Source organism: Bremerella volcania, from assembly GCF_007748115.1.
Lineage (GTDB): Bacteria > Planctomycetota > Planctomycetia > Pirellulales > Pirellulaceae > Bremerella > Bremerella volcania.
In genome coordinates this window covers 461,374-519,044 of record NZ_CP036289.1, presented here as the reverse complement: position 1 = coordinate 519,044, position 57,671 = coordinate 461,374, and the positions used below count along the sequence as shown (strand labels likewise).

The window sequence follows — 57,671 nt, the reverse complement described above, 5'->3', positions numbered from 1 at the left end:
TGCCGGCATTGGCCACCTTCGGACGCATCATGTTCTGGCGAATCGCTTTCCAGTCTCCCATACGCACTGCCTGTTGGCCACCGTATGCGCGAAATTCCCAGTAGAGATACTCGTGCTCCTTCTGCTCCTTACCAAGCAGTTCCGGCAGGAAGCTGATGCCGTCGATTCCTTCAGGCGCCTTCACGTCGGCAATATCGGCGAAGGTTGGCATCAGGTCGTAGAACGCTGCTAAGTGATGCGAAACCGTGTCCGGCTTCACGTGCCCTGGCCACTTCACAATCAGCGGCACGCGAATGCCCCCTTCGTACAAGCTACCCTTGAGCCCTTTGAAACCGCCAGCCGAAGCAAAGAAGTCGGAGTCGCTTCCGCCGAGTCGATCGTATGTTGGCCCATTGTCTGAGCTGAACATGACCACCGTGTTGTCGGTCAGCCCCTTCTTTTCAATCGTATCCAGGATCGCGCCGATGTCGCGGTCCATATGCGTGATCATCGCCGCGTAACCAGCGTGCGGTTTGGGATGCTTGAGGTAGCCATGGTGCTCGTAGTCGTCTTCCTTCATGTCGGCATACTCATCCAGGTCTTCGTTGGGAACTTGAATGGAGAGATGCGGCACGGCAAACGGCAAATAAAGGAAGAACGGCCTATCGGCGTTGGCTTCGATGAACTCGATCGCCACATCACGGAACTGACTTTGCGAATAGGTCTCGCCATGCAGCGTGCGATCGTTCCCAGGCTGCACTTCCTTCTCACGATTACGCCACAGGTACTTCGGATAGTGATTGTGGGCGTGGCGTTGGCAGTTGAAGCCATAGAACAGGTCAAAGCCTTGCTTGTTGGGATCGCCGGTGGTGCCAAAGTGCCCGAGGCCCCACTTGCCGATCGCCGCCGTGGCGTAGCCTTTTTGCTTGAGCATCTCCGCGATGGTGACTTCTTCGTCCGGGATTGGATTCTGACCAGGGAACTCGGCGCCCAGTGCTTTCGTTTCCGGCAGCATCTGGCCAGGATCGCCGTTGTCTCGGATATAGGCGTGCCCACCATGCTTGCCGGTAAGCATCACGCAACGTGAAGGAGCACATACGGCGTTCCCGCAATAGAAGTCGGTGAATCGCATGCCCTCCTTAGCCAGTTGGTCTAAATTCGGCGTCTTGATTTTTTGCTGCCCGTAGCTGCCCAGTTCCGAGTAACCCAGATCGTCTGCCAGGATGAAGACGATGTTCGGGGCGCGCTCGGCGGCGTCGCTGACTGAAGCCATGGCAAGCAGGCCGCTGAGGCCCAACATGAGGATGAGGAAAAACGGGCGACGCATGGCAGTAGACTCCGGCGAGAACGGCTTCTGAGGGAAGATATCTAGGGAAATCACAGTATGTTTTGTTTGGTACCGAGCGTCAACGCGCGAAGCGAATTGCTGGGAAAACAAACGCGGCTTGACAGAACTTTTCAGCACGACGGGCCCATCTTGCGCGGATCCGCGACTGGCCTTCACCTTTTTGTATTTTTTCCGCGTCGACCATGGCGAATTATTCATTGAACCGCTGGCGGAAACGAAGTTCAATCAGTTCTATGAACAACTATCTAATCACAACCGTCGTGTTCGTACTCGTTTTCTGTGTAGGAAACTGCCATGCACAGGCCATGGAAGGGACGAAGCCCAACGTACTCTTCATCGCCATGGACGATCTGAACGACTGGATCGGGTGCATGGGTGGGCATCCGCAAACGATCACCCCCAATCTCGACCGGTTGGCCCAATCAGGCGTGCTGTTCACCAATGCTCACTGCGCGGCGCCGGCCTGTAATCCTTCGCGGATTTCAATCTTCTCCGGCATCGCGCCGAACGTCTCCGGCGTGTATGCCAACGATCAAGTTCTGCGTGAAGTTCTGCCCGACGTCGAACTGCTTCCCAAGACCTTCTCGAAGAACGGCTACAACTCGACCGGCTCAGGCAAGATGCTGCACTACATCATCGATGCCCAGTCTTGGGACGATTACTTCCCCAAGCCCTCCTCCGAAATGCCGATTCCCGAGACGCTTTACCCAGACAAGCGGCCCCTCAGCCTGCCGCGGGCTGGTCCTTGGCAATACGTCGAAACCGACTGGGGCGCACTCGATGCGAGCGATGAAGAGTTTGGTGGCGACTACAAGGTCAGTCAGTGGGTATCTGAGCAACTGGCCAAGAAGCACGACAAACCGTTCTTCCTTGCCTGCGGCATCTATCGCCCGCATGAACCCTGGTTTGTGCCGGCGAAATACTTCGAGCCCTTCCCGCTTGAGTCGATCCAGATTCCGCCGGGTTATAGGGAAGACGACCTGGCCGATCTGCCGCCGGAAGGAAAGCGGCATGGTCCCAATCGCTACTTCGACCACATCCGCAAACATGGCGAGTGGAAACACGCGATCCAATCGTACCTCGCTTCGATTCACTTTGCCGACGCCATGCTCGGCCGCGTGCTCGATGCGCTAGATAACAGCGAGTACGCCGATAACACGATCGTCGTGCTGTGGTCCGACCATGGCTGGCATCTGGGCGAGAAAGAGCACTGGCAGAAATACACCGCTTGGCGCGCCTGCACGCGGATACCACTGATGATCCGCGTCCCGAAGAACTGTCCTGGCCTGCCGGAAGGAACCAAGCCTGGCATCTGCGACCAGCCGGTCAACCTGGTGAGCCTCGCTCCAACGCTGTTCGATCTGTGCGGCTTGACAGCGAACAAGGTGCATGATGGCCCGAGCCTGACGCCGCTGCTGAAAGATGCTGAGGGGAACTGGCCCCATGTCTCGGTGACCTACTTACACCACCCAGGCGACTACGGCTTGAGTGACGACCGCTTTCGTTACATTCACTACGCCAACGGCGATGAAGAACTGTACGACGTCGAAGCGGATCGGTACGAGTGGACCAACCTGGCCGGCGATCCGCAGTACGCTGACAAGCTGGCCGAGCTTCGCGCGAAAGGTCCCACCCGGTTCGCCGACAAGCCTGAGCCTAGCATTCAATCACTCAACAAGTTGAAATGGGTACGTCTTGGCGAAGACAAGGCACCTCCCTCGCGGCCGGATGGTTCGCAGTTTCCGGTCTTCTTCATCAACGAAACGGAAGAACCGGTCAAGCTGTATTGGATCGACCGCCAAGGACAACCGAAATTCTACGAGGAAATCCAGCCCACCAAGACCGCCCGGCAAGCCACGCGTCCAGGTGCCGTATGGCAAATTACCGACCTTCAAGATAAGCCGCTAGGGTATTTCAAAGTCGACGATCGCTCCGCTCAGGCAATTATCCCTGCCAAATAGTTTCCCGCTGCATCCCCAGGTGATTCATGTATGTCCGACTCATTCGCCATATGCTGTTTGCGATTGCTTGGGGGGCCCCCTTAGGGCCTGCGTTTGCCTGTGCGGCCGAATCAGCCGAGCGTCCCAACGTTTTGCTGATCTGCATCGATGATCTACGGCCGGAACTGAAGTGTTACGGGGCAGACCACATCCTTTCTCCAAACATCGATCGTTTGGCGGAGAGCGGTGTGGCTTTTGATCGCTGCTACGTGCAAGTTGCCGTCTGCAATCCATCGCGGGCAAGTACCTTCACCGGCATTCGCCCCGATCGACTGGGATGCTGGACGCTTCATTTTCACTTTCGGGAAACGATGCCCGATGCCGTGACCCTTCCGCAATACTTTCGCCAGCATGGCTACACCTGCGAAGGCATGGGGAAGATCTTCCATAACCCATGGCAAGATCCACGCTCGTGGAGCCGCGAGCATCGGTGGCCCAGTGCTGAATTGACGCACTACAACCCTGAGCAAAAAGCATTTCGCGCGAAGGTTGCCCAAACGATTGAAGAAGATGACTGGCGTTACAACAACTTGCGCGGCGTGATCGCCAACGCCCCTGATATCGCCGACGTCGAACACCTCGACGGCGAGTTGACCGAGATGGCGGTCGATCGCTTGAAAGAGCTTTCTCAAAGCGAGCAGCCGTTTCTGCTGGCCGTGGGATATATCCAGCCTCACTTGCCGTGGTGCCCGCCGAAGCGATGGTGGGACAAGTACGACCGCGAGTCGTTGCCGCTGGCCCCCAATCCCTATCCACCCAAGAACTCGCCGGAGGTGTCGGTCGGTACGAATTACGAGATGACCCACTACGCCGATGCGATCAACGTTCCCAAGCCGCACGAAGGAAGCGTCGACGAGGCCGACGCGCGTCGGTATCGCCATGCTTATTTCGCGTCCGTGTCGTTCATCGATGCCCAGGTAGGCAAGTTGCTGGATGCCCTCGACCAAGAGCAGCTAACCGACAACACGATTGTGGTTCTCTGGAGCGATCACGGCTGGAAGCTGGGGGAACACAACGCGTGGGGCAAGATGACCAACCTGGAGATCGACACGCGTATTCCGTTGATCATTCGCGATCCGCAGGCCAAATCCAACGGCCAGCGAACCAATCGCATCGTCGAGTCACTCGATCTTTTCCCGACCCTGTGTGACCTGGCTGGTCTGCCGGTTCCCGATTTTGTTGACGGTAAGAGTGCCGCCCATCTGCTTGATGACCCCACGGCAACCCACACAGGCGTCGCTTACAGCCAATACCTCTGGCAGCCGCTGATGGGCAATGGCATTCGGACCGACCGTTGGCACTACGTCCAGTGGCGTGACACGAACGACGCCACCATCAAGCATCAAGAGCTGTACGATCACGAAAATGATCCCCAGGAAAACGTCAACGTCTTCGGCAAGCACCCCGAAGTGGAAGCCGACCTGCAGGCCCGCTTTCAAAAGGTGCTTGTCCCCCACAAGATCGTTCTACGGCCGCGGATACACTCGACCCAGGGAGGCAAGAGAACGAACGTCGTATTCGAGAATAGCCATGGTGGCAACGTCCGGATCACCTGGATAGACCCGGCGGGGCGGCGTCGCAATCGGTTTGATATTTCCCCCGGCGAGAAACGTCCGATCAATACATTCGTAGGGCATGTCTTCTCGGTCGAAAGCCTAGATGGTCGTTATCATGAGTTGATCACGATCGACCAAGGTAGCGAGACAATTCCCTTAAGAAATCTCGCGAAGTAAGGGCGTCACTTCAGCAGGAACGTGGCAATCGCCGGTAAGCGTTGTTCCCAATCGTCTGGGAAATGATGACCGCCTGGGTGGGTCTGGCTTTCGAACATCCACTTCGCCTTGTCGCACTCACGAGCCCAGATTTTGACCAGCGGTGCGTGCGGTTCTTCGTCGCCGTGAATCAAAACGAACCGGGCCGTCCCCTGTCTGGGATCAAGCGACGGCCGCGTCAGTTGACTCACCAGGCTTCCTCCGGGGGAAAGCGACACGCAACCGGCGTACTGGTCGGGGTGCTCCTGGGTCACGAGCATCGCGTGCAGGGCTCCCTGAGAAAAGCCCAACAAGTAAACACGATTCAAATCGATCACGCCGTCGAACAGCGGCGCGTTCACGATTTTTTGCAGGTCTTCGTGAGTGGGCTCGATCGAATCGTGCGACCACTGGTAATAGCTGCCATGCGTGGGAACGCTGCCAGGAACAACAACGGCCACGAAACCTTGCTTGGACCAGAGTTTTGCTTCGTCGAGATAGCTCAGGTGGCTATCCCCGTAACCGTGCAACAGCAGGATGATGGGCCATCCTTGTGGGGGTTTGTCCGTTTCCGGCCGAACGGCAATCGGCTGGCCGACGTGCTCGGCAGCGGCGATGATGTATCTCGTGCGAATCGTTGCCAACGACTCATTGAAATCACTACGACGTCGAATCTTACCGAGTTCGTCATCGTGCAGCGCCGTCGGAAAGTCGTCGAAGCCGCGCTGCATGGCCTGTTGAAACGCCACGTAAGCTTCGTCGTGCTTGCCACACAACTCGTAGTTGCATGCGAGTTGATACATCGGAAAGGCGAAGTCGAGATCGGCGTTGGCCGCACGGACGTACATCTCTTCCGCCGAGTCATACATGCCGAGGGCCTTCAGGGTATCCCCTTTTTGCAGGAACTGCTCCGCCTCGCTGCGAGATGCGGTTGGCTCTTGCGGCTGCCAGTTATTCAACCAGACGACCGGTCGCGGCTGAAACCGCGGCATCGACAAATCAGCTGTGGGAACACAACCAACGGCAAGGACGAACCATCCCCACAGTAGCAAGGGGCGGATGCATTTCATGGCAGTTGTCGGTGGGAGTTGGATAAGGGATTGGCTAGGAATGTTAGTCTAGCGTTTTGCGACAAGATTCATAGCATTTCTTTTCAATCCAACACCCAATAGCAGGGGGCATCCTCTGGCGGGATGCGAGAAGCGATAGCGCATCGCACCAAGAGGGTAATTTCCGTAAATGACCTGCCAACCAGAACTATGGTCACGGATGCTAAGCACTGGATCACTAACCCGTCGATCGCAATCCAGCGGCGATGCCTTGGATGGTAAGGCGAACCATCTGGGCCAGGCCGTCGGTTCCTTCCTCGCTGGCCGCCTCGCCACTCTCGCGGCTTTGCTTGATCAGTTGAATCTGAATCAGGTTCAACGGATCAACGTAAGGGTTGCGGCTGCGAATGCTGCGATTGAGCCAGCCGATCTTTTCCAGCAGTTCATGCTGCTGCCGAATCAGACAGATCGCCCCGCACGACAATCGATACTCTTCGTCGATCATCTTCCAGATGCTTTCCTGAGCCGTGCCGGCCAGCTCGGCGTAGTCGCGGGCAATGTCCATGTCGGCCTTGGCCAGCGCCAGTTCGGCGTTGTCGATCGTGGCCTGGAAGACGGGCCACTCTTGATACATCTCTTGCAGCGGTTCCCAGTCGCCCCCCTGCGCATCGACCAGCGTGCGAATGCCGGTCCCCATGCCGTACCACGCCGGCAGCAGTTGCCGCGACTGGGTCCAGGCAAACGTCCACGGAATGGCCCGTAGATCCTTGAGCGACTTCCGAGCACGACGCCGCGCGGGACGCGAACCAATCGGCAGGCCTTCGATCTCGCTGATGGGGGTGGCCTGATCGAAGTAGCGCAGGAAGTCTTCATGCGAGACCAACTCCCGATACTTGGCCAGCGCTGCCTGGCTCATCGACTCGCTCATCTCCTTCCAGTTTTCCATCTCGGGCGAAGGAGTCGACGCGCTGACCAACAGCGTGGCGCTAGTGAGCTGTTCGATATGCCGATGGGCGATCACGGCGTTGTCATACCGTTCGGCCAGCACTTCCCCTTGTTCGGTCAGACGCAGCTTGCCATCGACCGCTTGGGGAGGCAGCGACTGAATACCACGAGCCGCCGGACCGCCGCCGCGTCCCAGGCTGCCGCCCCGACCGTGGAAGATGGTCATTTCGACATGATGCTTCGCCGCCACCTCGGCCAGGCGTTCCTGGGCCTGGTGCAAGTTCCAGGAAGCGGTCAGGTAACCACCATCCTTGGTACTATCGGAGTAGCCCACCATGATCATCTGTTCCAGCCGTGCTTGCTGTCCCAGGTAATCACGATAGACCGGCTGCTTGAGCATCGCCTCGAAGATGATCGGAGCCCGCTCCAAGTCGTCGATCGTTTCAAACAGCGGCGAGATCGGCAGGTAAGGCCGCGGCTTGCCGGGATGCTTCTGATTCCAAACGAAGTTCCACAGCCACAGCACGGCGATCACGTCGGCAGGCTGATGCGTCATGCTGATGACGTACCCGCCAAACGGCTTCGGTCCACCGACCGCCATCGTATCGGCCAGTACGCCGAAGGTGGCTAACACCTCTTGCGTCATCTCGCTGAGCTTGGCCGTATCGACCTCCGGCCGCTCGAGCTGGCAAAGCCGCTTGAGCCAGTCGGCTTCTTCAACCTTCTGATCTTCCGGAAGATCGGCGTACAGAATCTCGCGCAACGCATTGCGATGGACGTCCGAGTCTTGCCGGATATCGAGCGAGAAGAAGTGGAAGCCGAACGTTTGCAGACGATCTTTCCAGGGGTCCAGGTATCGCTCGACGACGCGGCGGCCTTGATGTTCGAGCATGCTATCGCGCAGCATTTCGACCTCTTCCATCAACTCTTCCGGCTGTTGATAGGCGACGTGCTCGTCTCCCTCGACATTTGCTAAACCGAGCGAGGCCTCCAAGCGAAACTCGATCATCTTCAAATAGCAGCGGTAAACCTCGTTAGGCGAAACCTCTTCCAGACGCTGCGAAAGCTCCGGCCAGTGCTCGGTCGCGGTTGCCAGACGTTCGCGAATTTCGTCGCTGACGGCGGCCTGACGATCGGAAGTAACCAAGGTCTTCTTCAATTCGCGGCAATAAGACAGATGCCGTTCGAAGGCGGTTTTACGCAGCAGACCCAGCGTCGCTTGCGTAACCTTGGCGGTCACAAACGGGTGCCCGTCGCGGTCGCCACCGATCCAACTGCCAAACGTGAGGAACGGCTTCAGCTCGAACTGGTGCGTAGGGTAGTAGCGAGCCAAGGCCATACGCATTTCGTGATAGATTTGTGGAGCGACGTCCCACAACGCTTCGGCAAAGAACAAACCACGCTCGACCTCCCCCATCACGCCGGGGCGCTGCGGGCGAAGAGAGTCGGTCTGCCACAGTAGCGTCAGATCACTCAGGGCTGCCTGAAAGTCTTCGTCGTGCGGATGGACTTCCAAGTACGGCAGATGATCGCGCAGGCGCCGCAGTAGTTCGCGGGTGGTGCGGCGTTTGGCTTCGCTCGGGTGGGCGGTGAAGACAGGGGTGATCGCCAGGCGGTCGAGCCAGTCCTGCATCTCGGCCGCCGTGCAGCCACTTTCGCACAGTTGGCGAATCGCATCGGCGATCGATTCGCTGCGTGGCAGGCCTTCCGATTCGGCTTCCTCGGCGCGCTGATCGAGAATTCGTACGCGGTGGTAATCTTCGGCCAGATTGGCCAGATCAAAATAGAGACTCAGCCAGCGAATCACGCTGCGTAGTTGATCTTTGGGAATGCGACCGATTTCCGCCAGCAGGCGTTCTTCGGCATCCGGGATGCCGGACCGTCGCTCGAGCGACATCCGGCGGATACGGCTCATCGTCTCGGCCAGCGAATCGCCGACCTGTTCGCGAACAACCTGGTCGAGCAACTCAACCAACAGATTCAACCCTGGTACATGCTCTTCGTGATACATGTTTGTACTCGTCTCGCTTCTTCGATGCCTAATCTTCGCCTAGGTAATAGGTTACCGCGAATCGGCCGCATTTCGTAGGGGGACCCGCCAGCTGAATCCGGCACGCTATGTGCAATGACCCGTATCTCACATGTCAAAATTAACGACGTCCAATCCAGGAGACGAGCCATGTCCGAACAATGGGGTCTATGCAAAGGCTGTAAGTGGTGGCAAATCGAGCCAGATGCTTCGATCGAAGACCAAACGTGCGGGTACTGCATCGAACAAGAACTGCAGCCCTTCCACCTGAGAATCACCGGCAACGGCGGCTGCAACCGGTTCATGGCCGGCAAGCCAGCCCGGGCAGAAGGATCAAGCGAAAAACCGCCCACAACCGTGCCGCAGCGGTAAGAGCAACCTCGTAGTAGCGTGCGAGCATGGCACCTTACACGGCATCAATCGCAGAGCATTTCCTTCTTCAGAAAAGGGAACGAAGGATGCGCGAATCCTACGGCCTGAAAGGCCGGTTGAATGTAGCCTGCGGCGAAAGATCAAATGACCGCTGACTCCATCGCCTCGGGGTGGTATTGCTGCAGCACCTCGATCAGTCGCTTGCGATCGATCGGTTTGGTGGTGTAGCTGGTGCATCCAGCGTCCAGGCATTTTTGCAGATCCCCGGCCATGGCATGAGCCGTCAGGGCGACGATGGGCAGCGTGCAGCCTTTCTCGCGCAAGAGTCGCGTGGCCTGATACCCATCCATCTCGGGCATCTGCATATCGGTGAGAATCAAGTCGAACCGTGCTGGCTCTTCCAACGGGCCGTCGATCGTACCGTCCTGGGTCAACTGCTCGACGGTCAATTTGCCGTTCTCAACCGTGACGACTTCGGCACCCGCTTTACGCAGATGGAACGAAATCAGGCGGATGTTGTCAGGACCGTCTTCGGCTAACAAGATTCGCATTCCCTCCAAGGCAAAAGCTGGTGGGTTCCGCGAACTCTCGACCTCTTCTTTCTTGGGGCTCGCCGCCGCACAAGCTTCGTCGGGGGTTAGCCAATTATTCTCATTGACCCATTTCAGCGCAAGCGACAAACAGAAGATACTGCCCACTTCGGGCTCGCTGGTAACGGTGATATCCCCTCCCAGCATCTGAGCCAGACGCTTGCTGATCCGCAGACCAAGACCGGTGCCGCCGAAACGCCTCGCGGTAGAGTTGTCGGCTTGTACGAATGCTTGAAACAAGCGTTGCTGTTGGTCTTCGCTCATGCCGATACCGGTGTCTTCGACCGATAGTCGCAAACAGTTCTCGGATTTCACATAGCACACGCGAAGTCGCACCCGACCGATCTCGGTGAACTTGATGGCATTGCCTAGCAAGTTCACCAGAATTTGCCGCACACGGACTGGATCGCTATCAATGATCATGGGGATCTTGTTCTCTACGATCGAATCGAGAGCAAGTCCCTTGGCTGCCGCTTTGACCTGCATGAGGTCCATGACGTCACGCACGAGCGAATCGACCCGCATCGGAACCGACTCGATGGTCATCTTGCCGGCTTCGATTTTCGAGAGGTCGAGAATATCGTTGATGATCATCAATAGATGCTCGCCGTTGCGGCGGATCGTGTTGATATACTCTTTGCGTTCCGGTTGATCCTGATCGGACGGAACCTGTTCCGCCAAGAGATCCGTGTAGCCCAGGATGGCCGTCATCGGCGTACGAATTTCATGGCTCATGTTGGCGAGAAACTCGCTCTTGCTTTGATTGGCTTCGTCGGCTTTCTCGCGCGCGTCTCGAAGATCGGCTTCGGCCTTGCGCTGCATGGTTACGTCGCGAAGGGCCGCCAAGAGGTATTGCTGTTTGTACTGAAGCGTAGGATTCTCAAACATGACCGCGTGCAATTCGATCAAACGCGTAGTGCCGCGAAGCCCAGTCATTTGAAATTCGACACAACATGGACGCCCTGCCATGGCGTCGCACAGGCTTCGAATCACTTGGTTGTGCGACTGCTTGGGCACTTGATCGAGAAGCGATGCCCCGCGGATCTCGTCCTCGGACTGAGCCTCCCAAATCCTCAAACCGGCCGGATTGGTTTCCTGGACACGTCCGTCTTCGTCCAGCACGTTGACCCCCACCGGCACGTTTTCATAGATGGTCGTGAAGCGGCGAAAGCCTTCTTCCGCTTCTTCTTTGGCGGCTTTCAGGTCGACCGTCATCGACTCGGCCAGTTGTATGGCCCGTAATCGTGACGTCCCCATGTTCCATACCATCGTGGCCAAGAGAATAGTCAACGTCGCGCCGATCGCTGTCGCCATAAAGGGACGCAGAAAGATCCCGCTCGTATCGAAGTTCGGGTTACTACTGATCTGCACGTTCCACTGTCGACCGCCGAAAGTCAGAGGGTACGACTTGGAAAAGATCGGCTGGTAGCTATGCTTCTGGTGATCGCTTTCAAAATGATAACCATGATCGCAAAACAGCTTATTGTTAGGATCGATCGCCATCGTATCGTAGACCATGACGTCCACCTTGCCGTCGCCTGACAAGAGGATGCCGTCCAGGGCCGACTCCGAGGTGATCGGCATATACACCCAACCCAAGAAGGCATCTTCCCGCTGCCGCCGCGTATCAAGCGGAACGCCGGTCTGATAGACGGCCAGGTAATACAGAAAACCATGGTGGCTTCGTTGATCTTGAACCAGATTGATCTTGGCGGTCAGTGTCGGCACGCCGGTTGCCCGCGCCTTCTCCGCGGCCACGCGGCGGTTGGTCTCCGAACCAACATCCAATCCCCAGGCAGCCTGGTTGTCGGCCAGCGGCTCGATGTGACAAATCACAAAGTAGTCGTCGTACTGATCAAGATTTCCTGCGGATTTGATTTGAAAGTCTTCACCAAGATTCTCTTTGGCCCAAGACATGAACTGGCTGACGTCGTCTTTGGGAACTCGTTGAATGTAGCCCTGCCCCATGGCCCCTTGAAAGCACAACTGGGGATCGACCACTTTGCAGTAGTCTCGGAATTCATCCAGCGTAAGCTCCTGGCTTACCTCATGCAGTCCGCGCAGCGACTTCAGACCATCTTCAAACTCTTTCATCCGCCGGGCAACTTCCGTTGTGACCCGTTCACTCAAAGCATCGAAGGCCACTTCCGACTGGCGGTATGCTTCGCTGACCATCCAATAGGCAATGCCTGAAGTCAGGGCAACGCCGCCAACAAGGATCAAGATTACCGGCCTCATCGCGTCGGTCGACAACTTGGGGGCGGCCGTTGACAATTTAATGCTCCAAACGGTCATCATGCGATAGACGATGAGAGGAGCCGCAATCAGCAAGGTAACGGCCATACCCATTAGATGCGCGGCGAAGGTCGGTAGCTGGGGAATCACCATCGGCACCAGCAGCGTCGAGACGACTTCCGCCAGTACGACCGTGCCCACGACCTCTACGATACTTCGAAGTAGATGCTTGTTCGCCTGCATGCCCTGTCCTGGGACAACCGTCGACTCTTACTGCCAGGCACCGGTTGCCTGGTCGTCGGAATCGTTATCGGTTACGCAGCACGCACGTGACGTCCAAAACGCAAAGTAACCAACTGCAATTCGCCTTACCGCAGTTCGGCCAGAAGCAATTTGTTGAACGTGTCGATTATTCCATCGCGACAAAAGAGGGGTTCTGAACGAACCTAACGTAGGAACCGGACAGGCATTAGGCGCACGACAGCCACCGGCTCGCCAGCCTGGGTGGCGGGTATTCCCTTCCAAAGACGTACCGCGCGAAGGGCAGCCTGATCGAGGATCTCGTAACCGCTGCTCTTCTCGACGCTGACGTGGCTCACGTGGCCATCGGGGGCCACCGCAATCCGCAAGAGAACCTCCCCTTCCCAGCCATTGCGAACGGCTTCGACCGGGTACGTCGGAGGCGCATTCATCGAGAAGTCGGGAGGCGTTTCCAGGGAAGTCCCCACCGGAACGGGAACCGACATGGCCGTCGTTGCCATCGGAACAGGCCGTGAATGCCGAGGCAATCGCCTGGCAAGCAGCTCGGCTTTCTTCGGCTGAAGCTTGAACTGCCGACGCTCGGTGACTTGAACGTTGGGCGTGGCTGTTTCGACTTCGATCAACAGTTCAGCCGTTTGGCGAGTAGGTTCGATCCGCAACGATTCTTTCGCGACGGTATCATCCGGCTGGACGTCGACGGTCGACTCAGTGGCATGCATTTCGCTTTGCACCAACTCGACCGGCTCCGGTTCGCTGAGAACGATCGGAGGAGCGAACGTGGCGGAAACGGTCACCGCCTGGCGTTGGCCAGCGAAATCGACCGGCTGAAACAATGCCATGCTTTGCCATGCAAGAACGATCACGAGAGCCGCATGACTCCAGACGGAAAAATGAATGGCAAATTGAGTCGTCTTGAGTCGTCGCATGAAAACAGCCGCGGCACGGCTGAGAACAACCGCAGGGGCAGGCACATCAAAGCGAGCCCCTGAAACTCACGGGACTCTTATTTCGTTAAATACAAGCGGCCGTTCGAGGTCGCCTTCAAACAGTAGAGCGTCCCGTCATGATCAATCCATACCTGACGACGGCCCTGCAGCAGGTCGGCTGAGGCAATCGCCGCCGAATGCTGCTGTTCTACGTTTGGGTTTGCTTGAGGGCGGTCAGTTACCTGGGTACCGCCCATGCCATCATAGCTACGATGCATGGTGATGAACACTTCACTGCTAAGGGAATCGGATGAACGCCGCGTCGAACGTTCGGATAACTTCTTTTTGAGAAAGACTTTCCTCGCAATCACGCGAAAAGAAGTCCTCAGCAGTAAATGCAACTACCGCGCCGGTCGATTTTCCCCTCGTTTTTGGCCATTTCGAGGCCGATGCTGTCGCGCCGTGTGACACGCATGTCGCGCCCGGCAACATCAAAGCATGTTGATGTCGGGGGCGACAGCTCCCCTAGGCGTTGGGCTTAGAGAACCGGTGCGTCGGGACAGGTCGGCCAGGCCGGAAGCTTTGCGTTTGGTGCATTGCGGCCGAAATGCCCAGTTGGCTGGCCACTTCCTGGACGACTTCTTCGACCTGGGTGCGAAGCGACTCGGGGTCGACCGCCACGCGGGCATTCACCACCACATGAGCCATTTTCGTCCGACAGTTCGAGGCCAGCGAAAGCACGGCCGGCGTATCGCTACTGACGAGGTTGGCCACACCGTAGGCCCCTTCCCAGAGGCCGATCGTCTTCAGGTGAGCCGTCTCGGCCTGGGCGGCTGCCAGGCGCTCGCGCAATCCCTCGACGATTCCCAACAGCAAGTCGTCCAGCACGAAGGGCTCGTCGCTGGTAGCATCCAGGCTGCTGTTGAGCCACCCCAGTTCGGCTTCCCCTTCGGCATAGACATCGTAGTCCAATTCGAGAATCTTTTGTCCGAACGATCCTCGCTGATTGAACATTTCGTTCAGCGCGTCCATCCCTTCGCCTGTCTTGGCCGATATCCTCAGGATGGGCGTTTCCGGAGCGAACTCGCTAAGCAACGTCGCGAGTTCTTCGACTTGTTGGACACTCAGCTCATCGATGCGATTGATCATCAAAAAGTCGGCCTCTTCCAGTTGTTTCTCGAATATGTAAGCCGCTTTCGGTGAAAAGCCTCCGTGAGCCTGCTTGCGTAAGATCCGCAACCCATGCGAGGGCTTCAAGATCACTCCATACGGTGCCACGTCGAACTGGGCGTCGAACAGTTGCATTAGCGGCTGAACGACCGTAGCGACCAGGTCCGTACAACTGCCCACCGGCTCGGCGATGACCACATCGGGACGCTCGTCAACGGCAAGTGTTTCGACGGTGGAAGTCAGCTCGTTGAAGTTGCAGCAGAAACACGCCCCGGCGACCTCCCCCACATTGAGCCCCTGCGAGCGCAGCAAGTTCGTATCGACCAGGTCCGCCGCTTGATCGTTGGTAACCACCCCGACCTTCAATCCTTGATCCTGGTACTGCTTGGCCAAGCGGCCAATCGCCGTCGTCTTCCCAGCACCGAGGAAGCCGCCCAGCATCACGAAACGGATCTTGTGGGGTTCAGTCGACATAGGCAGGGCTCTTTCAATAAGGGAAAATATTCTTATCGAATTAAGAATATCGTATCGAGCACGAGGATTCAACATGGAGCGAAATGGCCTATCGCGTAAGGCCTGCCTCAAGAATCGGCGAAAGGGGCCGCTTTTGTTGTAGCAAACCCCTGTCACCCAAGGCTGAATATTTCCTTGAATTCAGCCTTCCCATGTTTTTCTCGGCGAGAGTTACTCGCTCATGTCGAAGCTTTCGACCAGGTCTCGCAGCGACTTGGCTTGGGCACCGAGTTCTTCGGCACTGGCTGCCATTTCTTCGCTGGAAGCGGTCGACTGTTCGGTCACCGAAGCGACTTGCTGGACGCTGCTGTAAACCTCTTCTGACATGCTCATCTGCTCGTCGGTGGCCGCTGCGATCTCGGCGATCTTGCCCGAAGTGGCTTCCACGGCGGCGACGATCTTTTCCAGTGCGCTGCCGGCCTGAGCACTCAGTTCCACGCCGTTAGCAACGCGAGCGGTCGATTCCTTGATCAGTGCCGAAACGTCCTTGGCGGCGTTGCTGGCTCGTTCGGCCAACTTGCGAACTTCATCCGCGACCACGGCAAAACCTAAACCATGCTCGCCGGCACGAGCCGCTTCGATGGCGGCGTTGAGTGCCAGAAGATTGGTTTGGCTGGCGATTTCGCTGATCACCTGGATGATCTCGCTGATCTGTTCGGAGGAAGCCCTGATCAGATCCATCGCTTCGCCACTCTTGGTGACGGCATGGCCACCTTCGACGGCGATCACGTTGGTCTCGTTGGCCAACTTGTCGGTTTCGTTGGCACGTTCCCGAACGCCTTGAATGCTGCGGGTCAGTTCTTGAGCCGAAGCACTGATCTCTTCGACCGCGGCGCTTTGAGTTTGAGCACCTTCGGCAACCGACTGCGAAGCTTCGCTGACGGTGCCGGCACTCTCGCTGAACTGGTTGGCACTCTCGTTCACGTTGGCAATCAACTCGGCCATGGCCATACGCATGCGGACCTGCTTGGTGATGTCCGTGGCGTACTTGACGACCTTGTAAGGACTTCCGTTGAGATCGAAGATTGGGTTGTAGGAAGCCTGAATCCAGACCTCCTTGTCCCCCTTGCCCAAGCGTTTGTACTGAGCGGCGTCGAACTCACCCCGGTTCAGCTTTGCCCAGAACTGCTTGTACTCTTCGCTAGAGGCATACTGTTTATCGACGAACATCTGGTGATGACGTCCCTGGATTTCGCTCAACGTATACCCGAGCGTGTTCAGGAAGTTTTCGTTGGCCGTGAGGACGGTGCCGTCCATGTTGAACTCGATCACCGCCTGCGACTTGCTGATCGCATCCATCTGACCCGCATAGTTCGCCGTTTCCAACTTCTGCTGGGTAACGTCAGTCGCGTACTTCACCACTTTGTAGGGCTTGCCGCTGGCGTCGAAGATCGGATTGTAGGAAGCTTGAATCCAGACCTCTTTGCCCCCCTTGCCGATTCGCTTGTACTCGGCCGCTTCGTATTCACCGCGACGGAGCTTATCCCAGAACTTTCGGTACTCAGCACTGCGAGCATATTCGGGTTCGACGAACATCTGGTGGTGTTGACCCTGAATCTCGTCGAGCGAATAGCCGAGCGTGTTCAGGAAGTTTTCGTTGGCCGTACGGACGGTACCATCCATGTCGAATTCGATGACCGCCTGGACTTTGCTCACAGCGTTGATCTGGCCTTGGAAGTCGGCGTCCCGCAGCTTTTGAGCGGTAATGTCGACGGCATACTTCACCACTTTGATGGTCTTACCGTCCTCATCAAGAATCGGATTGTAAGAAGCCTGGATCCAGATTTCCTTGCCATCTTTGCCGAAGCGTTTGTACTGGCCGGAGTCGAAGTTCCCTTGGGCAAGCTTGGTCCAAAAGTTACGGTACTCAGGACTTTGGGCGTAGGACGGATCTACGAACAAACGGTGGTGTTGTCCTTGGATCTCTTCCAGCGTGTAGCCCACGGCACCGAGGAAATTGTCGTTTGCGTTCAAGATCGTTCCGTCCGGTCGGAACTCGATCACGGCTTGTGACTTGTGGATCGCTGCGTTCTCGGCTTTCAGCAGCGCGATTTCGTTTCGCAGTTCGGCCTCCACCGATCGCGAACTTGCGGTCGTTGTCTTAGCTTTACGCGTAGAAGGTTTGGTCAAGGATTGCGTGGCATCGAGTGTTGCGCTGGTTGGCATGGTGATCTCCTGCCCTAGGAATTGTGTTTTTGAATCGTTGGACGTTGACTCGACCGCGGCGGACTACCGCAGAATGTCGTTTTCGGCGTCCCAGCTATCTACGTCCTGCCCAGACGAAGTCAAGCTTTTTGCCTGCCAAATAAACAGGATATTTTTCTTGGCGACCACCCGCACCATGGTCGTAAATCTTTATAACACAACCACTTAAACCAACTTGGAGGAGATCGTACGCAAAGGCGAAAGATCAGGCGCTCGGCGTACTGCCAAGTCTTGAAAAGAGAAATCAAACGCCCATTTTCCAGACCGCCGGCGAATTGAGCCCCTCACGCAGGCTTGCTTTCGGCATCCAGTCTTGCCTTCGAGGCCCTGTCGGACAGGCCAGATATGGATCTCTGGGCTCCACACGCAGAGGCAGTGACCACAAGGCAAAAAAACTCAATTCAACCGTCTAAAACACTAAAACACCTATTTCACTTCTTAACCTCTACCCACGCCTCCGAGGGAATCAATGAGCATAAATCTCAGGAAAGGCCGTAACATTTTCTCACTCGGCCACCTGAAATAAGTATCATGCTCGAGGTGGCAATTCTTTTATCACCGAAACGGCTAAGTGGAATGCATCCCCGCAAACATTGTCTTAGATGGAAAATCTCTACCGGAAACTCGATTGGAAGCCGAACTGCTAAGCGCAATACTTCTCAAAAATTAAACGTCGCTTCTCATTCACTTTCGATAAAAAAGACGGAAAATAAGCTTTACCGGATGAGCCTCCCAGGTGGACTTATCTCATTGATTTTCTCCACGGACAAGTTACTCATCTAACCCATCCCCTTGTTCTGCCAATTGGCGGTGAAAGGTCCTCAGCTATGAAGTCCCATTCGCTTACTACTGAATCCTCGCAAGCCAAACGCGGGTTCACGCTGGTCGAGTTGCTTGTTGTGATCGCCATCATCGGCGTGCTGGTGGCACTCCTTCTGCCTGCGGTGCAGCAAGCTCGTGAAGCCGCCCGACGTGCCCAGTGCGTTAATAACCTCAAGAATATCGGGTTGGCAATGCACAACTATCACGACACCTATCGCAACTTCCCCTACCTCGGTTTCACCGGTTGGAATGGCGACACGATCTCGGTGTTTGGTCGCCTGCTTCCTTTCGTCGAACAAACGGCCATGTACGAAACGCTGAACTTCAACGTGCGTGCCAACGACGGCAACAACAAGTTGTATCGCACGACACCAATCGACGTTTACTCGTGCCCTTCAGAGACAGTGACTCTGGGCGAATCGAACAGCGGCAACAACCACTGGTCGCACCAACGCTACAGCTATGCGGTCTGCGTTGGCAACACGAACTACGATCAACACAACGCCAACAACTGGGATGGCGTCTGGACGTACGATAACGGCGGTTCGGCCTTCAAAATGGGGGATCACATCCGCAGCATGGCCTCGATCACGGACGGGACCAGCAACACCGTGATGGTTTCGGAAGTCCCCATGAACCAGAACGATCAAGGCTGGCAAGGCATGTACGCCGCTGGCATCTATGCTTCCGGTGCTGGTTTCACCGGTTACCTGACGCCCAATACCAAGGCCTCAATCGACGGCGGTCGCAAGTGCTGGACCCCGAACGACTACCTGCAAAAGATCCCTTGCCACAGTGGTGGCGACAACTGGTGGGCCGCGACGTTTGCCGCATTCAGCATGCACCCAGGCGGCGTGAACGCATGTAACTTCGACGGCTCGGTCAGCTTCGTTCCCGAGACGATCGACATCTGGGCATGGCGTGCCCGGACGTCGACCCAAGGTGGCGAGGTTATTAGTCAGTAACCCAATCTGACCGTTGGATGGGAAGACTCGCGATGAAAGCAGGTCTTCCCCCAACCTCCAGATGGAGCATTCCCAACCATGTACAAAAAACACCTTATCTCCTTGAGTAACTTTGTTGTTTTGCTGGCTTCGCTAAGCTTTCTGGCTGGCTGCAGCGCCAGTGACGGCATGATCACGATCTCAGGCAGCGTCACCCTCGACGGCGAGCCGGTTCAAGACGGTTCGATCTCGCTAATGCCGATCAACGGTGGAAGCATGGGGGGCGGCCTGATCGAGAACGGACACTACACAGCTAAGTCGTCCCCCGGCGAAATGGCGGTCCAGATTCATGCCCACAAGATGGTTCCCAAGAAGAACCCCACGCGGGAAGAAGTGGAACGCGGTCTGACTGAAGACAGCGTTTCGATCATTCCTGCGGTTTACAACCGCCAGTCGGAGCTACGCATTACGGTGGCTCCCGATCAAAAGAACTTCGAGTTCCAGTTGACGAAAGACGGCAAGATTCCCGAGGGCATGGCCAAGATGTAACGTCTTGTGCATGATTCCCGAACGGAAAAGGTGGCTGACTTGGCAGGGTCAGCCACCTATTTTTATGCGCACACAGATCGCGCGCGGCGCTCGACATTATTGCGGAAGCCCTCTACCATTCAGCGATGCATCCGGCATCTCTAATCTCCGTGGAATGAAGATGAAATGCCACCTCTTGCTTGGTCTCGCCCTGAGTTGTCTTATGACATCCGCTGTTATCAGCCAGGAACCTCCGCGTGACGATATCCCGTCGGATCTACCGATGCGGCCCAGTGGCTATCCCAATCGGATCTACGTGAAGGAAGTCGAGAAGTTCCTGGAGACGCTCAAGCTCGATGGTCAAGGTGCGGGCTCCGCTGTACAGTCAATAACTACCGGCAAGATAACGCGCAGAAAATCAGTACGAGTTAGGTTCGCAGCAACGTACCGCTATCTACTACGCACAAGCCTGTCGGACGTGACATCGACGGCGCGTGGTTCATGAGTTCCATCACGCTGGGCAACCAGGAATACGCTCGCAAAAACCCGGACGAAGACCATCTGCGCTGGCGTCGTGATCTCAGTAAGTTCAAGCCTTAGATCTCTTGTGAACAGCATCAAGAGTGGCATTTTTCAGGTGGGCAGCAAGGCAGGAAATCGGCGGGGAAAAGGGGCGAGCGTTTAGGCCTTTGGGCCGGCCAACTGGTTCCAGCAAACGCTGAAAACGATGTCCATCATGAAACCGACGAAAAAACCGCCGATCACCAACTTGGCTGGGTTTTCCAATAGTTGACCACCGCCCATGTAGGTAGCGATCAAGCCCAACGCGACCAAAAAAGCAACCAGGTGCCCTCCTCTTCCCAGTGCCGTTCGTACGGCTTCTTCCCATTGAAATATGTCGAACGTAATCATCGCTCGGAACCTTGTAGAGATGCGCTCACTCGGAAGCACGCTTAAAACCAGGCCCTCAGTGCCTTTGACTTCATTTCCCTCCAGACAATGAGATCAACGAATGAAGACGGCGGATGTTGCATAAATTCCCTGAAGTTCTCGCGAAACATTCTTCTAGGGGGACCTCGATGAAGCCAAAGGGTGCGATCAACGAAGGGGATCGTATCCTTGGTTTTCGGTCTTAGTCGTTCTGAGTGACCGATTTAGGAGCAAACTCGAGTTGGTCGACAATCAGGTCGACGTCTCGATCCTGGGTCGAGAGAACCACTTTGAAAACGACTTGCCCGAGTTGGGGCGGGCTGAGCGTCGCGTCTTCGGACGGCACCCTCTTGAAAGCGCTAAGAGGGACATCCAACGTCTGCCAGTCGGAAGACTTGCCAGGGGCGAAGTCGCGGATCTCGTACTCGTAGAAGCGATCGGAGCCCTGGAAGTCGGCGCCTCGGGCCAGCAGTAAGACCTGCACATTGTCCGCTCGGTTCACACGAAAGGCGACTTTCATGTGCGTGTCTTCCTGGACCGTGAACAGCCCGTCGCTCCAACGGTTGAACGTTTCGATCTGATACCAGGTCCGACTCGGATCCAGGAAGCCCGGTCTGGTTTCCGCCTTCACCGCGCCGTCCGAGCCTGGGGGGAGTTGCTCTTGAACCCAGATTCCTTTTCGCCAGTCGTCGGGAAGTTCCTTCTCGAAATCGATCTTCCAGTGATCTGGCGTCGGCGTGCGAAGTTGACTCTTCAGGGGAAGATCGCGGGCAACGGCCACCTTCTCTCCGGCGGCAACGTTGATGGTACTCCGATCGCCGGTACGAATGACGCGCACCTTCCCTTCGACGACATCGACATCGGTTTGTTGATGAGAAGCCTGAACGGATAGCACGGTCCCCAGTACTTCGGTGACGGCCAGTTCGGTAATGACCTGAAGCGGCTTGCCGGGCAGTTGCGGTTGAACGTCCGCCACTACGTTGCCGACGAACAGGTCGACTTGCTTATGATCTTCTTCCCGAAACGCGGCCTCGGTGGCCCCATGCAGGCTGATGCTTGTCTTATCGGGGAATTGAATGGTCGCCGAACTTCCGATCGCATCGGTCGTGATCTGCATACCGACGGGAATATCGTCGCCGACGGCAAGCTTTCGTGCTTCCCCGTCAGGCATCGTGACCGTCACCTTGCCGGTGGCTTGCACCAACTTGGCAACCGTCGGAAGCTGCCCGGCCCGCAGATCGAGAAAGACGGCGAACGCCACGCTGGCAGCCAGTGCCATGGCGGCCGACCACCAGAAGATGGTTTGCCGCGGAAATGGTGCCGGCTTGTGCCGCGGCGAGGTGACTTCGGCAATGGTAAGTGACTGTAGAGCAATGCTGTGGAAGAGTTCCAGTGCGCGGTCGTCCCCTTCCAAAGCCGCCGAGAGAGCCGTCATTTCGTACTCGTCGAGATCATCGTCGTTGTAGCGAACGATCAATTCGATCAAGTCGTCATCCGATATCGTCTGGTCATCATTTGTTGGCGTGTTATCGTTCATGCCACAACCCCCGGCGGACCCCCTCAGACATCACTGCGTAATCTCCCCGTACAGCGTCCCTTCGACACAGCGTCTGAGGTCCCGGTGCGCACGCGACAGGCGTTTATAGACCGCGTCGAGCGAGGCTCCGATTTGCTTCGCCACTTCGATGCAGCTCAGCCCTTCCCCATACCGCAATTGAATCATCTCTCGGTTGCGCTCAGGCATCTTCTTCAAGCACAACCGCAACGCGTCCTTCCGATCGGACAGCCCCTTGGCTTGTTCGTCCGAGATGGACCAGATGCGGTCCATTGCTCCACCATCCATGACCTGCGACTTGCCGCGCTGCCGCAGCCAGTCGACCGCCAGGTTCTTGGCCGTGGTACGAGACCAAGCCAGCAAGTGTCCCTCGTCGTTGATTTGTTCCCGCTGCCGAAGCGCCCGCAGGACAACCTCCTGGAAGATGTCCTCGACGGCTTGAGATTCGCGCACGATCGACCAGATAGGGACGGTCAATCGAATGCGTGCCTCGAGCAAGACACGTACAACGTCGCTCTCTTGCATTTTCTCTCCGCCTGGCGGCGCTACTGGAATGGTCTTGCCGGCATGGCTGACCAGCAAAGCAAATCCCCCGAAAGAACCACAGGCTTAAGCCTCATTCGTATTCCATCGAAAGTTATCGTGCAACGGGGATAGCCTCTGCGTTCAGACTTAGAAACGCCGAAAGCCCCAGATCCTGACAAAAAACCATCAACAATAAGGGGGCTTTGATGCTAAACGAACAATTTCTTCATTTTTTTCTTTCGAGGGTGTCAGGAAAGAAAAAGTCGTCCGTGAGTGAATAGTGGATCGGTCTTACCGTTCAGGAGAATTCAAGGGGAGCCGATTCGCTCTTATCTCTATTTCTCGTTTCGTTGTTGATCTAGTTTGAGGTGCCTCTTCCATGAAGAATCTCCAGAGGCCGCGCGGCTTCACCCTCGTCGAATTGTTAGTGGTTATCGCTATTATTGGTGTCTTGATTGCTCTTTTGTTGCCGGCTGTTCAGCAGGCCCGCGAGGCGGCTCGCCGGATGACCTGCAGTAATAAACTCAAACAAATCGGAATTGCCCTACACAACTACCACGATACCTTTGGCACGCTGCCACCGGGGATCGTAACCAGCAACCAAATCTGTTGGCTGACCCAGATCTTGCCGCAAATTGAACAGTCCGCACTTTTTGATCAAATCGGAGCTGTGGGTGGATTCGACGAGCCGTGGGAAGACGTCGCAGAGATGGTCAGCACCGGCAATGTTCCGCTGGCGAAAACCGAAATCGATGGCTATATCTGCCCATCGGATACCGGCGACGGGATTAACAAGCGGCTTGGTAGTTCGCCCAATCAGTTCGGCAAATCGAACTACATCGGTGTCTTCACGGCCTATTACAACCCGACCAACGCCACCGCAACCAACGGGAGCGGCGGAAGCGACCGCGAGGCGACCTTTTTCGATAACTCATCGACCGAGTTCAGCGATATCACCGACGGTCTGAGTAACACGATCATCGTCGCCGAGCGGGCCGAACGAAAAGGCTCTGGGCCGACCGGTTCGCTGTGGATCGGTTACCACAACGACTTTGGCGGTTCTATCTCGGGCGGCATCTCGCAATTCCAGGTTCGTCTGCGGATGGAGCGATCGTCCAACGATACCGACTACAACATCAACGGTAACAGCAATTACAACCCCAGCAGTAATCACCCCGGCGGCGCCCAGTTTCTCCGTGGCGACGCCAGTGTCGTCTTCCTGCCGGAAACCATCAATCTGCGGACCCAGGCCGCCCTGGGAACGATCGATGGTGGCGAAGTGATTGGCGAATATTAGTAATTCATTTCAAGCGTGGCCGGCCGCTTCGGGTGGAAGCGGCCGACCCGCTACCCATCCCCACGAAAGTCATGAGCGCTTCGATGAAACTCCCTTATGCATTGTCTCGTCGCCTGGCAGCAACCGCCTTGGCCTCGATTGCGTTGATCGGGCTGGTTGGTTGTGGATCCGGATCAGGCGTTGCTCCTGTTTCCGGTACCGTGACGCTCGACGGAGAACCATTGGCCAATGCCCTGGTCTCCTTTTATCCGCAAGAAGAAGGCAAGCGATTTTCGACCGGCACCACCGATGCCAGTGGCCACTATGAACTGGTCTACACCAATGACCAACAAGGCGCCGCCATTGGCAGACACACGGTCAAAATCACGACGGCTACCGTCCAGGGCGAAGGAGGACCCGCCAAGCCGCCCAAAGAAAAACTGCCTGCCAAGTACAACGATCAGTCCGAGCTAGTTGTCGAGGTTGCTTCCGGCTCGAACAGCAACACCGACTTCGATCTGCAATCGAAGTAAGTCCCAACCAGCAGCGTCCGAGGTCCCCAGTCGATCGACGCGTATTGGCTGGGGGCTGGTACGTTCTTGCGAGCGTCGCAGGCGGTTGCCTGCGGCCATCGAAATCATCAGAGACCCGCGAAACTTTTTGGTGCACTGCGGGTTTCTAAAGTCAGCTACCGGCAGGAAACATAAAAATAGACTTCTTTCTGAAGTTATCACTGCCTATTCACTATTTTTCTACTTATTCCTTATTTTTGGAACGATGCTTCCAAGGAGTCTCTATGGTCCGTGCCACGCAGTCCCGTTCGCCCCGATGTGGTTTCACCCTGGTGGAATTGCTGGTGGTCATTGCCATCATTGGCGTTTTGATTGCGTTACTTCTCCCCGCCGTACAACAAGCTCGCGAAGCAGCTCGTCGGATGACTTGCAGCAATAAGTTGCGCCAAGTCGGGATCGCTTTGCACAACTATCACGACACGTACGGAAAACTGCCTCCCGGTCGCGTGTCGACGAACCGGATCAGCTGGCAGGTTCAGATTCTGCCGCAGATCGAACAGAACGCCCTATTCGAATCGATTGCCACTAGCGGTGCATTTAATCAGCCTTGGGAAAACGTCGCCGCGATGACCAACACCGGCAGCCCTCCGCTGGCCAAAACGATCGTTGATGCGTACCTCTGCCCCTCGGATATCGGCGACGGCATCAACGAACGTCTCGGCACCTCGCCCAACCAGTTTGGCAAGTCGAACTACGTGGGAGTCTTCACGGCGTACTATAACCCCACCGATCCCACCGCGACCAACAACGCCGGCGGTACCGACCGCGACGCGACTTTTTACGACAATTCGAAGGTCAAGTTCGCCGATATTACCGACGGCCTCAGCAACACGGTCATCGTCGCCGAACGCCGCACCGGTAAGTCGTCGGGCCCGGCTGGTTCGCTCTGGGTTGGTAACCACGTTGGTTTTGGTGGTGCGATTACCGTGTGGGAATTTCAGATTCGCCTGCGGATGGAGCGAGTTTCCAACGATACCGACTACAACATCAACGGTAACTCGGTCTACAACCCAAGCAGCAACCACCCAGGCGGCGCTCAGTTCCTCAACGGCGACGCCAGCGTGGTCTTCCTGCCGGAGACGATCAACCTGCGCACTCAGGCCGCATTGGGCACCATCGATGGTGGTGAAATCATTCCCGAGTATTAATGCGTGCTCAGCTTGAAATGGCTACTGCGAGCCCGACCTCAGCACCGACTTTGGCCGGGCTCGCGGCCTTTCTTGTCGGTTTTATCAGAATGGCATTGCACCACCACAGAGGTATGCTTAGCATATTCTCCGGGGGAGGATCGAGCGTGATTTCCACGTAGTTTTCGAGGCCTTCCCAGCCAGGCAGCATCCCGCGCTTCTCAATGGATGCTGTCCGAACACGAGGAGACGCTGGTCATGCTTGCTCTCGGTTTCGTGCTTCGTTGGTTTTCCCAGGGTTCACCCTGGCGGCCGCAGGTTCGTCGGGCATCTCGCGATGCGCTGCCGGGATTCACGCTGGTCGAACTGCTCGTCGTGATCGCCATTATCGGTGTGCTGATTGCCATGCTTCTGCCAGCGGTGCAGCAGGCACGCGAAGCTGCCCGGCGGATGCAGTGCACCAATCACATGAAACAGTTCGGCTTGGCGATCCATAACTTCCATGATGCGCAAGGAGGGATGCCGCCGGCCTCGACCGGCAATACGGGGCTTACCCTCTGGGCGGTGATTCTTCCGTACCTGGAACAAGACAACCTCGCCAATCAACTCGACATGGAAGCTTCCGGTGCGACCGATGGTTGTACGAATGCTTCTCACATTGGCGCGACCGCCGCGACCGCCACCGCGGCGAACTATACCGCGCTGCGAAATTCGCGGATCGACCTTTATACATGCCCTTCGCGGAGGTCCGCTTCCGATGCGGTCAACAGCCGCAATGTGCCTGCGGGAGACTACGCCATCATTATCGCTGGTACCCAGAAGTGGCTTTTCTGGAACAATCCGAATTCGCAGCTGCAAGCCTTGCGGGTAGCGATCACCTCGGACGACAAGAACTTGATCAACATCTCGAACGGCGTGGTCATGTCGGTTGTCGATTATCCGAACAAAGGATGGCGGCCTCGTGATACGTTTGCTCGCGTAGGGGACGGACTGAGCAACACGCTGGTGGTTGGCGAGAAGCACATCACCATCAACTACGTGAACAAGTGTTGCCGCAACAATCATGGCCCCGAAGGACGCGACGGCTACATCTATTGGAATCGCAGCAACGGCCCTGGGGGCTACGGTGAATATTGGGTCGCCGGTTCGGTCAACTTGGGCCTGGCCCGTTCACCGCGCGAAGGAGAAGGCCTGGATGTGAATACGGCCCCGGCCCTGGGTAGTTGGCACCCCGGCGTCAGCAATTTCCTGGCTGCCGACGGCTCGGTTCGCGCCACCGCCGTGACGATTGATCCCAGCGTTCTGATTGCGATGGGAACCGCAAACACTGGAGAGGTCCTCAGCACGCCATGATCAGCAAGTTCATAACCCAGGCGATGCCCGTATTCCTTCTAGGCATCCTGCTGACCACGATCGGCTGCTCTGGCGGTGGCCTGCATCCGATCCAAGGTGAAGTTCGCTTTCCTGACGGTAAGCCCCTGACGACCGGCCGAGTCATTCTGGAAGGAGGAAATCCAGAACTTGGTTCGTGGGGGCTGATTCATCCGGATGGATCGTTCATTCTGGGAACCTACGATGTCGACGATGGCGTTCCCGCCGGGCACTACCGCGTTACCATTCAAAACGCGGAAACCCTACCGCCACCTAACTGGGGCGACCGTGTGTTTGTTCCTAAACCTTTGATCCACCCCAAGTACGCCTCCGCCGATCAGTCCGGCCTGGAGTTCGACGTTCCCGGGGAATCGACACACTGGGAAATCGTCGTCGATCCCCCGCCGAAACGTTAGCAAGTGAATCGCGCTAAACCGATTCGAGCGTTGGGAAGTCGATGTATCCTTCCGCACCGATCGGTGAATACCAGGTCCGCATATCCGCTTCCGGATTGAGAGGCGCCTCTTCGGCGAAGCGCCGGACCAGGTCGGGGTTGCTGATGAAGGGACGACCATAGGCAATCAAGTCGGCTTCACCCCGGTCAATGGCCTGTTCGCCTGACTCGCGAGTATAGGCGACGTTCCCCATCAAGGGTCCGTCGAACACCTGGCGAAACTCCGTTAGCGTCATCGGTTCACCCAATCCGTGGAAACCAAAACCGGTCCCATCCATCACGTGTAAGTAAGCCAATCGGTATTGGTTCAATTGCTGAGCAACGTAGGTGAACTGCTCGCGATAGTCGGGCGAGCCCATTCCGTTGAACGCACCGTTGGGCGAGAGACGAACACCGATTCTCTCTTGCGGCCATACCTGGCTGATCGCTTGCACCACTTCGTCCAGGATGCGATATCGATTCTCGATGCTTCCGCCATACGGATCGGTGCGGTGATTGGTCTTCGACTGTAGAAACTCGTCTAAGAGATAGCCATTCGCCGAGTGGATTTCGACCCCGTCAAAACCGGCTTCCTTGGCACCTGCGGCCGCTTTCGCGTAATCCGCGACGATGCCGGGGATCTCCTCCGTTTCCAGAGCGCGGGGAACTTCGCGAGGCTCTTTACCGTTGGGCGTATGCTGCATCTCGCCATCGTCGATCATGATCGCCGACGGGGCAACGGCCGACTCGCCGCCATGAAAGCTGCTGTGCGATGCTCGGCCGGTGTGCCACAGCTGCAAGAAGATCTTGCCACCTTTTTCATGTACGGCCTGGGGAACTTGTTTCCAAGCTTCGACCATTTCGCTGGTGTAGATCCCTGGCGATTGATCCCAGCCGTTGGCCTGGGGCGAGATCGTTGTGGCTTCGGTAATGAGTAGCCCCGCGGCGGCCCGTTGTTGGTAGTACTTGGCCATGAGTGCGTTGGCCATCCGCTCTTTGCCGGCGCGTCCCCGGGTCATCGGAGCCATGGCAATTCGGTTGCTTAACGTCAGTCCCCGTAAGTCGTACGCCTGAAAGAGTGGCGAATCATATTGGCTCATCGTCGGATCCTTTGGTTCATCGGAAGAAGACCTGCCCAGGCCAGCGCGAAGCCGCCCCATCTCCTCCGTAGATGCCAGCAAGACCAGGCACGTTTCAGGTTACATGTAAATTTTTGTTGGATGAACTATCCTTGACCACCCGGGGGACAGTAGACACGTAAACCATTCATTTAAAGCTACTTAGAACGATCAGCAAGTCGCCTGTTCAAAAGATACCCAGCGAAATCCCCCAGCCCGGCGAACTTGTAACTTGGGTCGACGTAGTGCTCGATCACGTAGAAGGCGAAGTAATAGGCTCGGCAGAAAGCCCAGATCGAAAGGCCCAACAGCACGGCGACCTGCCAGTTGCCGGCCTTCGCCAGTAGTATCCCGGCGGCGAACACACCTAATACGACAAACAACGCTCCCTTGATATAGATGAGCATAGGAGACTTGAGATCGGCCATCGGCTGATTTCCTCGAGAAATGGCGACAAAGCTTAGGCTGGCTGGCCAATCTTAGCTTAACAATTCGTTAAAATCATGTCCTGCAATTCGCCTGCCCAGAGACACCGGAGACCAAACAACATGCATGTTTACGGCCGTGACAGCATCGATACCACCCTGCAAGAGGAAAGCTACGTCTTCAAGTTACTGGTCAACGACCATGGGGTTCTCTTGTTTTCCCGCGACATCGAACACGAGCAGATCTCGGAACCCGAAATCCGTTACGAGGCCGACTCGGTCGGCAACGCGCTGGCTGGCGTGGTCAAGCCCGGACACATCGAACTGCGTCATCACAATGATTTCGGCGACGAACGCGTACGGCTGTTGATGGAGCGTCTGCTTGCCCTGCCTGAGATGGAATTCGCTCGCGGATTTGAGGTGGTCTACCAGGGGCGCGTCCTCATCCCCAAACCACCTCAAGAGGAAGACTAGCGGTCACTGCGAAAACCGCGAGTATGAGTTGCTCACGGCGTCGACCAGAATGCGGCCAGGGATGATCCGGCTCATCATTAAGCCGGACTTGTCTTCGCGGACGTACCCCATGACCATGCCTACCACGCGTACCGACTCAGGCAACTCTTCTTGCAGGAAAACGGGGCTGCCGCTGATACCGCCAGCTCCGGCCAGTTGAACGAGAAAGACGGTCTCGTTCCCCCACTTGGCCGGCACCGGCATCTCGCGGGAAGCAATCTGTCCGCAGATCACGATCGACGAAACTTCCGGCTGAACGCCAAAGCCCTTAACGCCCAGCCCCATGGGGAAGCCAGTCAATTCGACTGCGGTGGTGCGTCTGGGTAATGTTGTCTGAATACTCTCCAGTGGAATGGCGAGCTTCATCAGGTCGCGGATCATGTCGTTTGGCTCTTTAGGCGATTCGATACGCATCACGGCGACATCGGCATTGGCTTGAAACCGCCAGGGATTACCTTCCATTTCATACAGATCCCCTAGCGTGATCGCGCCTGACTCGCCGCTGGGGCGGCGGAACACAACGAACGTTTCGCGGCTGGTTGTACGTGCACCATGGGCAGTGGCAACGATCATCACTTTCTCACCATCAGCCACCAGAAAGGCCGTCGACCATTCGTGCTGCTGCTTGTTGTTTTCCTTATCGATCTGTTGTTCGACCAGACAGACGGCCCGATCCCAACGTTCGATTGGCGTTTCATCCGCCTTCAAATGGGTGAGGCAAGAGCACGCCAGAAAGATGACGCAAACGAAGCAGACCTGACGACGCAGCACGGCAAAACTCCTCATCCTTGAAGCTAATACAGGCGAGATGGCGTTACCCTACGAGATTCACAACTCGTCCGCCATATCCAGATCCAATGACTCGGCCCGGTGAAGCGGCTTGACCTCTCGATCTTTCGGGAACAGTTCGTCCATGTGTCTTTCCAGGAAGTCGAGCATCTGCTGACGATCACCGGTAAACAGCAGCGTCTGCTGCGTCTCGACCGTTGGCACGCCGTCTTCCTCAGCCAAGACTCTCAAGCGATCGGTAGGCGTGAACTTAAAATAGAGCTTGTCTTCTTCGATCTTGTACGGAGCAAAGTAATAAACTCGCAATATGCCAGCGTTTTGCTCGTTGATATCAAACTTCGGACGTTGCAATTGAAGGAACTTATGCTCGCCAACCTGAAATGGATAGGCTTCGAACTCTATCGTCGTATCCTTCGTCGTGTTGACGGCCGATAGCTTGTACCCAGAGATACCGTACTTGGTGAAAGTGAAATGGTTATCGGTGTTGGGAACTTCCACCTTTTCGCCTGTCAGCGGGTCTTGGGTCTGCTTGGTGCCATACCACTGGCCGATCAATTGGTCGTCGTAGACTGGCTTATCTGGATCGGCCAAGGGGGAAAGAGTGGCGTACTGCTTGCACCCGCAAGTCAGAAGCACCGCATTGAAAAGAAGGAGCATGACGCATCGCATGATTGGCCTCCTGAATTTAGACAGAGAAAAGATGAAACCCAAGATCCATTATAGAGATTTTATGGGTTAACGATCGAAAATAATGGCGGTTTGTGCACGACGCTAATTATGAAATGCACTTAAAGAATTTTCCATGAATTGCGTTGCGTGCATGGTTGGCATCTCCTAGATTCGGGGGAGATTAGCTCTTCCACTGGTTGCTGCCAGCCAACGTTACTCTTCCGACTTACATGAACGCTCTGCCGCGAGTTAAGAATTTTCCATGTAGTCCACGGATTCACCTTTGAATCATGCTCATGCTTCTTGTTTTGTCACGAAAGGCCGCCTCCATGAACCTGCATCGTTCTCTACTAACGTCGTTATCCTTGCTGCTATTAGCAAGTGTCACCCAAGCGGCCGACAAGCCGAATATTCTCGTTATCTGGGGTGATGACATCGGCACTTGGAATGTCAGCTATATCAGTCGCGGCATGATGGGTTATCAAACGCCCAACATTGATCGGATTGCCAAAGAAGGACTCTACTTCACCGATTACTATGGGCAGCAAAGCTGCACCGCTGGTCGTGCTGCCTTCATGGGTGGAACGGTTCCGGTGCGAACCGGCATGACGAAGGTTGGATTACCAGGTGCCAAAGAAGGCTGGCAGAAGACCGACTGCACCATCGCCACCATCCTGAAGAGCCAAGGGTACGGCACCGGTCAGTTCGGCAAGAATCACTTCGGCGATCGCGACGAGCACTTACCAACCATGCATGGCTTCGATGAGTTCTTCGGTAACTTGTACCACCTCAATGCCGAAGAAGAACCCGAGAACCGCGACTACCCTGGCGACCTTGTCTTGCCCAGCGGCAAAACGTTTCTGGAAACCTACGGTCCACGCGGCGTGCTGAAATGCAAAGCGAATCCGGACGGAACGCAGACGATCGAAAACACCGGGCCACTCACCAAGAAACGGATGGAAACGATTGACGAAGAAACGCTAGGGGCCGCTAAGGACTATATCCAGCGACAAGTCAAGCAAGACAAGCCGTTCTTCTGCTGGTGGAATGCTACCCGCATGCACTTCCGCACGCACGTCAAGGAAGAGCACACCGGTATCTCCGGCAAGAGTGGCGATGAGTATCACGACGGCATGGTCGAACACGACATGCATGTCGGCCAGCTCTTGGATCTTCTGGATGAACTCAAGATCGCCGAGAACACGATCGTCTTTTACTCGACCGACAACGGTCCTCACTACAACACCTGGCCAGACGCCGGTACCACTCCGTTCCGCAGCGAAAAGAACTCGAACTGGGAAGGTGCTTATCGCGTGCCAGCTTTCGTCCGTTGGCCCGGTAAAATCCCCGCTGGCGAAGTCCGCAATGGAATCGTGGCTCACGAAGACTGGATGCCCACGTTTGCCGCCGCCGCTGGGGCACCAGACATCAAAGAGAAGCTGATGGAAGGAGTCGAACTCAACGGCCGCAAGTACCGCAACCATCCCGACGGCTACAACATGCTCGATTACTTCACGGGAAAAGCGAAAGACTCGCCGCGAAAAGAGTTCATCTATGTGAACGATGACGGCGCGATTGTCGCGTTGCGTCTTGGCGACTGGAAAGGTGTCTTCCAGGAGAATCGTGGCATGCAATTCGGCGTCTGGATGGAACCGTTCACCGAACTACGTGTTCCGGCCATCTTCAACCTGCGTCGCGATCCGTTCGAGAAGGCCCAGCACAATGCCAACATCTACTACGACTGGCTGCTGGACCGGGCCTATGTGCTCGTGCCGATGCAAGGGGTCGCCGGCAACTTCCTGAAGTCGATGGCCGACTATCCGCCGAGCCAGACTCCTGGTTCCTTCAACCTGGAAAAAGTCCAGAAGCAAATCGAAGACGCGGCCCGCGGTCGCTAAATCGATGCAGAGTTTTCAGTGAAGTCTCCGCCGTCACGACCGATGTGGCGGCGGAGCTTTTTCATGCCTTCACCGAAGGAACCATCTAATGAAGTGGCTATCTCTATTTTTGCTTGCGTTTTTGCCGTCACTGGCCGTGGCTCAGGAAGATCCGCTTCCCTCGTGGAACGAGGGACCGGCCAAGCAGTCGATCATCGACTTCGTGACTAAAGTCACCACCGAGGGGAGCGAGGACTTTGTGCCCCAGTATGATCGTATCGCTGTCTTCGATAACGACGGCACGTTGTGGTGCGAAGCGCCGGTTCCGCTGCAAGTGAACTATGTGCTCAGCGAACTCAAGCGGCGTGCCCCCAACGAACCCGAGTTGGCCAATAACGAAATGGTCCAGGCCGCGTTAAACGGTGACTTCGCGAAACTACTCGCTGGCAAGCATCACGACGGACTGATGGAGATCCTCGCGCTGACCCATTCCGGCATGACCACCGACGAGTACGATCAGAACGTCCGCAACTGGATCAAGACCTTCAAGGACAAACGTTTCGGCTACAACTTGCCCGGCATGACCTACCAGCCGATGCAGGAACTTTTAAAGTACCTGCGAGCCAACGGCTTTCAGACGTTCATCGTCTCAGGCGGGGGCGCCGACTTCATGCGTGTCTTTTCGCACCGCGTGTACGGCATTCCTCCGAATCAAGTCGTCGGCTCGAATGCCCTGACCAAGTTTGAAATGGTCAACGGCAAGCCGACGCTAACCAAGACGATGGACCAGGTCTTCGTCGACGACAAAACGGGCAAGCCGGTCGGCATTTGGCAGTTCATTGGCCGCAAACCGATCGCATGCTTTGGCAACTCTGACGGCGACCAGGCGATGCTCGAGTACACCACGATCGGCAACAAATACCCGAGTTTCGGCCTGCTGGTGCATCATACCGATTCCGAGCGTGAATACGCCTACGATAAGAAACCGCCTTCCAGCGGAACGTTGATTACCGCCCTGGAAGCCGCCCCGAAGTACGGCTGGACCGTCGTCAGCATGAAGGACGACTGGAAGACGGTATTCGTCGGGGACAAATAAATTTCCATCGATGAAACTCGATCCCCACGACAAGAGTAAGTAATATGACCTAGCCCATGGCGGATTGGCTAGGGGCTTTTTTTGTCGAGCCTATCCACCGGAACTCCTCGCCGTGTCTGCACTTCGCATCCTGCCGATTATCGCTGCCCTCCTTTTCGTCGCTTCGACTCTTTCCCCGGTCAAAGCCCAAGAGCCTTCCCAGGCCCTGGCCGCCTACGTGCAGAAGCCGGACGATAGCTTTGCCTGGAAGGTCCGCCACCAAGAGAAGGTCGGCACGTGCGACGTCACCGAGCTGACGCTCACCTCGCAGACCTGGAAAGACATCGTTTGGAAACACCGACTGTTTGTCATTCTGCCTGCTGGCGTCCCGCAGGAAACCGACGCGGTGCTCGTTGTGGCTGGCGGATCGTGGAAAGACGAATACTCGCAGCCGCCAGCCGATGGCAAGCTGGGTCTGCCGAAAGAGGCCTCCCTCCTTTCGGTCTATGCCCAGCAGATCGGCTGTCCGATTGCCGTGCTGTTGAACGTGCCGCAGCAGCCCATTTTCGATGGCAAGAAGGAAGACGCCATCATTGCATTGACTTTCGATCAGTACCTGAAGACCGGCGATAGCGATTGGCCGCTCCTGTTGCCGATGGTCAAGAGTGCCACCAAGGCCATGGACGCCGTTCAGGCCTACGCCAGCGAAAGCCTGGGGACGAAGATCGACGGCTTCACCGTCACTGGGGCCTCCAAGCGGGGCTGGACCACCTGGCTCGTTTCCGCGATTGATCCGCGCGTTCGCGGGCTGGCTCCGATGGTGATCGATACGCTCAACATGGATGCGCAGCTCAAGCATCAACAGAAAACGTACGGTGCCCTGTCGCGTCGCATCGACGACTATACCGACCTGAAACTTCCGCAGCGAATGGAAACCGAAGAAGGCCAGAACCTCCGCCGCATCGTCGATCCGTATCATTACCTTCCGCAGATCAAGCAGCCCAAACTGATCTTCCTGGGTACCAACGACGCCTACTGGACCGTCGACTCGCTGAATCTGTACTGGGATGACGTCGAAGGGGACAAGTACATCGTCTACGTCCCCAACGCCGACCACGACCTGGCCAACGACTGGATCCGCATCTTCGGCGGCCTGCGAGCACTGCGGCGGCACGTCGACGATCAGAAGCCGCTGCCCAATCTGAAATGGGACTACATCACCGCCGGTGGCGACGTCCCCTTGAAGCTTTCCGTTTCGCCCGGGGAAAAGGTCGCCGTGGTGCATCTGTGGACGGCCGAGTCCCCCACACGCGATTTCCGCCAGGCCAAGTGGACCAGCCAGGTTCTTCCCCGCGACGAGTACGGCAACGCCACCGCCGAGCTCACTCCGCCTGCCGAAGGCTATCGAGCCACCTTCGCGGAAGTGGTTTACGCTCACGACAAGGTACCGTTCTACCTCAGCACCACGATCCGCGTACTCGGGGCGGAAGATTAATACTTCTGACGCTTCTCGTTTAATTTTCAAGGCGTGATTTGACTTCCCCAGCGGATGACCTAGCTTTCCATGCTAGGGCATAGTCGCCTGGCACGTTCGCTTTGTGTTTCAAAGCTATCACCTGGGAAGGAAACGTCATGTCAGTATGCCCTAACTGCGGTACCAAGCAGAATCAATGTAGCCCCAGCACCATCATTGCCTGGTGTGTCGGAATCGCCGCGATGTTTTTCGTCGGGCTACCGATCTTTATCGTGGTTGCCTTGGCTGCGATCGCTTCGATTGGTGCCAATGCCAACGAAGATTTCAGCGCCGTCGCCGAGCAACTCGATCAACACCCGGCCGTGGTCGTCGATCAGCATCCCGCCAACTAGCCGGCGGCTGTCGCTTCGTCGATCAGAGTTGCGATGCATCGCAATCATCTCTCAGCGAACTCGTTCAAGCTCGCATGAAACAGTTCGGCTGTCATGCCGTCGCGGACGTAAATACTGGCAACGCCCAGGCCGCCTACCTCGTCGATGTTTCGCATCTCGTCGTCGAAGAAGAGCATCTCTTTGTACGCCAGCCCGCTGGCTTGCTGCAGGGCGGCGAAGTGCCGCAGCTTGGAAGACGGGTAGATCTCGGCGAAGGCGAAACGATGGGTAATGTCGAGATGACCCAGCAGCTCACGCGCCCAGTCAGGCTGCTGAGTTCGGGAAGCCAACGCGATCGAGATGGCCTGCTCGTCGCAGTGCGTCAGGATGTCGTGCACGTCGTCGTAAAGCCGAACGAGCCGCCCGGTGCGATCTTCGATCCGCCGATCACGCACGCGAAACGGGGGACTCAGACAGTCGCACCAAACGCCCCCGCAGTCCCAGAGGGTGAAATCGAGATCAAACACAATCAGTCGAGGAACAGACACCGGCAGAGTCTCCGAGAGGGAAATTGCTCAGCGCCGTTTTACCAAACTGGTTGCATGCCATTCCAGAGGGTCCTACGAAGACCACGGGACAACCAGGTCCCTCGCATGAGAGGCATGAAAAAAGGACAGAACTCCTCCTTAACCAAGGAAAAGCCCTGCCCTCGTGCTGGTTTGGTGTTAATTTCCAGACGTTACTGAGGCGGCGGGGGATATTTATCCTTGTCCGCTTCGACGGCGAAATCGAACGTGTTTTCGCCGGACATGACTTCGACCGTTACTTCTTCCCCGCGGCTGTACTTTGGCGGCAGACGCTCAGGCTTGCCGGGATTCACCACGCGTTTGTCGTCGTCCAGTTCCGGCGCGATGTAGGTAGTGATCCGAACGCTATTTTTTCCCAGCTTGGCACCTTTCACGCCGGGGGTGTAATTCAGCTCGTAGGTTCCGTCGGCCTGGGTAACGGCCACGGCCGAGCGTCCCCCTTCCACGGGAGCGAACGTAACGACGGCCTCTTGGACGGGACTCCCGTTGATGGTCACAGTTCCGGTCACATGACCATGTTCGCTACTGCCGCCGGTACAACCGATGGTCACCAACAAAACGGAAAACGTGAACGCCGTGAGGCTGCGGTCGATATGGTTCCTCATGAGAATGTCCTCGATTCAAGCAGATGCAATGGGGCGATGCGTCAGACGAAACCCGCGCGGCGGACGTCTTCCACCGCACAGGCTGCTTAAAAAAAACGATGGCCGCTGCCAACGCTTAGAAGTTGCTTACCGGCACGCCGTCGTTGCGCTGGATCAGATTCTCAAAGGTGCTGTTGGCGGCATCGTCGGTGTTGTGATCGATCGTTTCGGCGATAAAGCGAACCGAACCATCACCCAACACAAAGTTCGCCCCGCCTGGGTGATTCGAGGCGAAGCCTTGACGATGCCCGTTCGAAGCCCCTGTGGTCGAGTTGATCGGCAACAGGCCGCTACCTGCGACGTAGAAGAAGCCCGTCGTCGTGGCACCACCACCGGAACCGTCGTTGTTCCCGGCGTGTCCGTAGACCACACCACTACCGATCAATTCGCCACCAAGCGTGTAGCAGCGTTCGCCCACGAATAGGGTGTTCGACAAACCGTCGGTGACGCCTGCAAATGTGAGCGGCGAATCATAGCGAGTCCACACAAACGTACCATCGCAGTCCTGACGATCGATGTTGTCGGCATCATTGCAGACGAGATAGTCGGCGCGAGCCAGGTAGATCGTGCCATTGCCGCTGCTGTAGGGAATGGGCTTCGACTCATTTAGCACAGGCCCCGCGGTGGAAGGGCACATAAACGCATCGACCGGCTCCTGCATGATCGCCAACAGGTTCGCGTCGGTCACGGCATTGTGCAGGATGTTCTTGGGCGAACTGTTGTTGTACGGCCAGTAGTTGTTCTTGTCGTTGCCGTAGGAAGGATTGAGGGCCTCGTAGGTGTTGTTCAATTCCAGAAACGGCATCAGGTCGACGGCCCAACCCCAGTTACCATGCGTGTCCTCGGTCCCGTAGTCTTCGGTACTCATGGGGACGATTTTATTGTAGGTGTCGTGGAAGTTGTGCATCGCAATGCCAATCTGCTTGAGATTGTTGGTGCACTGCATGCGCCGAGCGGCTTCTCGGGCCTGCTGCACAGCCGGCAGAAGAAGAGCGATCAGAACGCCAATGATGGCAATCACCACTAACAGTTCAACGAGCGTAAAACCACGTTTCCGAAGCGCATAACGGAACATGAGAGGAACCTCCAGCACAGGATGAGAAGAGAAAAATAAGACGAGGCTTAGCTGACCTGGGTCATTAAACACGCGAAGTGTCTCAATATGCCGACAATGATTCTCTAATTTGCTGAGATAAAAAACCCCCAGTTTAGAGTATTTCATCCTAGACACCGGCTGGCTTCGCTATCAAAGGAAAATGATTACCCATAAAATGGCTTTAAAGACAACCCGGCAAGGACATCAAACGCGCAGGAAAAACCCGCAAAGGGAATCAATAGTGCCGCCTTGTATTACACCATTTCAGGGGGAATTGATGCACTCTTAAGATGGCCCCTCGATTGGAAATTACAGGTTATCGCTTTCTCAGAAATTTTCGTCCGCGGTCTAGAAACCTGCCTCCAGCTTATTGTGCTTTAGCCGCGCCGAATCTGCTGGCGGCGGTGTTCGTAACGGCGTTTGGCCTTTTCGTAGGCGGCTGCTCGGTGAAGTTGCCAGAGGGACGTACCCACCCCCACAAACATGAAGAGAAAGCCTATCAGCACGAAGAAGCCTCCCGGGCCCCTGCCTCCAGCAGTTCCTATCCCGATCGTCATAACGAACAGCCCAACGCCGACCCCGATGACTCCTCCCACGATGCTTCCCGTTTTCGACGGTAAGTGAGACGAGCCATCCTTTCGCCGGATCTTGAAACCTTCCTGCTCCTTGTCCCACTGCCGATCCAGTGCGGCCAGCTTCTGCTCGCGATGCAGCACATCGAGCTTGTCTTCGATCTGCTCGGTCCGTTCGGCCAACGCATCCAGCTTCTCGGTATATGCCGCGCCCCCTTCATGCACGACCGCCAACTGCGTCCCACAGTGCATGCAGGTAACATGCTTCAGATCGTCAGGCACCTGCAGCGGTGCCCCACAATTGCGGCAGTTCAAAGCGATGAGATTCATGGGTGAGGTACTCGGTGCGTAAGGCAAGGAATTCTACGAACTGCTATTCGATATTACGCAGCAAATCTTACCAAGAAGTGGCGACGGATCTCATCATTTCATTCGGGACGTTGAAATAGATAGGTTCCATACCCCAGCGTATCTCGTCCCCACTTGAGGTAAGCTTCCATCCATTGTCGTCGCTGCGTCCGCTTATTCAAAAGCTGCTCGTCGTGAAGGGCCTGGCTTGCCTTTTGTTCGATCAATCGTTGGTAGCCCCATTCGAAATCGTCCCACTCGTCTTCGCTGCTCGTCCATGCGCCCAGTGGAATCAGGTTCGCCTGCCTGCCGAACTGAACCATCGCTTCGTGCGTTTGCCCGTTGGGCAGTTCGTCGCCAATGAATTCGCAGTAGCTAGGCGGTTTTGTTTGCTTGAGATAGCCATCGGCAATCAGGATCTGCCCACCCGGTACGACCATCGCTTTCATTTGAGCGAGTGCCTGTTCGAAAGCTTGCGCCCCTGGTGCAAACGCATGCGATGCCCCTAAACACATCACCAGGTCAAATCGCTGTAGCCCGGTCTCATACTGCTTTACATCGACCGCTAGGAATTGGACGTCCAGCCCCGAAGCCCTTTCCTTGAGTCGCCGCTTCGCTTCCTCGACATGCGGCGCCGACACATCGATCCCGACGCCACGACAACCATAGCGCTGCACGCTGCGCATAAGCACTTCCCCGCATCCACATCCCACGTCCAGCACATAGTCGCGCGACGAAAGATTGAGCGAATCAATAATCCGCGTCATCTTCGCTTCACTGACCGGCGCGTTCCACAACAGTTCAATCATCTTGGTACCAGTGGCCTGAAAGAGATGGGCGTGTCCGGCAAATCATGCGTTGATCCACTTCGGGTCCCAGTGCTTGTCCAGCAGCATCGTTTACAGTTGCTGGAAATACTCCATCCAGACAGTTCAAGCGAGCAAAAGGTTCCCCTCCAGGCCCCGAAAACCGTGCACCCATCATTAGGCCAAAGCGAATCAACTTCCCAAAAGATTTGAGAAAACTTGAGCCCCAGTCGGCGGTATAATCTAGGTAACTTGCCAGGCGAAAACCTCAAGTTTCGGCGGAATCCTCTTTCGCCGACCTCTTCCAACCGCATCGCCATTTGCCGTCTGGGCACGAACGGCCCCGGAAGAGTTCGCCTGTCAGCTTGCTTGCTGTCGATCGGGAAGTCTCATCCTAGTGAAGCTTTCCGCTGGTCTGGATAGCGGCCAGGTCTTCGCGGTGCCTGAGTCGTGCTGATGTTCTCATTGATCCTTTTTCTTTCTTCCCGGTAAGACGAATTCTGGTCGCGCTCGGCTTCTGCCTGCGCCGATCTTGAAACGCCGTACCAGGGGCACCCCTCTTATCTTTCAGGAGTCTCGTACGATGATCCGTAAGGCGTTTACGCTTGTGGAATTGTTGGTGGTCATCGCCATTATTGGCGTGCTGATCGCTCTTCTGCTGCCGGCCGTGCAGCAAGCTCGCGAAGCGGCACGGCGCATGCAGTGCGTCAACAATTTGAAGCAACTCGGCATTGCCACGCACAACTATCACGATACGTTCGGCTGCCTCCCCTCAGGCACGATCACCGTGGCCACCGCTTCGACCGGGGCCGGAGACCAGAACGTGGCCAGTTGGGGGTGGGGAGCTTTGCTGCTTCCGTTCCTCGAACAGCAGAACATGGCCGATCAAATGGGCGTCGGACAAATCCCGCTCAACAACTACGTCAAAAAGACCGCGGCCAACGGCATTACTTTGGCTGACAAGTCGCTGGTACTCGACGCGTTCATCTGCCCTTCGGATGCCGGCCCCGAAATCAACGACTCGTCCAAGTTCTCGCACACCGGAGGCAATGCATTCAGCACGTCGCCTGCGAACCTGGCACCCAAGTCGAACTACATGGGCAACTTCGGCCACAACCGCTCGCGCGTCTGGAACAACTCGCAGTATGCCGCCTTGGCGACCGGCATGTTTCGCTATAGCGGCGGAGCGGCTGGCAACATCAAGCTCGCTTTCCGCGACATCACCGACGGCACGTCCAACTCCATCATGTTCTCGGAGCGAGCTTACATGCTCAAAGGGAACGTGCGGTTCTACCCAGGTACCTGGGTCGGCTGCCTGGCAGGCGGTCATGAAGACTGCCACGAAGACCTCTGGTTCACCCTGCGAGCCCCGATCAACGGCGCCCAAGGAGGCATCAACTTCGCCAGCCCCGACTCCAACACGGTTCAGCTCTGGTCGCGGCAAGAGTCGATCTCCAGCGCCCACAAAGGAGGCGTCAACGCCTGCATGGGAGACGCCTCGGTCCAGTTCATCTCCGAAACGATCGAGTGGGCCTACGGCGGCGACGGCGACACGGTGAAGAACACCGTTTTGGAACGGCTGGCAGCCGTGAATGATGGGTTGCCCGTTGGGGAGTATTAATTTTGGTGTGCTGCTGGTTCGTCAAGGAGGCCTGGGCTTTGGGGGCCTTCTTGGCAGGCGGTACGTGGCTCAGCCAGACATTACACTTATGTAAACAAGCCCGGTAACCCATGAGATTCGTCGCCCAACCGTTAGGAAGCTTCCACCCATTGTCGCCATTAGAAGGCACGTGAAACACAACACATCGAAACTAACCTCTAGCGAGGCGATCCCAAGTAAAAGAATAACCACTGCTACGACGAACCCCAGTACCCCGCCAAACGCCGCACCAATGAGTGCCCCTACCGTTCGATAGCATACGTGACAAATCAGCGGCTCCATCTCTTGTCCGCCGTTCTTATCAAGCCAATCAAATGTATCCCTTGCTGCCAGGAATGATCCAACAAAGCAGAGAATCCCAATACCAATCAGTTCCATGTGCGGATACAGAAAGAACGTGATCAGGCATCCGGCTTGAAGCACAAGGATGTCGATGATTGTTATCTGTTTGAGTGACACAAAGTCATACTCACTAATTGAAAAGTCTATCGACGTTAACTTCGTGACAGTCGGTAGTGAACGCCGCAGTCACCTTAGGCACAGTGATGCCTCTAGCCCATAAACAATTCAGGACGAACCTGAAATCGCTTCGCCAACTTCTGCAAATGCTCCACAGTCAGTGACCGGTCACCCTTCAACAACTTCGAGCCCATGCTCGCATGAACGCCCAAAAGTCGGGCAAGGTCCGAGGCGTTCATATCATGTTCCGACAACAGGTTCCGTAAGAGTTCGATGCCGGAAATATCGCTCGTTTCGATCGCGTGGTGCTTCGCTTCGTAAGCTTCGACCAGTTGCACTAACGTTTCCAAGTAAATGGCCTGCCCCTTGGTGTGCCGAGCGATAGCCATTAACCGATCGACCATTTCGAGCGTCTCTTCATGGTGCGACTCATCGGTGACGGCACGCGGCGACATCAGGGCCACTAGGTCCTCGAAGCGGCCGGGGAGTTTTTCGTGATTTGTTTTTATGATCTGACCACCGTTTGATTCTAGCGCGAAGTCGTGGCCGCATCCACTGACATTCCCACCATATCCAGCCATCAACACAGATCGATCCCAATCCACTCCAAGCCAGTCACTTTACCATCACAAATGGTCAACCGAGCATCCCATCCAGGCGTCAAGAATTCTCTTATCTCTTCGGCCTGATCGGGATTGTCTTTGATGGCCTGCTCAATCTGATCGGGTGACTCTGAAAAATTGACAACGACATGCTGGGCACCCTGCGTTGGATCGGGGATCTCGACCGAAAGAATCTGCCATCGATCGAAACGCAATTCACGGGTGGCAACAAAGGCGGAGATAGCATCCGCGAGTGCCTGATGTTCGTCCGTGGTCATGTTCGTGACCTCGATGTGCCGACAATTCGTCTATCGTTGTTCGCCGATATCACTTACAAGGTATCCTTTCGCTACCAATTCAGCCACTAACCAGCCCATTTCCACGGATGGAAACCTCACTCCACAAAGCTCTGAAGGCCCATTACGCCGGTAAGAAAGCCGAGACCGAGGTTCGGCTCGGGCGGTATATCATCGATGCCGTTGCTCGCGGGCAGTTGATTGAGGTGCAGTGGTCAGGCCTGGCGGCGATTCGGGATAAAATTCGCGAGCTGTGCGATAGCCACAAGGTGCGGGTCGTGAAGCCGATTGTGGCTCGGAAGAAGGTCGTTCGCCGCGATAAAAAAGGGGGGCAGATCGTTTCGGCTCGCTACAGCCCCAAGCGGTGCGACGTGTACAGCGTGTTTGAAGAGCTGGTCCACTTCACCAACGTCTTCCCGCACGAGAACCTCACGCTCGAGATTCCGCTGGTCGAGATCGAGGAGATCCGCTACCCGGGGCATGGCAAACGGCGGCGGCGGCGCGAGAACGATTTCGTCGTCGAAGATCAAACCCTGACCGAGATCGTCTCGGCCCACCGCTTCAAGAAAGCTTCCGACCTTTTGAAGCTCCTGCCGGCCGGGCTGCCCAAGCAGTTCCACACCGGCGACGTGGCCACCGGCCTGGGGCGGCCGCGGTGGATCGCTCAGAAGATGGTCTACACGCTGCGAAAGACCGGCGCTTTAGGTGTGGTCGGCAAGGAAGGCAACGCGATCCTCTATCAGAAGCAGCGTAGCGGTGCCGGCAGGAAGGCCGCCTAGGGGCGGTCTCAGAAAAGCTGTCAGTTCTTTAAAACCGCACGCCAGGGAGCTTCGTCTCATTGAAGAACAGGCTATGCACTTCTTCGCTTGGGAGACTCCCCCATGACCCGGACAGCACTTCTCGCAACTTCTTTTCTGACAGCACTTTGTCTCGTATTTTCGGCCAGCGTGGCGACGGCCCAGGGGGTGATCGTGATCCATCACCCGCACCCGCATCCCTTGCCCCGGCCGATCCCCAGACCACGCCCAGCCCCCCAGCCTGAGCTTTCGTACAAGATCTCGAAGCTGGAAGTGAACGCGAACATCAAAGATCAAGTCGCGCAAGTACAAGTGGCTCAGGAATTTACCAACACCGGCAGCCGTCAGATGGAGGTCTCGTTCCTCTTTCCACTGCCGTACGACGGGGCGATCGACAGCTTGACGCTGATGGTCGACGGGAAGGAATTCCCGGCCAAGCTGCTGCCTAAGGATAAGGCCCGCGAGGTTTATGAATCGATCGTTCGCTCGAACAAAGACCCGGCCCTGTTGGAATGGACCGGCACCGGCATGTTCCAGACGAGCGTCTTTCCAGTTCCCGCCGGGGCGAGCCGCGAGGTGAACATCACCTACTCACAGCTGCTGAAGAAGGATGGCCGGCTGACCGACTTTCTCTTCCCGCTGTCGACGGCCAAGTATACCGACAAGCCGGTCGAGAAGGTGAAGGTTCGCCTGGCGATCGAAGCGAGCCAGAAGCTGAAGAGCATTTACAGCCCCACGCACGAGGTCGACATTAGCCGTAACGGCAACAAGCGGGCCGTCGTCAAATTCGAGAAAGAGAACTACATCCCCAGCAACGACTTCCGCTTGTTCTTCGAGAGCAACAACGAAAAGCTCTCGGCCAGCGTGATCAGCTACCGCCCCAACAAGAACGAAGAAGGCTTCTTCCTGATGCTCGCCTCGCCACCACCGCGTGACGACATGGCTGAAGCGGTGAAGAAGACGGTGCTGTTCGTCGTCGATCGCTCAGGCAGCATGAGCGGCGAGAAGATGGACCAGGCACGCGAGGCTGCCAAGTACGTGCTGAACCACCTGAACGAGAAAGACCTGTTCAACATTATCGCCTACGACAGCGACGTCGAAAGCTTTCGACCGGAACTGCAAAGTGCCGACAAGAAGAGCATCACCGAAGCGATCGGCTTTGTCGATGGACTCTACGCCGGCGGTAGCACCAACATCGACGGCGCGCTCACCTCGGCCATGAAGATGGTGCAGGACGACGATCGCCCATGCTACATCTTGTTCCTTTCCGATGGTCGGCCGACGCATGGCGAAACGAACGAGATGAAGATCGTCGAGCACGCCAAGGGCAACAACAGCTACGATGCCCGGATGATCAACTTCGGGGTTGGCTTCGATGTGAACAGCCGTCTGATGGATCGGCTGTCACGTGAGATCAAGGGACAAAGCCAGTATGTGCGTCCCGATGAAGACCTCGAGGAACACGTCGCACGACTGTACCGGAAGATCAACGCCCCGGTGATGACCAATGTGAAAATCAAGTTCGACCTGGAAGATGGCGGGCAGAACTTCGTCAATCGATTGCTCCCCAAGGAAGTGGTCGATTTGTTTGACGGAGAGCAACTGGTTCAAGTGGGCCGGTACAAGAAGGCAGGCAAAGCCAAGATCACCATCACCGGGACGGTGAACGGCGAAAAGGAGAGATTCGACTTCCCCGCCGACTTCGTCCAAGAGAGTAGCGACCAGTCCAACGCGTTCGTCGAGAAGCTGTGGGCCATTCGCCGCATCGGTGAGATCATCGACGAGATGGACCTCAACGGAAAGAATGACGAGTTGATGACCGAACTGGTTCGACTATCCACCGATCACGGCATTTTGACGCCGTACACCAGCTTCCTGGCCGATGAGAACCAATCGGTGCAAGAACTGGCCGACGCTCGCTTCGGCGGCAGCATGAGCTTGAGCCTCTTGCGAGCCGAAACCGAGAAGCTGGCCGAGGTCTCAGGCCGGTCGGGATTCCTGCAGCGTGACTTCAAGCAGCGATACCAGAACGCTCAGAATGCCCCGGCGGCCGAGTCCGCTCCGGCGAAAGCCATGAGCGCTGATCGGGCTGCCTCAGGCGGCGTGGCCGGACCAAGTTCCTTTGAGAGCGGCGCATACGGCTTGGCCGTTCAGGATACCGAAACGGACGAATATAAGGTCGTCGAGTCGGTTCGGAACGTGGGCAACAAGACCCTCTTCTACCGCGAAAATATGTGGATGGATGAGGAATCGGCGGTGAAGCTGACTAAGAATAAATCGATAATTGTCGAAATCAAACGCTTCAGTAAGGAGTACTTCGACCTGGTCGCCGAGAACACCAAGGAGGAAAATCAGGTGCTATCACAGCAGCGAGCCGACGAAACGCTGATGGTCTGGCTGCGTGGCAAAAACTACCTGATTAAGTAACAAGTTGTTAACAAACTCAGGAAAGCCGAGCGAGAGCCCCAGGTGGTGAACCATCTGGGGCTCGCTTCGTAAGAAGGGCTGCCTGCGGAAGGACACATTGTTGGTTATTTTTCGCGCTGGGGATATTTCCTCCAGTTGACGCCTACGAAAAACGATACATACTTCCGAAATCGACAGCGGACTGTATTTCTAAGAGGGCTTCTCCCCTCCCCCAAAATAGGTCCGGCTCAGGCGCGTTTCAGGCGGAACGGGTCGATCGTTCTCGCGGTGATTTCCAGCACGCACCAGTGCTTAGTGGCAGGTCGGTCCTCGGGATGACCCTTGCCGCGAACCGTGACTCTCCGAGGACCTTTAGGCGCCCCATCGCCTAGGCCCCATGGCTACGATTGTTCTATTGATCACCACCGGTCTGTTGATCGGGTACGGGATCTGGGAGCTGTACCGGCATCGGCAAAAGCTCGCCAAGATACCCATCCGCGTGCACGTCAACGGCACCCGCGGCAAGTCAAGCGTGGCCCGGCTGATTGCGGCCGGCCTGCGTGCTTCCGGCATACGCACGTGCTGCAAAACGACCGGCACGCTCCCCCGGATGATTGTTCCCAGCGGTACCGAGTACCCGGTGTTTCGCCCCTCGAGGGCCAACGTAATCGAGCAGGTCCGCATTGTCGACATGGCCGTCGAGTTTGAAGCGGAAGCTCTGGTCATCGAGTGCATGGCCCTGCGGCCGAACCTGCAGTGGCTGTGCGAAAACAAGCTGATACGAGCCACGCACGGCGTGATCACCAATGCCCGCGAAGACCATCTCGACGTGATGGGGCCGACGGAAAAGGACGTGGCCTGGGCGCTGGCCGGCATGGTACCGGTGAAAACGAAACTGTTCACCGCCGAGCGCGACCACCTTGACGTCTTCGAGCATGCCAGCAAAGACCGGCAAACCCAACTGATTGCCATCAGCGAAGAAGACGTCGAGCAGATCACGCCGCTCGACCTGGCTGGCTTCATGTACGTGGAACACGCCGAGAACGTGGCACTCGCCCTGCGTGTGTGTGCCGACCTGGGTGTCGACCGCGCCACCGCGCTGCGCGGCATGTGGGAGGCCAAACCGGACCCCGGTGCGATGACCGCCCACGAGATGGACTTCTTCGGCCGCAAGATTCACTTCGTGAACGGTTTTGCCGCGAACGATCCGGAATCGACCGAACGCATCTGGAAGATGGCCCTCGAGCGTTATCCCGAAGTGGAGCGCCGCGTGATGGTGGTTAACTGCCGGCAAGACCGCCCTGACCGCTCGCAGCAGCTGGGCAAATCAGTCACCAATTGGCCGCCGGCCGACTATTACGTGCTGATCGGAACCGGAACCTACATCTTCGCCAAAACCGCCACCGAAGCAGGCATCGATCCGCTGAAGTTGGTGTTCGCCGAAGATCTGCCGGCGCCTGATATCTTCGAGACTCTTTTGGAATACTCAGGCAAAACATCGCTGATCATGGGGATCGCAAATATTGGTGGCGTCGGCCTCGACGTCGTTCGCTACTTCGCAAATCGCAGTACACAGAAGACTTTTAAATGACGGGGATTATTACAGTTGCCATTGGGGTTGGCCTGGCGGTCAGCCTCATTTTTTCCGAACTGTTCGGACTGGCCGCCGGTGGTATGGTGGTGCCAGGTTACTTTGCGTTGTTCCTGGATCAGCCGGTGAATGTCAGCATGACCGTGGTGGCCTCGCTGCTGACGTTCTTTCTGATTCATCTGCTTTCCAACATCGTGATCGTGTACGGCAAACGCCGCACGGTGCTGATGATTCTGGTTGGTTTCCTGGTACGTTCACTGTTCGATGCCCTGCCGGTCTGGGCCCTTGCTCCGCTGCAGGCGCTGCAAATTCAGCAGCCGCTGGAAACCGCCGAGCCTGTCCAGGTGATCGGCTACATCATTCCCGGTCTGATCGCCATCTGGCTCGATCGCCAAGGAGTGGTGGAAACGCTAAGCGCCCTGTTTATCGCTTCAACCGCGATTCGTCTGATCCTGATTCTCGCTTTCGGTACGGAACTCCATCTGTGAAGAAGATCTACTGGCGTCCAAAAACTGTTTCCCGCACCGCCCTCACGCTGATCGCCTCGGTCGCCGTGGCCGGGCTGGCGATCGTCGAGAATGTCCGCGTCGAGCGTAAGACACGCTATTACGATGAAAAGCTGGCCGCCACTGAAATGGCGGCTCGTGGGATGGAAAAGCTGTACCTGACCCGCGTCGAACTGGGCTATGCGATCGATCCGACGCTCGACCCCGGCCGCAGCGGCATGGTCGGGCTGACCAACTCGCCGGTGACCAGCATGGTGGGGGACTTGCCCTCGAAGCTGGCCTCGGCCAACCCTAACTTCGCCGCCATCTTTGTCGACATGCTCAAAGAGACCGGAGTCCAGGAAGGGGACGTCGTGGCGGTCGGCATCAGTGGTTCGTTCCCTGCGCTGAACCTGTGTATGTTCTCGGCCCTGGAAACGCTGGGTGCCAAACCGATCGTGATCGCCTCCGGTAGTAGTTCGCAGTGGGGTGCCAACATCCCGGAACTGCTATGGATCGACATGGAGCGAATCCTGTACGACGAAGGAATCATTAAAACGCGGAGCATCGCGGCTTCGCTGGGGGGCGACAACGACCGCGGGCTGGGCCTGCCGGAAAACGGCATCGAGATCATCCGCAAGTCGATTGAAAACAACAAGCTGCCCCTGATCGAAAAGCGTGTCAAAGACAGCGCCGACGAACGGATGAAGCTCTATCAACAGAATGCGGCCCAGAAGCCGATCAAGTGCTACATCAACATTGGCGGCGGGGTCGTGTCGACCGGGCGAGCCCTCGGCAAGGAATCGTTCAAGACCGGCGTCAACTTGCTGCCGCCGCCGAACATCGACCAGATCGATGGCGTTGCCCCCCGATTCATTCGGGAAGGGATCCCGGTGATTCATATCGTCAATGCCGCACTGATCGCCGAGCAGAATGGTTTGCCCGTTCCTCCGACCACCTATCCAGAAATTGGCTCCGGCCCCGTCTTTATCGTCAATGACTACAACCGCGTCCTGACGGCGATCTTGCTGGTGCTGATCGTAGGCGGACTGTACGGCTTTATTCGCTCCGACGTTGGTTTCCGGCTGCTGCGGGTTGCTTCCCCCAAGAAGACCAGCGGCCCGCCAGAGCCCATGGTGTAAGTCAACCACGGCAGCAAGGTTGACGTTAAGGGGTATTGTTGTCGATACTTAGGGAATTCAAGATTCCCTAAGTTGACAACCAAAGAGTCGCGGCATGTCCCAGGCCTCTGAACCTCCTATGAAGCAAACCCACCATCTGCGCGTCTGGCTGGTGGTGGTTGCTTGCTTGATCTACTGCGTTTTGCTGCGAGTGCTCCCCTACGTGCTGACGGCGATAGGGGCCCAAAACGACTGGTTCTCGCAAAACTTTCCCTGGTCGTTCACGCCGGTTTTGGCCGTGGGGATGCTGGCAGGCGCGATGTTGACCAATCGCTATGCGGCGGCCGGCCTTCTGCTGGCGGCTTTGATTGCCAGCGACGTGGGCATCTGGCTGGCTTCCGGTCACCTGGACTGGGCGTTCTATCCTGGCACTCCGTTCAACTATCTTTGCCTGCTGGCGACGATCCTTTTGGGTTACGTGCTGAGAAACGATCGAAGCTGGATCAAGCCAATCGGCATGGGTGTGCTGGCCAGTGTGGCTTACTTCGTTGTTTCCAACTTCGGTAGCTGGCTGACCCTCGAGGAATACACGAAGGACCTCAGTGGGCTGGTTCAATGTTACGTGAGTGCCCTGCCGTTCTTTCGTAATCTGCTGGCGGGAACGTGCCTGGGTACGGTCATTCTGTTTTGTCCGCTCGTGCTGAGTGCCCTTGCTCCGGCCCCGGAGCGAAGCGGCGAGCTTCCGCAGCCCCGCTCTTCCTCCGCCAGGTAGATGTCGCCACGTAAGTTGACGACCGGTGGGCGTTGCTGGATAAAGAGAACACCCTTTCCCGCTTTGTCGCGTTGAACTGTACCGCAACGGCACCGCTGCCATGGCCCAACTGACCGGCTCGATCGTCAAATACCCAGCGCGGAACCTGGTCGTTTGGTACCTGGGATTGATCGCGGTCGGTACGATCGTTCTGACGTGGTCGATCTCGCGCGGCTCGGGCGCCGAGAGCATCAGCCTGATCGATGCCATTTTCACGGCGACCAGCGCCAGCTGCGTGACCGGGCTGGCGGTGCGGTCGACCCCGCACGACTTCAGCTTCATCGGGCAATTGGTCATCCTGCTTTTGATCCAGGTCGGCGGGATCGGGATCATGACGATCACCACCTTCACGATGTTCAACCTGGGCAACAAGCCAAGCCTGCGTGCCAGAGCGATCCTTACCGAAACGCTGGGGGCCAGCGACGGTGCCGACCTGAAATGGATTTTGCAGCACGTCTTAGTGGTAACAGGCGTCAGCGAAGGGATTGGCTTCGCCATCCTGCTGGCGCGGAATCTGTTTCTGTATGAACCTGGCACGGCTGCCTGGCATGCCCTGTTTCATTCGGTATCGGCGTTCTGCAATGCCGGCTTTGCACTGCACGACGACAGCCTGGTGAGCTTTCAAGGAGACGTCATCGTCAACCTGACGATCTCGGCGCTGATTATCGTGGGGGGCATTGGCTTCCCGGTTCTGCTGGATCTGAACAAGAACTGGCGACGAGGGCCGATCGACGGGTGGATTCATCTCCATTTGCATTCCAAGTTCATGCTCTTTGGTACGGCGTTCTTCCTGCTGGCCGGATTCGTGGGCTTTCTGGTGTTGGAATGGGACGGAGTCCTCGACCAGATGCCGCTGTGGAAGAAGCTGCTGGTCTCCGGCTTTCACTCGGTCACGTGCCGCACGGCCGGCTTCAATACGATTGATCTGGCTTCACTCACTAATGCGACCCTCTTTATCTCGATGATGCTGATGCTCATTGGGGCTGGCTCCTGTTCGACCGGGGGCGGCTTTAAGGTTTCGACCGTGATGGTGATGGCCCTGCATGCCTGGAAGACTTTTCAAGGCGCCAGCCGCGTTAACTTTGCCCGCCGAACAATTCCCGGCGAAGTGATTCAAGGCGCGACCGCCACCGCGCTGCTGTTCTCGGTCGTGGCGATCGCAGCGCTGACGATGCTGCTGGTGATCGAGCAGTCCAGCACGCCCCACCCGAAGAGTCAGGGCTTGTTTCTGGATGCGGCGTTCGAAGTCGTTTCCGCACTGGGAACGGTCGGCTTGTCGACCGGGTTCACCGGGACCCTCTCGAACATGGGCAAGCTGATTATCATCGTGTTGATGTTCCTGGGTCGTATCGGACCGATTTCGGTGTTCGCGGCGCTGTCGATGACCGAGCGGAAAACGCCCGTCGAATACCCTAAAGAAGAACCTTTGATAGGATAATCCGAATGGCACCGGTAAAGCACTTTTATGTTTTGGGGCTCGGCACGTTTGGTGGAGCACTTGCCCGGCAGTTGAACAAGAACGGCTGCCGCGTGACCGGCATCGACAGCCACCGGGAGCACGTCGAGGACATCAAAGACGAACTCTACGAAGCGATCATTGCCGACGCGACCGATTTCGATACCCTGAAGCATCTTAACTTCAAAGATGCCAACGGGGTGTTCATCAGTATGGGCGAGGACATCAGCCATTCCCTTTTAGCGACGCTGCATGCCAAAGAACTGGGTGCCAAGCGGATCATCGTCAAAGGGGTCAGCCAAGATCACGGCAAGCTGTTGAAGAGCCTGGGAGTCGAACGGGTAATCTTTCCCGAAGCGGAAATCGCCGCCACGCTTGCCGACCGCGTAACCTGGCCGAACATCATCGACTTTTTGCCGATCGATCCTGAGTACAGTTTCATGGAGGTGGCCGTGCCGGACGACATGGTCGGCAAGTCACTGATGCAGTTGAATCTTCGTCAGCAGTTCGGTGTGTGGGTTGTAGGGATCAAGGACTCAATGACTGGCAAGCTCGAGATGTTTCCCGACGGTGGATACTCGCTTGGCTGCGATCAGTTGATCCTGGTAGTCGGAAAGCAATCTTCGCTCGAGCAGCTACGCAATAAGACCTAAAATCCACCCGCGAACTACATCAATTCGCGAATTGCGACCCCACGCGAGGCCGCCTAAAATAAAGTGGTGAGACCACACGTAAGTTGTGCGATCACAACTACTAAACGCATATCTTTTTATGGGCGTTTCGTCGACTCGCCCCCCACCCGAATGGTCGCATGAGCGAGCATTCGTCCTCCTTCCTAAATATTTTTTATTGACATATCACCCGGTTGTGGGAAAGCAAATTCCCGCAATGCGACTTAATAATGGAGCGTGCGCCCCAATCGCCAAGAGATCCTAATCGCCATAATCAACGAAAACCTCCTTTTTTCACAAGGCTATCCCGTTGGCAGTTTTCGTATGTTATTATTTGACGCAACCTCGCTGTTAACCGGAAGATAGCCACGCAACGGAGCCGAGCCCCCTTGAACGTTCTTTTTGCCAGCAGCGAGGTCTATCCATTCGCCAAGACCGGGGGACTGGCGGATGTAGGCGGTGCTTTGCCGATCGCATTGCAACACTTGGTTGACAATGTCACCGTGATCTTGCCGGCATTTCGCCATATCTATAAGTCCGGACTACCGATTGAAGAACTGCCGATTTACTTCGACGTCCCTGTCGGGGGTCAAATCGCCTCAGGGCAACTCCTGAAGTCCCATTTGCCTAATTCAGATGTTCCGATCTACTTTGTCAAGAACGACGAGTATTTCGATCGGCCTGAGTTGTATCGCGAAGCCGGAACCGACTACCAAGACAACAGCGAACGTTTCGTCTTCTTCTGCCGCAGCGTACTGGAAGCGATTCGACTGCTCGATCTGAAGATCGACCTGCTGCACTGCAACGACTGGCAAACCGGCCTCATCCCGGCCTACTTGAATATCGAGTACCGGGCCACGCACGGGTACGAAGAAATCGCCAGCGTGCTGACCATTCACAACATGGCCTACCAGGGTAATTTCTGGCACTGGGACATGCTGTTGACCGGGCTCGACTGGAAGTACTTCAACATGCATCAGATGGAGTTCTACGGCCATCTGAACTTCCTGAAGACAGGCATCGTCTTCGCCGACGCGATCACCACGGTCAGCCCACGTTACGCCGAAGAAATCCAATCGCAGCCGATGGGTTGTGGTTTGGAAGGCGCCCTTCGCGAACGCCGTTCGGTGCTCGAGGGGATCGTCAACGGGGTCGACTACTCCCGCTGGAATCCTGCCACCGACAACGACATTGCCTCGAAGTACGACCTGGACAATTGGCAGACGAACAAGCCTCTGTGCAAAGAAGCACTGCAGAAGGAATTCCATCTGCCGATTAATCCCAAGGTGCCGGTCATCGGCATGGTGGGACGCATGGCCGATCAAAAAGGCTTTGACCTGGTCGCCAAGGTGATTCGCGATCGCGCCAAAACGTGCGATTGCCAATGGGTCATTCTAGGAACCGGCGAACCGCATCACGAGGCGATGCTGAAAGAGTTGAGTGCTCTGTACCCGAACAAAATCGGCGTGAAAGTCGAATTCTGCGAAGGGAAAGCGCGTCGCGTGGAAGCGGGCGCCGACATGTTCCTGATGCCCAGCTTGTACGAACCATGCGGGCTCAATCAGCTTTATAGCCTGAAATACGGCACCGTACCGGTGGTCCGGGAAACAGGCGGTCTGGCCGACACGATTACCAGCATGTCGCCTGCGACGCTCGAAACAGGCACGGCCAACGGCTTCAGTTTCCGGGAGTACACCGCCGAGGCGTTGCAGGATATCCTGGAAATCGCCATCACCACGTACCAAGAACAACCTGATACTTGGAAGCAGATTGTCGAGACCGGCATGGCACAAGACTGGTCTTGGGATCGCAGTGCTCAACAGTACCTTGAACTCTATCAGAAAACGCTCGAAGCACGTCGCAGTAGCTAACGTTGGCCACCGCCGACAAGGATGTCGCCGTGAGTCCTAGTTCTGGAAATGAACTCCGCCGAGACCCACTGCTTGGGTTTCAAGTCATTGTTGCTGAAGGACGTGAGAACCGTCCCCAACAGTGGAAGTCGACCATTCCGGCCCCTTCGGCCATGCGTTGTCCTTTCTGTGGCGGTCACGAAGATGCCACGCCGCACGAACGACTCGTCCTGCCGCCGAATCTAAACCGCAAGAACGATCAAGAGCCGTGGGAAGTCCGGGTTCTACCGAACATCTATCCATCGCTATCCCCCCACTTCCCTGACAGCATCCCCCAAGGAGCCAGCCCTTTCTTCGAGTCGGTCGCGGCCAGCGGGGTTCAGGAAGTGATCGTCGAGTCCCCGCAGCATGTTCGCTCGTTTGCCCAACTTCCAGAGCAGAACGCGATCTTGACCTTTCAAGCCTATCAGATGCGGCTCCATGCGATCCGTGAGGAAGGTCGTTGCCGCTACGTTCAGCTATTTAAAAACAACGGCCCGGCAGCCGGTGCCTCGCTCGAGCACTCGCACAGTCAGTTGATGGCGACCCGCTACATTCCGCCGATCATCGAGCAGGAACTGGCCGCCTGTAAGGCCTATTTCCGAAAGACGAAGCAGCCATTTTTCAGCGACCTGATCGAGAGTGAACTGGCGGAGGGAACACGCGTGATTCATGCCGACGACAACCTGGTTGCGTTCTGTCCGTATGCGTCGCGCATGCCGTTTGAAGTCACCATTTTACCGCGCGTCAGCCAGGCCGATTTCGGACTGGCAAACTCAACGCTATTAGAGCAGCTTGCCTTGTTGTTACGCTCGATCCTGGCGCGAGTGGAAAAGGCATTAAATTTCCCGGCATATAACTACCTGATTCACACGTTGCCGTTTGACACATTCTCGACAGATCACTATCACTGGCATGTAGAGGTTTTGCCGCGCGTGACGGTCAGAGCAGGTTTCGAGTGGGGGACGGGTCTTTACGTGAACCCACTCTCGCCTGAAAGGGCCGCTCGAATCCTCCGAGAGTTGCTGTGACCGATAAGGTCCGTACAACCTGAAAGGTCACCGTAGACCTTCCAGTAAACTCGATTGGAAAAGCTAGCTAAAGGGTGCCGGTTCGGCCGATTCGTCCTGTATCCATCCAGGCGAAATCCGCCGCAGAACCTCCCCAACTCCCAGGAACTCCCCCGAGAACAACATGAGCAACACGATCCGTCTTTGCTTGGTCCTGCACAATCATCAACCCATCGGCAACTTCGATGGGGTCTTCGAGCAGGCCTATCAGGACAGCTACCTCCCCTTCCTGGACGTGTTTGATTGCTACCCCGATATCAAAATCGGCCTGCACACCAGCGGCCCGCTGATAGAATGGCTCGACGAGCATCACCCTGAATACCTCGATCGCCTGGCTGCCCACGTCAAGAATGGCCGGATCGAAATCATCGGGGGCGTCTTCTACGAAGCGATCCTGCCGATGATCCCGCCGCGCGATCGCGTTGGCCAGATCGAAACGTACACCAAGTGGCTGACCGACCGACTGGGCGCCAAGATCCAAGGCATGTGGATGCCGGAACGCGTCTGGGAACAGCCGCTGACCGCCGACATCGCCGACGCTGGCATCCAGTACACCATTTTGGATGACTTCCACTTCAAGAACGCCGGCATCCCTCAGGAAGAGCTCTACGGCTACTACGTGACCGAAGAGTGCGGCAAGCTGCTCAGCGTCTTCCCTGGCAGCGAACGTCTTCGTTATCTCCTGCCGTTCGCACCTGCCCAAGACACCATCGATTACATGCGCGGCATCGCCGATCAATACCCAGGCTCGGTTCTGGTCTTCGGCGACGACGGCGAAAAATTCGGCACGTGGCCTGACACCAAAGCGCACGTCTACGATCGCGGCTGGTTGGCTCAGTTTTTTGAACTGCTGACCGCCAACAAGGATTGGCTGCTGACCACCACGCTCGCCGAAGCTTCCGAAGCCCTGCTTCCCGTCGGGAAGACCTACATCCCCGAAGGCAGTTATCGCGAGATGACCGAATGGGCGATGCCGGCTCAGCAACAGGTCGAGTTCGAGGACATGGTTCACGAACTGGAACACCAGGAACATTGGCCGCAAATCAAAAAGTACATCCGTGGCGGGTACTGGCGGAACTTCAAAGTTCGCTATCCCGAAACGGACGAGATGTACTGCCGCGCTTTGGGCATCAGCAACCGGCTGCATGCGGCCGAGCAGAACGGCGGCGACGCCAAGCTGTTGGCTCAAGCCAAGAAGGAACTGTACCGCGGCCAATGCAATTGCAGCTACTGGCACGGTGCGTTCGGCGGAACCTACCTGCCGCATCTTCGTAATGCCGTTTACAAGCATTTGATTGCGGCCGACAATCTGCTGGATAAGGCCGAGCACAAAGAATCCAGCTTCCTCGAAGCCGAAGTCGCCGACTTCAATCTCGATGGCCGTAAGGAAGTTCGCCTGGAAGACGACAAGCTCGTCGCCCTGATGGCCCCGGCCTCAGGCGGTACGATCTACGAACTCGACGTGCGTTCGATCTGCCACAACCTGCTGGCCACCTTGTCGCGTCGGCCGGAAGCTTACCATCGCAAAGTGCTCGCTGGTCCTTCGACATCAGGCGGCGAAGTCGCCTCGATCCACGATCGCGTGGTCTTCAAGCAGGAAGGCCTCGACAAGATGCTGCAGTACGACAACTATCAGCGAAAGGCGCTGGTCGATCACTTCTTCGACAACAACGCTTCGCTGGAACAAGTCGCCCTGAACAACGCCATGGAACGTGGCGACTTCGTCGGTTCCCCCTTCGAAGCCAAAGTGCGCCGCAACCCGGACCGCATCCAAGTTCAGATGTCGCGGATGGGCAACGCCTGGGGGATTCCGTTGAAGATCACCAAAGGGGTCACCATGAATGCCGGCAGCAGCAGCCTCGAGATTGCCTACCTGCTGGAAGGGCTGCCGCAAGATCAAGTCCTGCACTTCGCCGTGGAAATGAACCTGGCTGGTCTCCCATCGGGTGCCGATGATCGTTACTTCCACCAGGCCGACGGCAACAAGCTGGGGCATCTTGGATCGCAACTCGACCTGCACGAGATTCAAGACCTCGGCGTGAAGGACGAGTGGCTGGGCATCGATTGCCGCTGGAGCGCCGATCGTCCGACAAGCCTATGGACGTTCCCCATCTCGACCGTCAGCCAATCGGAAGGGGGCTTCGAAATGGTTCATCAGAGCGTGTGCATGATGCCTCACTGGTGGGTCCAAGGGGATGCCGATGGCCGCTGGAGCGTGGTCATGCAGTTAGACATCGACACCTCGCTGGCGGAAAGCCGCATGCCGAAGGAAGTTCGTGAAAGCGTCAACGCGGGATAAGCAACTAGCCCGTTCTATGTAACCCCTCGCACGCTCGCGGCGGATCAAACATCAAGGCTCTCCATTGAATCCGATGGGGAGCCTTTTCTTTTGCGCGAATTTGACGCAATTTCGTACAAAAACTTCTCTGCGCAAAACTATTCATCTCCAACTCGCGTATCATGGTTGATCCAATGCGTATACTTTTGCGCAAAGGAAATTCCGCCACGAATCTTAGAAAACACAGGGAGAGTTGGTA

General features: G+C 56.6%; 49 protein-coding genes (1 of these 49 running past the window's edge). 27 read left to right on the top strand and 22 right to left on the bottom strand.

Annotated elements, in window-relative coordinates; genetic code table 11:
- Window positions 1-1,306, bottom strand: partial view of an arylsulfatase gene (locus tag Pan97_RS02165; protein ID WP_144970336.1) — the 5' portion only. Its footprint begins 155 nt before the window's first position; only the first 1,306 of its 1,461 coding nucleotides appear in the window; the start codon lies at window positions 1,304-1,306; the stop codon falls past the left edge of the window.
- A gap of 254 nt (window positions 1,307-1,560) precedes the next feature.
- On the opposite strand from Pan97_RS02165, the gene Pan97_RS02160 reads away from it, so the two are divergent.
- Entirely contained in the window at window positions 1,561-3,288 is a 1,728-nt protein-coding gene (locus Pan97_RS02160; RefSeq protein WP_196782249.1) for a sulfatase-like hydrolase/transferase, read from the top strand.
- A 26-nt stretch (window positions 3,289-3,314) separates the two neighbouring features.
- Window positions 3,315-5,060 carry a sulfatase-like hydrolase/transferase gene (locus tag Pan97_RS02155; RefSeq protein ID WP_144970334.1) on the top strand — a complete coding sequence of 582 codons (1,746 nt, stop codon included), beginning with the start codon at window positions 3,315-3,317 and terminating at the stop codon, window positions 5,058-5,060.
- Between the two features lie 5 nt (window positions 5,061-5,065).
- Here the strand turns inward: Pan97_RS02155 and Pan97_RS02150 are convergent, their stop codons facing one another.
- Window positions 5,066-6,148, bottom strand: a complete 1,083-nt coding sequence (locus Pan97_RS02150) for an alpha/beta fold hydrolase (protein ID WP_144970332.1) — start codon at window positions 6,146-6,148, stop codon at window positions 5,066-5,068.
- 217 nt (window positions 6,149-6,365) lie between these two features.
- Window positions 6,366-9,083 (bottom strand): phosphoenolpyruvate carboxylase, encoded by a 2,718-nt coding sequence (gene ppc / locus Pan97_RS02145; protein ID WP_144970330.1) that lies wholly within the window; start codon window positions 9,081-9,083, stop codon window positions 6,366-6,368.
- A gap of 168 nt (window positions 9,084-9,251) precedes the next feature.
- Between ppc and Pan97_RS02140 the strand changes: the two genes are divergently transcribed.
- Window positions 9,252-9,473: a hypothetical protein gene (locus Pan97_RS02140; RefSeq protein ID WP_144970328.1), complete on the top strand. Its 222-nt coding sequence runs from the start codon at window positions 9,252-9,254 to the stop codon at window positions 9,471-9,473.
- A gap of 140 nt (window positions 9,474-9,613) precedes the next feature.
- Here the strand turns inward: Pan97_RS02140 and Pan97_RS02135 are convergent, their stop codons facing one another.
- The 5 genes from Pan97_RS02135 to Pan97_RS02115 all read right to left on the bottom strand — a co-directional run bounded on the left by Pan97_RS02135 (window position 9,614) and on the right by Pan97_RS02115 (window position 17,334).
- Window positions 9,614-12,541: a CHASE domain-containing protein gene (locus Pan97_RS02135; protein WP_144970326.1), complete on the bottom strand. Its 2,928-nt coding sequence runs from the start codon at window positions 12,539-12,541 to the stop codon at window positions 9,614-9,616.
- A 203-nt stretch (window positions 12,542-12,744) separates the two neighbouring features.
- Window positions 12,745-13,485: an energy transducer TonB gene (locus tag Pan97_RS02130; protein WP_144970324.1), complete on the bottom strand. Its 741-nt coding sequence runs from the start codon at window positions 13,483-13,485 to the stop codon at window positions 12,745-12,747.
- Window positions 13,486-13,562: 77 nt separating this feature from the next.
- Window positions 13,563-13,763, bottom strand: a complete 201-nt coding sequence (locus tag Pan97_RS02125) for a hemin uptake protein HemP (protein ID WP_196782248.1) — start codon at window positions 13,761-13,763, stop codon at window positions 13,563-13,565.
- A gap of 247 nt (window positions 13,764-14,010) precedes the next feature.
- Window positions 14,011-15,129, bottom strand: a complete 1,119-nt coding sequence (locus Pan97_RS02120) for a GTP-binding protein (RefSeq protein WP_144970322.1) — start codon at window positions 15,127-15,129, stop codon at window positions 14,011-14,013.
- A 210-nt stretch (window positions 15,130-15,339) separates the two neighbouring features.
- Window positions 15,340-17,334, bottom strand: coding sequence for a methyl-accepting chemotaxis protein (locus Pan97_RS02115; RefSeq protein ID WP_144970319.1), 1,995 nt, complete (start codon window positions 17,332-17,334; stop codon window positions 15,340-15,342).
- Between the two features lie 866 nt (window positions 17,335-18,200).
- On the opposite strand from Pan97_RS02115, the gene Pan97_RS02110 reads away from it, so the two are divergent.
- Window positions 18,201-19,160, top strand: a complete 960-nt coding sequence (locus Pan97_RS02110; RefSeq protein WP_144970317.1) for a DUF1559 domain-containing protein — start codon at window positions 18,201-18,203, stop codon at window positions 19,158-19,160.
- A gap of 78 nt (window positions 19,161-19,238) precedes the next feature.
- A complete protein-coding gene (locus tag Pan97_RS02105) occupies window positions 19,239-19,688 on the top strand; it encodes a hypothetical protein (protein WP_144970315.1) in 450 nt (149 codons plus the stop codon).
- Between the two features lie 660 nt (window positions 19,689-20,348).
- Here the strand turns inward: Pan97_RS02105 and Pan97_RS02100 are convergent.
- From Pan97_RS02100 to Pan97_RS02090, 3 genes are all read right to left on the bottom strand, one after another.
- Entirely contained in the window at window positions 20,349-20,579 is a 231-nt protein-coding gene (locus Pan97_RS02100; RefSeq protein ID WP_144970313.1) for a hypothetical protein, read from the bottom strand.
- 220 nt (window positions 20,580-20,799) lie between these two features.
- On the bottom strand, window positions 20,800-22,134 hold the full coding sequence (locus Pan97_RS02095) for a FecR family protein (RefSeq protein ID WP_144970311.1): 1,335 nt from the start codon (window positions 22,132-22,134) through the stop codon (window positions 20,800-20,802).
- A 30-nt stretch (window positions 22,135-22,164) separates the two neighbouring features.
- Window positions 22,165-22,734 carry an RNA polymerase sigma factor gene (locus tag Pan97_RS02090; RefSeq protein ID WP_144970309.1) on the bottom strand — a complete coding sequence of 190 codons (570 nt, stop codon included), beginning with the start codon at window positions 22,732-22,734 and terminating at the stop codon, window positions 22,165-22,167.
- A gap of 322 nt (window positions 22,735-23,056) precedes the next feature.
- Here Pan97_RS02090 and Pan97_RS02085 point away from each other — a divergent pair, with 322 nt between their 5' ends.
- The 5 genes from Pan97_RS02085 (at window position 23,057) to Pan97_RS02065 (ending at window position 27,439) form a co-directional block, all read left to right on the top strand.
- On the top strand, window positions 23,057-23,974 hold the full coding sequence (locus tag Pan97_RS02085; protein WP_144970307.1) for a DUF1559 domain-containing protein: 918 nt from the start codon (window positions 23,057-23,059) through the stop codon (window positions 23,972-23,974).
- A gap of 71 nt (window positions 23,975-24,045) precedes the next feature.
- The gene (locus Pan97_RS02080; protein WP_241676355.1) at window positions 24,046-24,486 is read left to right on the top strand and encodes a carboxypeptidase-like regulatory domain-containing protein; all 441 of its coding nucleotides are present in this window, start codon (window positions 24,046-24,048) and stop codon (window positions 24,484-24,486) included.
- A gap of 263 nt (window positions 24,487-24,749) precedes the next feature.
- Window positions 24,750-25,673, top strand: coding sequence for a DUF1559 domain-containing protein (locus Pan97_RS02075; protein WP_144970305.1), 924 nt, complete (start codon window positions 24,750-24,752; stop codon window positions 25,671-25,673).
- Between the two features lie 237 nt (window positions 25,674-25,910).
- Entirely contained in the window at window positions 25,911-27,005 is a 1,095-nt protein-coding gene (locus tag Pan97_RS02070; protein ID WP_144970303.1) for a DUF1559 domain-containing protein, read from the top strand.
- Complete coding sequence (locus Pan97_RS02065) at window positions 27,002-27,439, top strand: hypothetical protein (protein WP_144970301.1); 438 nt, start codon at window positions 27,002-27,004, stop codon at window positions 27,437-27,439. Before Pan97_RS02070 ends, Pan97_RS02065 begins: the two co-directional genes overlap by 4 nt.
- A 13-nt stretch (window positions 27,440-27,452) precedes the next feature.
- Here Pan97_RS02065 and Pan97_RS02060 read toward each other — a convergent pair whose 3' ends face one another.
- Entirely contained in the window at window positions 27,453-28,556 is a 1,104-nt protein-coding gene (locus tag Pan97_RS02060; protein WP_144970299.1) for an alkene reductase, read from the bottom strand.
- A gap of 176 nt (window positions 28,557-28,732) precedes the next feature.
- Entirely contained in the window at window positions 28,733-29,002 is a 270-nt protein-coding gene (locus Pan97_RS02055) for a hypothetical protein (RefSeq protein WP_144970297.1), read from the bottom strand.
- A gap of 120 nt (window positions 29,003-29,122) precedes the next feature.
- Here Pan97_RS02055 and Pan97_RS02050 point away from each other — a divergent pair, with 120 nt between their 5' ends.
- Window positions 29,123-29,473 carry a hypothetical protein gene (locus Pan97_RS02050; protein ID WP_144970295.1) on the top strand — a complete coding sequence of 117 codons (351 nt, stop codon included), beginning with the start codon at window positions 29,123-29,125 and terminating at the stop codon, window positions 29,471-29,473.
- 3 nt (window positions 29,474-29,476) lie between these two features.
- Here Pan97_RS02050 and Pan97_RS02045 read toward each other — a convergent pair whose 3' ends face one another.
- On the bottom strand, window positions 29,477-30,283 hold the full coding sequence (locus Pan97_RS02045) for a hypothetical protein (protein ID WP_144970293.1): 807 nt from the start codon (window positions 30,281-30,283) through the stop codon (window positions 29,477-29,479).
- A 57-nt stretch (window positions 30,284-30,340) separates the two neighbouring features.
- Entirely contained in the window at window positions 30,341-30,970 is a 630-nt protein-coding gene (locus Pan97_RS02040; protein WP_144970291.1) for a hypothetical protein, read from the bottom strand.
- A gap of 329 nt (window positions 30,971-31,299) precedes the next feature.
- Here Pan97_RS02040 and Pan97_RS02035 point away from each other — a divergent pair, with 329 nt between their 5' ends.
- The 4 genes from Pan97_RS02035 to Pan97_RS02020 all read left to right on the top strand — a co-directional run bounded on the left by Pan97_RS02035 (window position 31,300) and on the right by Pan97_RS02020 (window position 35,788).
- Window positions 31,300-32,868: an arylsulfatase gene (locus Pan97_RS02035; protein ID WP_144970289.1), complete on the top strand. Its 1,569-nt coding sequence runs from the start codon at window positions 31,300-31,302 to the stop codon at window positions 32,866-32,868.
- Between the two features lie 88 nt (window positions 32,869-32,956).
- Window positions 32,957-33,943 carry an HAD family hydrolase gene (locus Pan97_RS02030; RefSeq protein WP_144970287.1) on the top strand — a complete coding sequence of 329 codons (987 nt, stop codon included), beginning with the start codon at window positions 32,957-32,959 and terminating at the stop codon, window positions 33,941-33,943.
- 112 nt (window positions 33,944-34,055) lie between these two features.
- A complete protein-coding gene (locus tag Pan97_RS02025; RefSeq protein ID WP_165698574.1) occupies window positions 34,056-35,417 on the top strand; it encodes a PhoPQ-activated pathogenicity-related family protein in 1,362 nt (453 codons plus the stop codon).
- A 137-nt stretch (window positions 35,418-35,554) separates the two neighbouring features.
- A complete protein-coding gene (locus tag Pan97_RS02020) occupies window positions 35,555-35,788 on the top strand; it encodes a hypothetical protein (RefSeq protein WP_144970282.1) in 234 nt (77 codons plus the stop codon).
- Window positions 35,789-35,832: 44 nt separating this feature from the next.
- On the opposite strand, the gene Pan97_RS02015 is transcribed toward Pan97_RS02020, so the two are convergent.
- The 5 genes from Pan97_RS02015 to Pan97_RS01995 form a co-directional block, all read right to left on the bottom strand.
- Window positions 35,833-36,315, bottom strand: coding sequence for a magnesium-dependent phosphatase-1 (locus Pan97_RS02015; RefSeq protein WP_196782247.1), 483 nt, complete (start codon window positions 36,313-36,315; stop codon window positions 35,833-35,835).
- A gap of 191 nt (window positions 36,316-36,506) precedes the next feature.
- Window positions 36,507-36,959: a peptidase associated/transthyretin-like domain-containing protein gene (locus tag Pan97_RS02010; protein WP_144970278.1), complete on the bottom strand. Its 453-nt coding sequence runs from the start codon at window positions 36,957-36,959 to the stop codon at window positions 36,507-36,509.
- Between the two features lie 115 nt (window positions 36,960-37,074).
- Window positions 37,075-38,073 carry a DUF1559 domain-containing protein gene (locus tag Pan97_RS26450; RefSeq protein ID WP_165698983.1) on the bottom strand — a complete coding sequence of 333 codons (999 nt, stop codon included), beginning with the start codon at window positions 38,071-38,073 and terminating at the stop codon, window positions 37,075-37,077.
- 398 nt (window positions 38,074-38,471) lie between these two features.
- Window positions 38,472-38,996 carry a hypothetical protein gene (locus tag Pan97_RS02000; RefSeq protein WP_144970274.1) on the bottom strand — a complete coding sequence of 175 codons (525 nt, stop codon included), beginning with the start codon at window positions 38,994-38,996 and terminating at the stop codon, window positions 38,472-38,474.
- Between the two features lie 98 nt (window positions 38,997-39,094).
- Window positions 39,095-39,823 carry an SAM-dependent methyltransferase gene (locus tag Pan97_RS01995; protein WP_144970272.1) on the bottom strand — a complete coding sequence of 243 codons (729 nt, stop codon included), beginning with the start codon at window positions 39,821-39,823 and terminating at the stop codon, window positions 39,095-39,097.
- Window positions 39,824-40,403: 580 nt separating this feature from the next.
- Here Pan97_RS01995 and Pan97_RS01990 point away from each other — a divergent pair.
- Window positions 40,404-41,441, top strand: coding sequence for a DUF1559 domain-containing protein (locus Pan97_RS01990; protein ID WP_144970270.1), 1,038 nt, complete (start codon window positions 40,404-40,406; stop codon window positions 41,439-41,441).
- A 590-nt stretch (window positions 41,442-42,031) separates the two neighbouring features.
- Here the strand turns inward: Pan97_RS01990 and Pan97_RS01985 are convergent.
- A complete protein-coding gene (locus Pan97_RS01985; RefSeq protein WP_165698573.1) occupies window positions 42,032-42,394 on the bottom strand; it encodes a helix-turn-helix domain-containing protein in 363 nt (120 codons plus the stop codon).
- 125 nt (window positions 42,395-42,519) lie between these two features.
- On the bottom strand, window positions 42,520-42,819 hold the full coding sequence (locus Pan97_RS01980) for a hypothetical protein (protein ID WP_144970266.1): 300 nt from the start codon (window positions 42,817-42,819) through the stop codon (window positions 42,520-42,522).
- Window positions 42,820-42,926: 107 nt separating this feature from the next.
- Between Pan97_RS01980 and Pan97_RS01975 the strand changes: the two genes are divergently transcribed.
- The 11 genes from Pan97_RS01975 (at window position 42,927) to Pan97_RS01930 (ending at window position 57,433) form a co-directional block, all read left to right on the top strand.
- Window positions 42,927-43,616, top strand: coding sequence for a hypothetical protein (locus tag Pan97_RS01975; protein ID WP_144970264.1), 690 nt, complete (start codon window positions 42,927-42,929; stop codon window positions 43,614-43,616).
- A 102-nt stretch (window positions 43,617-43,718) separates the two neighbouring features.
- Window positions 43,719-46,061 carry a VIT domain-containing protein gene (locus Pan97_RS01970; protein ID WP_144970262.1) on the top strand — a complete coding sequence of 781 codons (2,343 nt, stop codon included), beginning with the start codon at window positions 43,719-43,721 and terminating at the stop codon, window positions 46,059-46,061.
- A 376-nt stretch (window positions 46,062-46,437) separates the two neighbouring features.
- Complete coding sequence (pgsB, locus tag Pan97_RS01965) at window positions 46,438-47,631, top strand: poly-gamma-glutamate synthase PgsB (protein ID WP_144970260.1); 1,194 nt, start codon at window positions 46,438-46,440, stop codon at window positions 47,629-47,631.
- The gene (gene pgsC, locus Pan97_RS26155) at window positions 47,628-48,119 is read left to right on the top strand and encodes a poly-gamma-glutamate biosynthesis protein PgsC (protein WP_165698572.1); all 492 of its coding nucleotides are present in this window, start codon (window positions 47,628-47,630) and stop codon (window positions 48,117-48,119) included. Before pgsB ends, pgsC begins: the two co-directional genes overlap by 4 nt.
- Window positions 48,116-49,258 (top strand): poly-gamma-glutamate system protein, encoded by a 1,143-nt coding sequence (pgsW, locus tag Pan97_RS01960; RefSeq protein ID WP_165698571.1) that lies wholly within the window; start codon window positions 48,116-48,118, stop codon window positions 49,256-49,258. Before pgsC ends, pgsW begins: the two co-directional genes overlap by 4 nt.
- 94 nt (window positions 49,259-49,352) lie before the next feature.
- Window positions 49,353-50,009: a DUF6580 family putative transport protein gene (locus Pan97_RS01955; RefSeq protein ID WP_144970256.1), complete on the top strand. Its 657-nt coding sequence runs from the start codon at window positions 49,353-49,355 to the stop codon at window positions 50,007-50,009.
- A gap of 100 nt (window positions 50,010-50,109) precedes the next feature.
- On the top strand, window positions 50,110-51,486 hold the full coding sequence (locus Pan97_RS01950) for a TrkH family potassium uptake protein (RefSeq protein WP_144970254.1): 1,377 nt from the start codon (window positions 50,110-50,112) through the stop codon (window positions 51,484-51,486).
- A gap of 5 nt (window positions 51,487-51,491) precedes the next feature.
- A complete protein-coding gene (locus tag Pan97_RS01945) occupies window positions 51,492-52,157 on the top strand; it encodes a potassium channel family protein (RefSeq protein ID WP_144970252.1) in 666 nt (221 codons plus the stop codon).
- A gap of 407 nt (window positions 52,158-52,564) precedes the next feature.
- Complete coding sequence (gene glgA / locus Pan97_RS01940; RefSeq protein ID WP_144970250.1) at window positions 52,565-54,046, top strand: glycogen synthase GlgA; 1,482 nt, start codon at window positions 52,565-52,567, stop codon at window positions 54,044-54,046.
- A 29-nt stretch (window positions 54,047-54,075) separates the two neighbouring features.
- Complete coding sequence (galT, locus tag Pan97_RS01935; RefSeq protein WP_165698570.1) at window positions 54,076-55,095, top strand: galactose-1-phosphate uridylyltransferase; 1,020 nt, start codon at window positions 54,076-54,078, stop codon at window positions 55,093-55,095.
- Window positions 55,096-55,258: 163 nt separating this feature from the next.
- Window positions 55,259-57,433, top strand: coding sequence for an alpha-amylase/4-alpha-glucanotransferase domain-containing protein (locus Pan97_RS01930; RefSeq protein ID WP_144970246.1), 2,175 nt, complete (start codon window positions 55,259-55,261; stop codon window positions 57,431-57,433).
- Window positions 57,434-57,671 lie beyond the last annotated feature (238 nt).

Coding starts and splice junctions, on each gene's coding strand:
- Pan97_RS02160 (WP_196782249.1), top strand. CDS start 1,561: ATGAACAACTATCTAATCACAACCGTCGTGTTCGTACTCGTTTTCTGT.
- Pan97_RS02155 (WP_144970334.1), top strand. CDS start 3,315: ATGTATGTCCGACTCATTCGCCATATGCTGTTTGCGATTGCTTGGGGG.
- Pan97_RS02150 (WP_144970332.1), bottom strand. CDS start 6,148: ATGAAATGCATCCGCCCCTTGCTACTGTGGGGATGGTTCGTCCTTGCC.
- ppc (WP_144970330.1), bottom strand. CDS start 9,083: ATGTATCACGAAGAGCATGTACCAGGGTTGAATCTGTTGGTTGAGTTG.
- Pan97_RS02140 (WP_144970328.1), top strand. CDS start 9,252: ATGTCCGAACAATGGGGTCTATGCAAAGGCTGTAAGTGGTGGCAAATC.
- Pan97_RS02135 (WP_144970326.1), bottom strand. CDS start 12,541: ATGCAGGCGAACAAGCATCTACTTCGAAGTATCGTAGAGGTCGTGGGC.
- Pan97_RS02130 (WP_144970324.1), bottom strand. CDS start 13,485: ATGCGACGACTCAAGACGACTCAATTTGCCATTCATTTTTCCGTCTGG.
- Pan97_RS02125 (WP_196782248.1), bottom strand. CDS start 13,763: ATGCATCGTAGCTATGATGGCATGGGCGGTACCCAGGTAACTGACCGC.
- Pan97_RS02120 (WP_144970322.1), bottom strand. CDS start 15,129: ATGTCGACTGAACCCCACAAGATCCGTTTCGTGATGCTGGGCGGCTTC.
- Pan97_RS02115 (WP_144970319.1), bottom strand. CDS start 17,334: ATGCCAACCAGCGCAACACTCGATGCCACGCAATCCTTGACCAAACCT.
- Pan97_RS02110 (WP_144970317.1), top strand. CDS start 18,201: ATGAAGTCCCATTCGCTTACTACTGAATCCTCGCAAGCCAAACGCGGG.
- Pan97_RS02105 (WP_144970315.1), top strand. CDS start 19,239: ATGTACAAAAAACACCTTATCTCCTTGAGTAACTTTGTTGTTTTGCTG.
- Pan97_RS02100 (WP_144970313.1), bottom strand. CDS start 20,579: ATGATTACGTTCGACATATTTCAATGGGAAGAAGCCGTACGAACGGCA.
- Pan97_RS02095 (WP_144970311.1), bottom strand. CDS start 22,134: ATGAACGATAACACGCCAACAAATGATGACCAGACGATATCGGATGAC.
- Pan97_RS02085 (WP_144970307.1), top strand. CDS start 23,057: ATGAAGAATCTCCAGAGGCCGCGCGGCTTCACCCTCGTCGAATTGTTA.
- Pan97_RS02080 (WP_241676355.1), top strand. CDS start 24,046: ATGAGCGCTTCGATGAAACTCCCTTATGCATTGTCTCGTCGCCTGGCA.
- Pan97_RS02075 (WP_144970305.1), top strand. CDS start 24,750: ATGGTCCGTGCCACGCAGTCCCGTTCGCCCCGATGTGGTTTCACCCTG.
- Pan97_RS02070 (WP_144970303.1), top strand. CDS start 25,911: ATGCTTGCTCTCGGTTTCGTGCTTCGTTGGTTTTCCCAGGGTTCACCC.
- Pan97_RS02065 (WP_144970301.1), top strand. CDS start 27,002: ATGATCAGCAAGTTCATAACCCAGGCGATGCCCGTATTCCTTCTAGGC.
- Pan97_RS02060 (WP_144970299.1), bottom strand. CDS start 28,556: ATGAGCCAATATGATTCGCCACTCTTTCAGGCGTACGACTTACGGGGA.
- Pan97_RS02055 (WP_144970297.1), bottom strand. CDS start 29,002: ATGGCCGATCTCAAGTCTCCTATGCTCATCTATATCAAGGGAGCGTTG.
- Pan97_RS02050 (WP_144970295.1), top strand. CDS start 29,123: ATGCATGTTTACGGCCGTGACAGCATCGATACCACCCTGCAAGAGGAA.
- Pan97_RS02040 (WP_144970291.1), bottom strand. CDS start 30,970: ATGCGATGCGTCATGCTCCTTCTTTTCAATGCGGTGCTTCTGACTTGC.
- Pan97_RS02035 (WP_144970289.1), top strand. CDS start 31,300: ATGAACCTGCATCGTTCTCTACTAACGTCGTTATCCTTGCTGCTATTA.
- Pan97_RS02030 (WP_144970287.1), top strand. CDS start 32,957: ATGAAGTGGCTATCTCTATTTTTGCTTGCGTTTTTGCCGTCACTGGCC.
- Pan97_RS02020 (WP_144970282.1), top strand. CDS start 35,555: ATGTCAGTATGCCCTAACTGCGGTACCAAGCAGAATCAATGTAGCCCC.
- Pan97_RS02010 (WP_144970278.1), bottom strand. CDS start 36,959: ATGAGGAACCATATCGACCGCAGCCTCACGGCGTTCACGTTTTCCGTT.
- Pan97_RS26450 (WP_165698983.1), bottom strand. CDS start 38,073: ATGTTCCGTTATGCGCTTCGGAAACGTGGTTTTACGCTCGTTGAACTG.
- Pan97_RS02000 (WP_144970274.1), bottom strand. CDS start 38,996: ATGAATCTCATCGCTTTGAACTGCCGCAATTGTGGGGCACCGCTGCAG.
- Pan97_RS01995 (WP_144970272.1), bottom strand. CDS start 39,823: ATGATTGAACTGTTGTGGAACGCGCCGGTCAGTGAAGCGAAGATGACG.
- Pan97_RS01990 (WP_144970270.1), top strand. CDS start 40,404: ATGATCCGTAAGGCGTTTACGCTTGTGGAATTGTTGGTGGTCATCGCC.
- Pan97_RS01985 (WP_165698573.1), bottom strand. CDS start 42,394: ATGTCGCCGCGTGCCGTCACCGATGAGTCGCACCATGAAGAGACGCTC.
- Pan97_RS01980 (WP_144970266.1), bottom strand. CDS start 42,819: ATGACCACGGACGAACATCAGGCACTCGCGGATGCTATCTCCGCCTTT.
- Pan97_RS01975 (WP_144970264.1), top strand. CDS start 42,927: ATGGAAACCTCACTCCACAAAGCTCTGAAGGCCCATTACGCCGGTAAG.
- Pan97_RS01970 (WP_144970262.1), top strand. CDS start 43,719: ATGACCCGGACAGCACTTCTCGCAACTTCTTTTCTGACAGCACTTTGT.
- pgsB (WP_144970260.1), top strand. CDS start 46,438: ATGGCTACGATTGTTCTATTGATCACCACCGGTCTGTTGATCGGGTAC.
- pgsC (WP_165698572.1), top strand. CDS start 47,628: ATGACGGGGATTATTACAGTTGCCATTGGGGTTGGCCTGGCGGTCAGC.
- Pan97_RS01955 (WP_144970256.1), top strand. CDS start 49,353: ATGTCCCAGGCCTCTGAACCTCCTATGAAGCAAACCCACCATCTGCGC.
- Pan97_RS01950 (WP_144970254.1), top strand. CDS start 50,110: ATGGCCCAACTGACCGGCTCGATCGTCAAATACCCAGCGCGGAACCTG.
- Pan97_RS01945 (WP_144970252.1), top strand. CDS start 51,492: ATGGCACCGGTAAAGCACTTTTATGTTTTGGGGCTCGGCACGTTTGGT.
- Pan97_RS01930 (WP_144970246.1), top strand. CDS start 55,259: ATGAGCAACACGATCCGTCTTTGCTTGGTCCTGCACAATCATCAACCC.